Origin of the sequence: Streptomyces sp. NPDC058646, from assembly GCF_042716875.1 — a bacterium.
Taxonomy (GTDB): Bacteria; Actinomycetota; Actinomycetes; order Streptomycetales; family Streptomycetaceae; genus Streptomyces.
On record NZ_JBHXRK010000001.1, the window covers coordinates 737043 to 786168 of the forward strand.

General features: G+C 71.4%; 43 protein-coding genes (1 of these 43 running past the window's edge). 23 read left to right on the plus strand and 20 right to left on the minus strand.

All coding sequences use genetic code 11. From position 1 onward, the window contains the following. A protein-coding gene (locus tag ACFWUZ_RS03270; RefSeq protein WP_384366087.1) for a PP2C family protein-serine/threonine phosphatase crosses the window boundary here: on the minus strand, nucleotides 1-646 show its 5' portion. Its footprint begins 551 nt before the window's first position; the window shows 646 of its 1197 coding nt (coding positions 1-646); it begins with the start codon at nucleotides 644-646; its stop codon lies off the left edge, out of view. Nucleotides 647-913: 267 nt separating this feature from the next. Here ACFWUZ_RS03270 and ACFWUZ_RS03275 point away from each other — a divergent pair, with 267 nt between their 5' ends. The 8 genes from ACFWUZ_RS03275 (at nucleotide 914) to ACFWUZ_RS03310 (ending at nucleotide 8899) form a co-directional block, all read left to right on the plus strand. Continuing rightward, a complete protein-coding gene (locus ACFWUZ_RS03275; RefSeq protein ID WP_384366090.1) occupies nucleotides 914-2008 on the plus strand; it encodes a glutamate--cysteine ligase in 1095 nt (364 codons plus the stop codon). Nucleotides 2009-2273: 265 nt separating this feature from the next. Further along, the gene (locus ACFWUZ_RS03280) at nucleotides 2274-3032 is read left to right on the plus strand and encodes a hypothetical protein (protein WP_384366093.1); all 759 of its coding nucleotides are present in this window, start codon (nucleotides 2274-2276) and stop codon (nucleotides 3030-3032) included. A 2-nt stretch (nucleotides 3033-3034) separates the two neighbouring features. Next, on the plus strand, nucleotides 3035-3481 hold the full coding sequence (locus tag ACFWUZ_RS03285) for a phage holin family protein (protein WP_384366096.1): 447 nt from the start codon (nucleotides 3035-3037) through the stop codon (nucleotides 3479-3481). After that, the gene (locus ACFWUZ_RS03290) at nucleotides 3457-4128 is read left to right on the plus strand and encodes a DUF3618 domain-containing protein (RefSeq protein WP_384366099.1); all 672 of its coding nucleotides are present in this window, start codon (nucleotides 3457-3459) and stop codon (nucleotides 4126-4128) included. Before ACFWUZ_RS03285 ends, ACFWUZ_RS03290 begins: the two co-directional genes overlap by 25 nt. 259 nt (nucleotides 4129-4387) lie before the next feature. Continuing rightward, entirely contained in the window at nucleotides 4388-6019 is a 1632-nt protein-coding gene (locus ACFWUZ_RS03295; RefSeq protein WP_384366102.1) for a hypothetical protein, read from the plus strand. Beyond that, a complete protein-coding gene (locus tag ACFWUZ_RS03300; RefSeq protein WP_384366105.1) occupies nucleotides 6016-7083 on the plus strand; it encodes a glycosyltransferase in 1068 nt (355 codons plus the stop codon). Before ACFWUZ_RS03295 ends, ACFWUZ_RS03300 begins: the two co-directional genes overlap by 4 nt. Further along, nucleotides 7080-8099: a glycosyltransferase gene (locus tag ACFWUZ_RS03305; protein ID WP_384366108.1), complete on the plus strand. Its 1020-nt coding sequence runs from the start codon at nucleotides 7080-7082 to the stop codon at nucleotides 8097-8099. The genes ACFWUZ_RS03300 and ACFWUZ_RS03305 overlap by 4 nt, the downstream gene beginning before the upstream one ends. Beyond that, complete coding sequence (locus ACFWUZ_RS03310; RefSeq protein WP_384366111.1) at nucleotides 8084-8899, plus strand: glycosyltransferase family 2 protein; 816 nt, start codon at nucleotides 8084-8086, stop codon at nucleotides 8897-8899. The genes ACFWUZ_RS03305 and ACFWUZ_RS03310 overlap by 16 nt, the downstream gene beginning before the upstream one ends. A 50-nt stretch (nucleotides 8900-8949) precedes the next feature. Here the strand turns inward: ACFWUZ_RS03310 and ACFWUZ_RS03315 are convergent, their stop codons facing one another. Then, nucleotides 8950-10494: an FAD-dependent oxidoreductase gene (locus ACFWUZ_RS03315; RefSeq protein WP_384366113.1), complete on the minus strand. Its 1545-nt coding sequence runs from the start codon at nucleotides 10492-10494 to the stop codon at nucleotides 8950-8952. 201 nt (nucleotides 10495-10695) lie between these two features. Here ACFWUZ_RS03315 and ACFWUZ_RS03320 point away from each other — a divergent pair, with 201 nt between their 5' ends. The 3 genes from ACFWUZ_RS03320 to ACFWUZ_RS03330 all read left to right on the plus strand — a co-directional run bounded on the left by ACFWUZ_RS03320 (nucleotide 10696) and on the right by ACFWUZ_RS03330 (nucleotide 15131). Next, nucleotides 10696-11880: a zinc-dependent alcohol dehydrogenase gene (locus ACFWUZ_RS03320; protein ID WP_384366116.1), complete on the plus strand. Its 1185-nt coding sequence runs from the start codon at nucleotides 10696-10698 to the stop codon at nucleotides 11878-11880. Nucleotides 11881-12039: 159 nt separating this feature from the next. Continuing rightward, on the plus strand, nucleotides 12040-12480 hold the full coding sequence (locus tag ACFWUZ_RS03325; protein ID WP_384366119.1) for a hypothetical protein: 441 nt from the start codon (nucleotides 12040-12042) through the stop codon (nucleotides 12478-12480). 377 nt (nucleotides 12481-12857) lie between these two features. After that, nucleotides 12858-15131, plus strand: a complete 2274-nt coding sequence (locus tag ACFWUZ_RS03330) for a catalase (protein WP_384366122.1) — start codon at nucleotides 12858-12860, stop codon at nucleotides 15129-15131. Between the two features lie 624 nt (nucleotides 15132-15755). Here ACFWUZ_RS03330 and ACFWUZ_RS03335 read toward each other — a convergent pair. The 3 genes from ACFWUZ_RS03335 to ACFWUZ_RS03345 all read right to left on the minus strand — a co-directional run bounded on the left by ACFWUZ_RS03335 (nucleotide 15756) and on the right by ACFWUZ_RS03345 (nucleotide 19178). After that, nucleotides 15756-16094 (minus strand): hypothetical protein, encoded by a 339-nt coding sequence (locus tag ACFWUZ_RS03335; RefSeq protein ID WP_384366125.1) that lies wholly within the window; start codon nucleotides 16092-16094, stop codon nucleotides 15756-15758. Nucleotides 16095-16107: 13 nt separating this feature from the next. After that, a complete protein-coding gene (gene ctaD / locus ACFWUZ_RS03340; RefSeq protein ID WP_384366128.1) occupies nucleotides 16108-17847 on the minus strand; it encodes a cytochrome c oxidase subunit I in 1740 nt (579 codons plus the stop codon). Between the two features lie 221 nt (nucleotides 17848-18068). Next, complete coding sequence (locus tag ACFWUZ_RS03345) at nucleotides 18069-19178, minus strand: aromatic acid exporter family protein (protein WP_384366131.1); 1110 nt, start codon at nucleotides 19176-19178, stop codon at nucleotides 18069-18071. Nucleotides 19179-19345: 167 nt separating this feature from the next. Here ACFWUZ_RS03345 and ACFWUZ_RS03350 point away from each other — a divergent pair, with 167 nt between their 5' ends. Continuing rightward, nucleotides 19346-20461, plus strand: a complete 1116-nt coding sequence (locus ACFWUZ_RS03350) for a glutamate--cysteine ligase (protein ID WP_384366133.1) — start codon at nucleotides 19346-19348, stop codon at nucleotides 20459-20461. 286 nt (nucleotides 20462-20747) lie between these two features. Here the strand turns inward: ACFWUZ_RS03350 and ACFWUZ_RS03355 are convergent, their stop codons facing one another. Beyond that, nucleotides 20748-21077, minus strand: a complete 330-nt coding sequence (locus ACFWUZ_RS03355; RefSeq protein WP_384366136.1) for a plasmid stabilization protein — start codon at nucleotides 21075-21077, stop codon at nucleotides 20748-20750. A gap of 274 nt (nucleotides 21078-21351) precedes the next feature. Between ACFWUZ_RS03355 and ACFWUZ_RS03360 the strand changes: the two genes are divergently transcribed. Beyond that, on the plus strand, nucleotides 21352-21831 hold the full coding sequence (locus tag ACFWUZ_RS03360; protein WP_384366139.1) for an MSMEG_6728 family protein: 480 nt from the start codon (nucleotides 21352-21354) through the stop codon (nucleotides 21829-21831). A gap of 118 nt (nucleotides 21832-21949) precedes the next feature. Here the strand turns inward: ACFWUZ_RS03360 and ACFWUZ_RS03365 are convergent, their stop codons facing one another. Further along, complete coding sequence (locus ACFWUZ_RS03365; protein WP_384366142.1) at nucleotides 21950-22840, minus strand: SDR family oxidoreductase; 891 nt, start codon at nucleotides 22838-22840, stop codon at nucleotides 21950-21952. A 305-nt stretch (nucleotides 22841-23145) separates the two neighbouring features. Further along, entirely contained in the window at nucleotides 23146-23424 is a 279-nt protein-coding gene (locus ACFWUZ_RS03370) for a GlsB/YeaQ/YmgE family stress response membrane protein (RefSeq protein ID WP_384366145.1), read from the minus strand. Nucleotides 23425-23667: 243 nt separating this feature from the next. Between ACFWUZ_RS03370 and ACFWUZ_RS03375 the strand changes: the two genes are divergently transcribed. Continuing rightward, nucleotides 23668-24216 carry an isochorismatase family cysteine hydrolase gene (locus ACFWUZ_RS03375; RefSeq protein WP_384366149.1) on the plus strand — a complete coding sequence of 183 codons (549 nt, stop codon included), beginning with the start codon at nucleotides 23668-23670 and terminating at the stop codon, nucleotides 24214-24216. Nucleotides 24217-24457: 241 nt separating this feature from the next. Further along, entirely contained in the window at nucleotides 24458-24718 is a 261-nt protein-coding gene (locus ACFWUZ_RS03380; RefSeq protein ID WP_384366152.1) for a DUF5133 domain-containing protein, read from the plus strand. Between the two features lie 151 nt (nucleotides 24719-24869). On the opposite strand, the gene ACFWUZ_RS03385 is transcribed toward ACFWUZ_RS03380, so the two are convergent. Together ACFWUZ_RS03385 and ACFWUZ_RS03390 are read right to left on the minus strand one after the other, a co-directional pair. Continuing rightward, nucleotides 24870-25145, minus strand: a complete 276-nt coding sequence (locus tag ACFWUZ_RS03385) for an isoamylase early set domain-containing protein (protein ID WP_384366155.1) — start codon at nucleotides 25143-25145, stop codon at nucleotides 24870-24872. 363 nt (nucleotides 25146-25508) lie between these two features. Next, nucleotides 25509-26732, minus strand: coding sequence for a spore photoproduct lyase family protein (locus ACFWUZ_RS03390; protein WP_384366158.1), 1224 nt, complete (start codon nucleotides 26730-26732; stop codon nucleotides 25509-25511). A 339-nt stretch (nucleotides 26733-27071) separates the two neighbouring features. Between ACFWUZ_RS03390 and ACFWUZ_RS03395 the strand changes: the two genes are divergently transcribed. From ACFWUZ_RS03395 to ACFWUZ_RS03405, 3 genes are all read left to right on the plus strand, one after another. After that, nucleotides 27072-27245, plus strand: a complete 174-nt coding sequence (locus ACFWUZ_RS03395) for a DUF6766 family protein (RefSeq protein ID WP_384366161.1) — start codon at nucleotides 27072-27074, stop codon at nucleotides 27243-27245. Nucleotides 27246-27446: 201 nt separating this feature from the next. Beyond that, the gene (locus ACFWUZ_RS03400) at nucleotides 27447-29228 is read left to right on the plus strand and encodes an N-acetylglutaminylglutamine amidotransferase (protein ID WP_384366164.1); all 1782 of its coding nucleotides are present in this window, start codon (nucleotides 27447-27449) and stop codon (nucleotides 29226-29228) included. Nucleotides 29229-29268: 40 nt separating this feature from the next. Beyond that, the gene (locus ACFWUZ_RS03405; RefSeq protein ID WP_384366166.1) at nucleotides 29269-31383 is read left to right on the plus strand and encodes a S9 family peptidase; all 2115 of its coding nucleotides are present in this window, start codon (nucleotides 29269-29271) and stop codon (nucleotides 31381-31383) included. 127 nt (nucleotides 31384-31510) lie between these two features. On the opposite strand, the gene ACFWUZ_RS03410 is transcribed toward ACFWUZ_RS03405, so the two are convergent. Genes ACFWUZ_RS03410 through ACFWUZ_RS03420 form a run of 3 tightly spaced genes read right to left on the minus strand, consistent with a single transcriptional unit; the run spans nucleotide 31511 to nucleotide 35607 of the window. Continuing rightward, nucleotides 31511-32398: a DUF4436 family protein gene (locus tag ACFWUZ_RS03410; RefSeq protein ID WP_384366169.1), complete on the minus strand. Its 888-nt coding sequence runs from the start codon at nucleotides 32396-32398 to the stop codon at nucleotides 31511-31513. Nucleotides 32399-32425: 27 nt separating this feature from the next. Further along, the gene (locus tag ACFWUZ_RS03415) at nucleotides 32426-34042 is read right to left on the minus strand and encodes an alpha/beta fold hydrolase (RefSeq protein WP_384366172.1); all 1617 of its coding nucleotides are present in this window, start codon (nucleotides 34040-34042) and stop codon (nucleotides 32426-32428) included. An 11-nt stretch (nucleotides 34043-34053) separates the two neighbouring features. After that, entirely contained in the window at nucleotides 34054-35607 is a 1554-nt protein-coding gene (locus ACFWUZ_RS03420; protein ID WP_384366175.1) for an alpha/beta fold hydrolase, read from the minus strand. 423 nt (nucleotides 35608-36030) lie between these two features. On the opposite strand from ACFWUZ_RS03420, the gene ACFWUZ_RS03425 reads away from it, so the two are divergent. The 3 genes from ACFWUZ_RS03425 to ACFWUZ_RS03435 all read left to right on the plus strand — a co-directional run bounded on the left by ACFWUZ_RS03425 (nucleotide 36031) and on the right by ACFWUZ_RS03435 (nucleotide 40783). Beyond that, nucleotides 36031-38079 (plus strand): UvrD-helicase domain-containing protein, encoded by a 2049-nt coding sequence (locus ACFWUZ_RS03425; RefSeq protein ID WP_384366178.1) that lies wholly within the window; start codon nucleotides 36031-36033, stop codon nucleotides 38077-38079. A gap of 135 nt (nucleotides 38080-38214) precedes the next feature. Further along, the gene (locus ACFWUZ_RS03430) at nucleotides 38215-38691 is read left to right on the plus strand and encodes a DUF3887 domain-containing protein (protein ID WP_384366181.1); all 477 of its coding nucleotides are present in this window, start codon (nucleotides 38215-38217) and stop codon (nucleotides 38689-38691) included. 190 nt (nucleotides 38692-38881) lie between these two features. Beyond that, nucleotides 38882-40783, plus strand: coding sequence for a copper resistance protein CopC (locus ACFWUZ_RS03435; RefSeq protein ID WP_384366184.1), 1902 nt, complete (start codon nucleotides 38882-38884; stop codon nucleotides 40781-40783). A gap of 24 nt (nucleotides 40784-40807) precedes the next feature. On the opposite strand, the gene ACFWUZ_RS03440 is transcribed toward ACFWUZ_RS03435, so the two are convergent. The 6 genes from ACFWUZ_RS03440 to ACFWUZ_RS03465 all read right to left on the minus strand — a co-directional run bounded on the left by ACFWUZ_RS03440 (nucleotide 40808) and on the right by ACFWUZ_RS03465 (nucleotide 46553). Further along, nucleotides 40808-41302, minus strand: coding sequence for a DUF1775 domain-containing protein (locus tag ACFWUZ_RS03440; protein WP_384366187.1), 495 nt, complete (start codon nucleotides 41300-41302; stop codon nucleotides 40808-40810). A 529-nt stretch (nucleotides 41303-41831) separates the two neighbouring features. Next, entirely contained in the window at nucleotides 41832-42548 is a 717-nt protein-coding gene (locus ACFWUZ_RS03445) for a potassium-transporting ATPase subunit C (protein ID WP_384366191.1), read from the minus strand. 6 nt (nucleotides 42549-42554) lie between these two features. Further along, a complete protein-coding gene (gene kdpB / locus ACFWUZ_RS03450) occupies nucleotides 42555-44654 on the minus strand; it encodes a potassium-transporting ATPase subunit KdpB (protein ID WP_384366194.1) in 2100 nt (699 codons plus the stop codon). After that, nucleotides 44651-46315: a potassium-transporting ATPase subunit KdpA gene (gene kdpA, locus ACFWUZ_RS03455; protein WP_384366197.1), complete on the minus strand. Its 1665-nt coding sequence runs from the start codon at nucleotides 46313-46315 to the stop codon at nucleotides 44651-44653. Before kdpA ends, kdpB begins: the two co-directional genes overlap by 4 nt. A gap of 8 nt (nucleotides 46316-46323) precedes the next feature. Further along, on the minus strand, nucleotides 46324-46413 hold the full coding sequence (gene kdpF, locus ACFWUZ_RS03460; RefSeq protein ID WP_037860493.1) for a K(+)-transporting ATPase subunit F: 90 nt from the start codon (nucleotides 46411-46413) through the stop codon (nucleotides 46324-46326). Then, on the minus strand, nucleotides 46410-46553 hold the full coding sequence (locus tag ACFWUZ_RS03465) for a hypothetical protein (protein ID WP_384366201.1): 144 nt from the start codon (nucleotides 46551-46553) through the stop codon (nucleotides 46410-46412). The genes kdpF and ACFWUZ_RS03465 overlap by 4 nt, the downstream gene beginning before the upstream one ends. A gap of 304 nt (nucleotides 46554-46857) precedes the next feature. Between ACFWUZ_RS03465 and ACFWUZ_RS03470 the strand changes: the two genes are divergently transcribed. Then, nucleotides 46858-47031, plus strand: coding sequence for a hypothetical protein (locus ACFWUZ_RS03470; protein ID WP_384366204.1), 174 nt, complete (start codon nucleotides 46858-46860; stop codon nucleotides 47029-47031). Between the two features lie 65 nt (nucleotides 47032-47096). On the opposite strand, the gene eno is transcribed toward ACFWUZ_RS03470, so the two are convergent. Continuing rightward, entirely contained in the window at nucleotides 47097-48404 is a 1308-nt protein-coding gene (eno, locus tag ACFWUZ_RS03475; RefSeq protein ID WP_384366207.1) for a phosphopyruvate hydratase, read from the minus strand. A 175-nt stretch (nucleotides 48405-48579) separates the two neighbouring features. On the opposite strand from eno, the gene ACFWUZ_RS03480 reads away from it, so the two are divergent. After that, entirely contained in the window at nucleotides 48580-49002 is a 423-nt protein-coding gene (locus ACFWUZ_RS03480) for a MarR family winged helix-turn-helix transcriptional regulator (protein WP_384366210.1), read from the plus strand. The last annotated feature ends 124 nt before the right edge of the window (nucleotides 49003-49126 follow it).

The following is a 49126-nucleotide window of genomic DNA, read 5'->3' on the forward strand; positions in this document are numbered from 1 at the left end:
GGCCCATGGCGTCGGTGATCGACAGGTGCAGGGTGTCGTGGTCGAGGCTGTAGTCGTAGGTGTCCCCGGCAATGGAGGACGCGGGGACCAAGGCCCCGGCGAGCGTGAACTGCGGCGCCTCGCACGCCGCGGCGGTAGGCAGGAGCTGGCGCTGGATCTCCGCTGCCAGGCTGACCGTCGTGGTGCGGTTGCCCCAGTGGTACAGGTCGGTGAAACGCCGGTCGGTGACGAGGATGTACGCCAGCGCGTGCGCCGCCTCCTCCACCTGCGTGAGCACCTCCGGCGTGACCTCGGCCAGGAACAGCTCCAGGACCCCGATGGTGTCGCCCCGGTTCGTCACCGGCGCCAGGACCCGCCGCCCCTGCTCGCGGTCCGTGGCCAGCACCAGCTTCTGGCCACGCAGGACCTCGTCGTAGGCGTTGCTGCCTGCGAGAGGAATCTGCGCGGCGCGGTGCTCGTGATCCGCGGCCGCGGTGTCGTGGACGCGCAGCAGACGCCGGCCCACGATGTCGACGAACAGGAATGACACGGACCGCGCCCCGAACCGGTCGCGCAGGTTGCGAGCCACCACATCCAGGGAGTTCACGGGCGCGGAGGCCTCCGCAGCCGCCAGCACCTCGCCCAGCCCGATCCGATCCTGTGCCACATCCGCCTCCATCAACAGGTCCCAGTCCGCGGCAAGAAGACGCCGCGTCGCAGAAGTGACGTCGCCGTGGTATTCGCTTCCAAGGTGCCCCGCGATGCACGGCCGAGCCATCTCCTCCTGTACGGACGCATGCTCCCGAACAGGTCTGCCGAATCCCGAACCTGTCGCTCACACCGCGGACGTGGCGAGCGGCCCGGCGCCGGCCACCGGTCAGGACCGGGCGGGCTGCCCAGGGGTGATCATGGAGTGCCCGGGTAGTCGCACGACGTGATCACTGTGGGTGTGGAAGAGGAATACTTGCTGGTGGACCCCCATACGGGCGTACCGGCGCCGGTGGTGGAGGACGTTCGCCGCATGGCGGGACTCGAACCCTTCGCGGAGCGGGGTGAGGTCCAGGACGAGCTGTTGCAGGCCCAGATCGAGGTGGCCACCCCGGTGTGCCAGGGCCTCGAGGAGGTGGGGGGTCACCTGCTGCGTCTGCGCCATGCGGTCGCCTCGGCTGCCGAGGCCAGTGGCTGCCGGATCGCCGCCACGGGTGCGGCGCCGCTGCGCGGGATGCTGCCCGTCCCGGTCACCCGGACACCGCGTTACCTGAAGATGGAGGGGGAGGCCCGGCAGCTGGTCGACGAGCACCTGATCTGCGGGATGCACGTACACGTCGGGATCCCGGATGCGCAGACGGGGGTCGCGGTGCTGAACCGGATCCGGGTATGGCTTCCGACGTTGCTGGCCATGTCCGGCAATTCGCCCTTGTGGGACGGGCGTGACACCGGGTTCGCGAGCTGGCGCACCATCGTGTTCGGACGGTGGCCCGTCAGCGGTCCGCCGCCGCACTTCGACGGCCTCGACGACTACGAACGGCGTCTGGAGGCGCTGGTGGCTTCGGGGGTGATCGCGGACCGGGGGCAGGTGTACTGGCAGGCCCGGCTCTCCGACCGCTATCCGACCGTCGAGGTGCGTTGCCTGGACGTCCAGCTCCGAGCCGATGACGCCGTCATGTTCGCCGGCATCATCCGCGGACTGGTCGCCACGGCGATCGCCGAGGAGAAGGCGGGCATGCCGCTGCCCGTGGTCACGCCGGAGCTGGTGCAGGCCGGGAACTGGCACGCCGCCCGGTACGGCCTGAACGGGACCCTGGTGGATCCGCTCGGCGTCCCGCACAGCAGCGGTGACGTGCTGTCCGCTCTCCTCAGGTACGTCACCCCCGCCTTGGAGGACGCGGGCGACCTCCGGGAGGTGAGCGGCCTCGTCCACCGGCTCCTGCAGCTGGGTACGCCCGCCGACCGTCAGCGTCGTGCGCTGGCCGAGGCGGGGCTGCCGGGGTTGATCGACCTGATCACCGCCGCCGCCACGACGGACTGACGCCGGCCGGCGCGGACCGCGTGCGTCCTGGCCGAGCGGCCGTGCGGATGACGCGCCGCAGCAAGGACGGCACGCCGCGACGTCGATCGGGCCCGTGCCGATTCCGGTAGCGGCACGGTTCAGGGGCGGTGCGCGGTCCGGGCCGCCGGCCCGGCGGGCCGGCGCCGTCCCCGCGCGTCACATCGGCTGCGTAGGGGTGGGTGAGGAGCCGAAAGGAGGGCAGGCGCCCCTATGCAACTTCAGACGCCATTCACGAGGAGGAGCCTTGAGTGACTTCCAGAGTGCGAGCCGTCAGGACGACAGCAGGACGGCGGCGGTAGCACACACCGTTCAGGACAAGGCCGGCGAGAGTGCTTCGCTGGTCAGTGGCAAGGCCGCCGAAGTGGGCGGTACGGCCAAAGAGCAGGCGGCCAACGTAGTGGGCGAGGCCACCGCGCAGGCTCGGGATCTCGTCGGAGAGCTCCGCACCCAGTTGACCGGTCAAGCAGAGACCCAGACACAGCGCCTGGCCGAGAACGTGCGTCGTCTTTCGCAGGAGCTGCGGGAGCTGAGTGAGAACGGCAAGCCCGATTCCACCATGGCGGGCATGGCCCGGCAGATAGCCGACGGCGGACAGCAGATGGCCGCCCACGTGGAGAAGCGCGGCCCCGAGGGGCTGCTCAGTGACCTGCAGGGCTTCGCGCGCCGCCGTCCGGGCGTCTTTCTCGCGGGCGCGGCGCTGGCCGGTTTCGTCGTGGCACGAGCCGGCAAGGGCGTCAGCGCAGCCGCCTCATCCGAAAGCTCCGGCGGCTCCGGTGCCGCGGCCCCCGCTGTGGCCGCCAGGCCCGCCCCGGCTCCCGGTGGTGGGGCAGTGACGCCGCCTCGGCCCCAGCAGAGCGGTGTCCCCGCCGGTTACGAGGACCCCCTCGACACCTACGGCCAGTCCCAGCCGCCCCACGTCGCCCCGGCGCCGCCGGCATACCCGCCGGCCGCCTCGCCGCCCTACGGTGCCGGCGGTCCTTCGCAATCCGGGGGAGGGAGCTGAGCATGGCCCTCTCTTCCCACGAACGTCCGGCGGCGCCCGCCCCGCACCCACCGCCCCTGCCGCCGACGGCGGCGGAGCCGTCCATCGGCGACCTCATCAGCGAGATCGGCCAGGACGTGTCCCAGCTGGTCCGCGACGAGATCGAGCTGGCGAAGGCCGAGATCAAGCAGGAGTCCGCCAAGGCCGGCAAAGCGGTCGGCATGCTGGGCGGAGCAGGCTACGCGGGGCACGTGGTGCTGCTGTTCGGCAGTCTGACGGTCGTCTTCGCCCTGGCCAACGTCATGGACCCGGCTTGGGCCGCCCTGATCGTCACGGCCCTGTGGGCCGCGGTGGGCGCAGTGCTGTACGTAGCGGGCCGCAAGCGCCTGCGCACGGTCAACCTCAAGCCGGAACAGACGGTGGAGACCTTGAAGGAGGACGCGCGATGGGCACGACACCTGACGAGCTGAGGACCGACGTGGAGTACCGGCGCGCGCACCTGGCGCGCAACGTCGATCTCCTGGCGGACAGGATGACCCCGAGCAAGGTGGCCCGCCGCAAGGTCGATTCGATGCGGGACCACGTGAGCGGAGTGAAGGAGCGCGTGATGGGCACAGCACAGGACGCCGCGCACGGCACCTCCGGGAGCCTGCACCACGCTGCGGACAGCATGACGGAAACGGCCAGGGAGGTCGGCAGCAGCGTGCAGGAGACGGTCCAGCAGGCCCCGGCCCAGGTCAAACGGCAGACCCAGGGCAGCCCGCTGGCCGCCGGTCTGATGGCCTTCGGCGCCGGCATGCTGGCGGCGGCCCTCCTGCCGACCACCGAGGCCGAGGAGCAGGCCGGGCGACAGCTCCGCGAGCACTCGGACGAGCTGCTGGAGCCCGTCAAGCAGACCGCCCTCCACGCCGCCCAGGAAGTCCGGGAGGAGCTGAAGGAGCCGGTGGCGGGAGCCGTGGAATCGGTGAAGGGCACGGCTCAGGAGGCCGTGTCGACGACGACCGGGCACGCACAGAGCGCCGGACAGGAAACGGTCGAGGAACTGCGCCGGGTAGGACAGGACACCGCCGGCGAGGTACGGAGCAACCCCGGCGGCGCACAGCGGCCTCCGGCATAGGGCGGATGAGGCCGGTGCCGCAGCCGGGACCCGGGCACGGGCAGTGGACTCGTCGGGGTGCGGCCCCCGCGGAGGCCAGGTCCCCGGTCCCCTCAGCGGTCAGGCACGATCTCCCGCGGCCGCGACGCAGCGGGCCCGGGGCCAGGGCTCTGGCCCGGGTCCGCCGTCGCGTGCCCGGGAGCAACCCGCCGTCGACACCGGGCTCCGCACCGCTCGGACGCGCAGGCCGAGCCGCCTGCCCCAGGCGGCGGCCCCGATCATGGAACGCACGGCCGTCATGGAGCTGAGGGACGCGAAGGCGGTCGAGCACTTCCTCTCCCGCGACGCGATCGTCCTGCTGTTCGTCGGCCACGGCCGCGATCGACCGGCGGATGCGGTCATGGCGTCGCTGTGCGCGCTGGGACCCGAGGGCAAGGTCGCACGGACCGAACCGGACGGTGGCGCGGCCGACAGGCGGGTACGCCGGTTCCTGACCCGTATTCCCCAAACGGATCAGGCGTGCCTGGTCCTGATCCAGGGAGCGACCGTCCTCGACGTGCTGCGCAGCACCGATGTCGAAGCCCACGGAACGCGGTGGGCGGCGGCCCACTTCGCGGAGCGGTTCCTCACTCGGCTGGCCGACGGCGGACCCCGCGGCCGGCTTCACCCTCGGGACCCTGCGGGACGGGCCTTCGCAGGCCCTTCATGGCCCGTCGGCGCCCTCTTCCGCAGGTGCGCCCGCCCCCTGCCCCACACACTGGGACGGGTCGGCGCAGCCCGCTGCGGTGGGTCGCCTCCCTTACCGAAGGAACACACCGTGACCGAACAGCCGCCGCTGCACGCGCGAGCCCCTCGTGAGATCCGGGTCGCCTCCGTGCCCGCCGGACACGTGTACGTACGGCACTGCTCCGCACCGGAGCCCGACGGAGTGCGGCGTCTGCGGGACCCCCGGCCCAACGGGGCGCCCAGCACGTCGCAGCGCTGGTGGCCGCCAGTCATGCTCGACCCCGACTGGGTGAGCGGGCACCACGACGACTTCGACGTCTTCCACCTGCACTTCGGCTTCGATGCACAGAGCCCGGCCCAGCTGTCCGCGCTCGTGGACGCTCTTCGCCGGCACGGGAAACCCCTGGTCTATACGGTGCACGACCTCCGCAATCCCCATCAGCCCGATCCGGCCGCCCACGACGCCGCCCTCGACGTGGTCGTTCCCGCGGCCGACCACCTGGTCACCCTCACTCCCGGCGCCGCCCGGAGCATCCGCAGTCGTTGGAACCGGACGGCGACCGTGCTGCCCCACCCCCACGTGGTCGGACTCGCACGCCTCACCCGCCCCCGACCGGTACGTGACCGATTCCGGGTCGGCGTGCACGCCAAGAGCCTGCGCCCCAACATGTCCGTCCTCCCGGTGGTACGGGTCCTCGCGGACGCGGTGGCCGAACTCAGGGACGCCGAGCTCCAGGTCAACATTCACCGGGAGGTGGCGGACCCGGCCTCCGCAGCCCACGCTCCGCACCTCATCCAGGCGCTGGAGGGACTCGCGGACCGGGGCCGCCTCACGCTCACCGCCCACGACTACTTCGACGACGACCAGCTCTGGGACTACCTCGCGTCCCTGGACCTGTCGGTGCTGCCCTACCTCTTCGGCACCCACTCCGGATGGCTGGAGGCGTGCCACGACCTGGGCACCGCCGTCGCCGCCCCCGATTGCGGCTTCTACGCCCAGCAGCGCCCTTGCCTGACCTACGGACACAACCAACGAGGGGGCCTGGACGAGGAATCGCTGCGCGCGGCGGTGCGGACGGCGTACGAGGACCGGCCGGCGCCCCGGGCGACGGCGCAGCACCGGACGCAGGAGCGCGAGGAACTCGCAGCGGCTCACCGTGCGCTGTACACGAGCACGCTCCGATGAGCGGCCTGCGCGTGGCGCTCATCGCATCTGCGCGTTTCCCGATCTGCGAGCCGTTCGCCGGAGGGCTGGAAGCCCATACGTGGTGGCTCGCGCGAGCCCTTCACCGGCGCGGGCACCACGTGGAGCTCTTCGCCGGACCCGGATCCGACCCCGCCCTGAAGGCGCGCGAACTCACGGTGCGGCGCTCCACGTTGAGCGATGCCGCCCGCTCCGATGTGAGCATGCCCAGTGCCGTGTGGATGGAGGAGCACCACGCCTACCTGGGACTGATGCTGGACCTGGCGCGGGACGGCGAGCACCGCTTCGACGTGGTGCACAACAACAGCCTGCACTACCTCCCCGTGGCGATGGCTTCGGCGCTGCGCGTTCCCGTGGTGACCACGCTCCACACGCCGCCCACCCCGTGGCTGGAGTCCGCCATCACGGCCCAGGACAGCTGCCCCGTCACGTTCACGGCTGTCAGCCGGTTCACCGCCGGAGCCTGGCGGGCGACGGTGCCTGCCGCCCGCGTCGTGCGCAACGGGATCGACATGGACTTCTGGAGGCCGGGCCCCGGTGGCCAAGACCTCGTGTGGTTCGGCCGCCTGGTCACCGAGAAGGGGCCGCATCTGGCGATCGAGGCCGCGCGCGCGGCGGGAAGGGTGCTGAGGATCGCGGGGCCGATCTCCGACCGTGCGTACTTCGAGGAGCGGATCGAGCCCCTGCTGGGAGAGGACGTACGGTACGTCGGCCATCTGGACCGCCGGGGGCTCGCCGCGCTGCTGGGTTCCGCGGGCGCAGCTCTGGTGACGCCCGGCTGGGACGAACCGTACGGGCTGGTGGTGGCCGAGGCGCTGGCCTGCGGCACGCCGGTGTGCGGGTTCGACCGGGGCGCCTTGTCGGAGATCCTCACACCGGACTGCGGGGTGCTGGCACCGCCGGGGGACGTGGAGGCGCTGGCGGCGCTCATCCCGCACGCCATGGGGCTCGACCGCCGTGCCGCCCGCCGCAGGGCGGAAGAGTTCTGCTGCCTCGACCGCACCGCCGACGCCTACACCGGCCTGTACGAGGAGGTGGCGCGGTGATCGGCTACTACGTCCACCACCAGGGCAGTGGCCACCTGCACCGCGCCCGGTGCATCGCCGCCCACCTACAGGGCCCGGTGACCATCCTGTCCTCCCTGCCCGAGCCGCCGGCATGGACGGGGGGCTGGGTGTCGCTCCCCCCGGACGGCGACGACGCACCCGTGGATCCCACGGCTCGCGGACGCCTGCACTGGGTCCCCCTCCACCACCCGGAGCACCGCGAACGCATGGGAGCGATCGCCGAGTGGATCAGGCAGGAGCGCCCGGCCCTGTTCGTCAGCGACGTGTCGGTCGAGGCCGCCACCCTGGCCCGTCTCATGGGCACCCCCGTCGTGGTCGCCGCCATGCGCGGCGACCGCGGGGACGAGGCCCACCGTCTCGCCTACGACCTTGCGGACGCCCTCATCGCCCCCTGGCCGCAATCCCTGCCCGAGCCGCACTGGCCCGCACGCTGGCACGCCAAGACCCTGCACACCGGCGGCATCTCCCGCTACGACGGCCGTCCGCGTCCCCTCCCCGTCAGCGGCGGCCCACCCACCCGGAAGGAAGTGGTGGTGATGCTGGGGGCCGGAGGGGCGGACATCACCGAGGGCCAGCTCGCGGAGGCGGTCCGCGCCACCCCTGACTGGTCGTGGACCTTCCTCGGCGGCCCCGGGGCCGACTGGATCGACGATCCGTGGCCGGTGCTGTGCCGAGCGGACGTGGTCGTCACGCACGCGGGACAGAACGCCGTAGCCGAGTGCGCGGCAGCCCGCGTCCCTGCCGTCGTCATTCCCCAGGACCGGCCCCACGGGGAGCAGCACGCCACCGCCCGGGCCCTGCGAGCGGCGGGCCTGGCGACCGTACGGGACAGCTGGCCGCCCCCGCACGCCTGGACCGGACTCCTCGTCGAAGCGACCGCCCGCGAAGCCCGCTGGGAACGCTGGTCACCCGGCGACGGAGCCCGCAGAGCGGCACGGCTGCTCAGCGATCTGGCACTGCGCCCGCCCGGACGGTCCGCATGCGTACCGCGGTGATCACCCTGGCGGCGGGCCGGCACCCGCATCTGCTCCTGCAGCAGGACGGCCTCGCACGCAGCACCCGCCCCCCGGACCACTACGTGATCGTCTCCATGTCCGACCCCGGGATCCGGTCCCTCGTCGTCGGCAGAAACCCGGCTGCGGACGTCGTCACCGTCCCCTTGGAGGACGGGCGCCTCCCGCTGGCCGCCGCCCGCAACGCCGGCGCCGCGCGAGCCCTCGCGGCCGGCGCGGACCTGCTGGTCTTCCTCGACGTGGACTGCGTCCCCGGTGCCTCCCTCCTGGACGGGTACGCCCGCGCCGCCCAGGACGGCGCTCTGCTCTGCGGCACGGTCGCCTACCTGCCGCCGCCGCCCGCGGGCGGCTACCGGCTCGACAACCTGGCCGGCATGGCTCCGCCGCACCCGGCGCGCCCCGCACCTGCGGACGGCCAGGTCGTCCGTAGGGGAGACCCCCGGCTGTTCTGGTCGCTGTCCTTCGCCCTCACGGCCCGCACCTGGGACCGCATCGGCGGCTTCTGCGAGGACTACACCGGATACGGCGCCGAGGACACCGACTTCGCCGCCACCGCGGGCCGGCAGGACGTGGACCTGTGGTGGGTGGGCGGCGCACCCGCCTACCACCAGCACCATCCCACCCAGCACCCTCCCGTCCAGCACATCGAAGACATCCTCCGCAACGGAGCCCTCTACAAGGCGCGCTGGGGCAACTGGCCCATGGTGGGGTGGCTGCGGGACTTCGAAACGCGCGGACTGGTGCGGTACCTCCCCGTCACCGACACATGGTGCAAGAGCTGAGCCAGGGATGAGGTACGCGCCACCCGGGCCCGTCAGGGCCGGGGGACCGGTCAGAGCTCTCCGGGATCCCGGCGTTCCAGCGGACGGAGGGCCGGTCCCTGGAGGATCCGGCCGTCGATGCCGAAGCGGGAGCCGTGGCAGGGGCACTCCCACGTCCGTTCGGCGTTGTTGAAGGCGACGAGGCACCCGAGATGAGTGCAGACGGCGGACACGGCGTGCAATCCGCCCCGGTCGTCACGGTGTACGGCGCACGGCTTGCCGCCCGCCCGGACCACGGTCCCCTCACCGGGCCGCAGGCTTTCGACGGGGCCGTTGGTGCCCTCGCCGAGCGTGTCGAGGCGGTCCTTGACGAAGTGCTTCCCGGTTTCCCATTGCGCCTTGAGGAGCGTGGGAGCGGACCGAAGGGCGGAACCGAGGCGGCCGGGGTCGTACAGACCGCCCCACGGCTCCTCCTCGCCGTTGACGAGGGACGCGATGACCGTCCCGGCCAGAACCCCGCCCGTCATGCCCCATCCGGCGAAGCCGGTGGCGACGTAGACGTTCTCGCCTCCTCCGGGCATTGCGCCGATCAGGGGCAACGTATCCGTGGCGCTGTTGTCCTGTGCCGCCCACCGGTGGGCGATCGTGACGTCGGGGAAGTGCTGCTCGGTCCAGGCCTGGAGGCGGGCGTACCCGGCGTCGGTGTCCCCGCCCTCGCCGGGGGTGAACGCTTCTCCGGTGACGATCAGGAGCCGGCTCCCGTCCGCGAGCGGCGAGGTCCGGACGGACCGCTTGCCGCCCTCCTCGGTGATGTACATGCCCCCGGGGTCTCGATGAGCGGGCAGGGGCCCCGCGATCACGAGGTCACGGTGCTGGGTCAGCCGGGTGGCGAGCAGAGCATGGTCGAACACGGGGTGGTGGGTGGCCACCACGACGTGCCGGGCGGAAACGGTGGCCCCCGAGTCGGTGGTCAGGCGGCACGGGTCCCCGTCGTCGAGTTCCGTGACGCGGGTGCCCTCGTGGATCCGGCCGCCGAGCGCGACGATCTCGTGGACGAGACCGCGCAGGTACTTGAGCGGGTGGAACTGGGCCTGGTCCTCCACCCTGACGGCGCCGGCGACGGGGAAGGGCAGACCGGTCTCGGTGACGAACGACGCGCTGAGCCCTGCCGACCTCGCCGCTTCGGCCTCCGCGCGCAACGCCCCGACGCCCTCGGGCTGCTCGCAGTAGGTGAGTGCGGGGCGCCTCTCCAGTTCGCAGTCGATGCCGAGTTCCTCGGCCACCTCGATGACGTGCCGCAGCGCGGCGCCCTGGGACTCCGCGTACCGGCGGGCGGCGTCCTCTCCGTGCTTGCTCCGGAGGGTGTCGTACACGGCGGTGTGCAGCGCGGTGAGCTTTCCCGTCGTATGGCCGGTGACGCCTCCCGCGAGCCGGTCCGCTTCCAGCACGGTGACCGTGAGACCCGCCCGGGCCAGTTCCCATGCCGTGCTGAGACCGACGATGCCGCTGCCGATCACCGCCACATCGGCCTCCGCGGCCCCTGAGAGCGGGGGGAAGGACGGCAGGGCGGCCGTCCGCATCCAGTAGGAGTGACCGGTGTCCGGGAGTCGGTTCATGTCCGGCGACTGCCCAGGCCCACGCGTCTGATGCGCCGGCGCCGCGCCGGCCGTCCGCGGAGGTCGTCCTGGCGGGCCGGAGCGGAGCCGGGACGAACCGGTCGGAACGGGTTCGTCGGAACGGCCCCGGGCAGGCGCACCGTGCGGGGCACGAGGACCCCGGGGACCGGAGCGAGGCAGCACAGTCTGCGAGGAGGCGTCATGAGGGCACTCACCTGGCACGGCAAGCGGGACGTACGCGTCGACACCGTGCCCGACCCTGCGATCCGCGACCACGACGACGTGATCGTCAAGATCACGACCACCGGCCTCTGCGGCTCGGACCTGCACCTCTACGAGGTTCTGGGAGCCTTCATCGACCCCGGCGACATCCTGGGCCACGAGCCCATGGGCATCGTCGAGGAGGTGGGACAGGACGTCACCTCCGTGAAGCGGGGGGACCGCGTGGTGATCCCCTTCAACATCTCCTGCGGGTCGTGCTTCATGTGTGACCAGGGGCTGCAGTCCCAGTGCGAGACGACACAGGTCCACGAGCACGGCACGGGCGCCTCCCTCTTCGGCTACACCAAGCTCTACGGTCAGGTTCCGGGCGGGCAGGCCCAGTACCTGCGCGTCCCGTTCGGGAACTCGCTTCCGATCCGGGTCCCCGACGGGCCGCCCGACGACCGCTTCGTCTACCTGTCCGACGTGCTGCCCACGGCCTGGCAGGCCGTCGAGTACGCGGCCGTACCGCAGGGCGGGAGTGTCGCCGTCCTGGGCCTGGGCCCCATCGGTGACATGAGCTGCCGCATCGCCGCTCACCGCGGCGCCGGTACGGTCATCGGCATCGACCTCGTTCCCGAGCGTCTGGAGCGGGCCCGCCGGCGCGGCATCCACACCCTGGACATCCAGGCCTGCGGCGAGGACCTGGCGGACGCGGTCCGCGCGCTCACGGGAGGGCGGGGCCCCGACGCCGTCATCGACGCCGTCGGCATGGAGGCCCACGGCAGTCGTATCGCCGCCGCCGCCCAGGGCATGACCACCCTCCTGCCGGACTCCCTGGCCGCAGCCATGATGAAGCGCGCAGGAATCGATCGGCTGTCCGCGCTCCACACCGCCATCGACCTCGTCCGTCGCGGCGGCACGATCTCGGTGTCCGGGGTCTACGGAGGTGCCGCCGATCCGCTGCCCCTGCTGACCATGTTCGACAAGCAGCTCACGCTGCGCATGGGCCAGGCCAACGTCTGGCGCTGGGTCGACGACATCCTCCCGCTGCTCAGCGACGGGGATCCCCTCGGCGTCGAGGACTTCGCCACGCACCGAATGCCCCTCGAAGAGGCGCCGGAGGCGTACGAGATGTTCCAGAAGAAGCAGGACGGCGCCGTCAAGGTCCTCTTCACCCCGTGACCTGAGCGTCGCGGCAGGAGAGAGCGGCACGCCGTCGACAGGGTGCGGTGAGCGGACTCACCGAGGGCAGTCGGAAGACGCGTCACAGGGTGGTCGCCCTTTCGGGCGGTCCGCAGCCCGCGGCGCTTGCATAGCCGCACCTCCGGGGACCAGAGGTTCATGACGCGCTGCGAAGACGGACCCGATCGTGCACACGAGCGCCCCGACGGAGTCAGCGATCTGACGGTGGAGGCACTGGGGTCGCTCTCGAAGGCAGTGGAAACGGTGGAGCGCGCTCGCGGGCACCTCTACGGATTCCACCAGCTGACCGGGACGGCGGACCTGGAGCTCGACCGGGCCGTCCGGCTGCTGCGGGAGGCCGGCCACGACGCATGGGCGGACCGCGTCGAGAGGGAAGTTCTGGGGCGCAACGTCATCCCGGGACACTGGACCTTCCAGATCGTCGAGGCGTACAACCGGACGTACTACGAGCCGTTCCGGGAACTCGAACACCAGGCGGTGCACAGCCTGGCCGAGGGCAGGGAGCACCTTTACGAAGCCGAGCTGAAGGAAGCGCGCCGCACCGTCGGCCACCCGCACCACGCACCCCGCCCGGCCTGAGCTGCCGCCCGGCGACGCGGAGGCTCGTGGCCGTCTCCGCCCGCCGGATCGAGAGCCCGTCACGGCCGGCCCCCTGAGGCGGAGGAGCCCGCAGGCGCACGGCGGGCAGCACCGGGTTCCCGCCGGACCAGGGTGGGTCATACCCCGAACCCATCCCCGCCGCGACGCCGCACGCGGACAGAGGCAGACTCCGGCCGCCCGCGTCCGCGCGTCCGTGTGCAGCGGGTGGGATTCTCTCCAGGGTGTCGGCGCGATCGGCCACGAGGAGGAGAGCGCGGTCCGCTCTCGACCGGACAGGCTAGTCCAGGTTTCAGGAGGCCTCCCTGCGGGTCACAGGTGTAGGGCCCGAGGGCCCGCCCCCTGTGTCTGGAGATGTGATGTCCGAGAAGAACCCGGTGAAGGCCGTCGCCGACAAGATCTCCGGCGTCATGCACGCCGGTCCGGCAGGGGGACCTGAGGACGGAGTCCCCGGCAAGCCGGCCCTGGTCTCTCCTCAGCTCGCCGAGCCCGTCGATCCGGTCGAGCCTCTCCCGCCGAAGGCGGACCAGAGCGGCCCGGAGACCGTCAGCCCCACCGGACAGCCCACCGGGGCGGAGCACGCCAGGATGGCGCAGAGCGGCGCCTACCTGACCACCGCGCAGGGCACGCGCCTGCCCGATTCGGATCACTCGCTCAAGGCGGGCCCGCGGGGGCCGGTGCTGCTGCAGGATCACCACCTGCGCGAGAAGCTGATGCACTTCGACCACGAGCGGATTCCGGAGCGGGTGGTCCACGCCCGCGGCTCGGCCGCGCACGGTGTCTTCCAGTCCTATGGCACGGCGCAAGCGGTGTCCAAGGCCGCGTTCCTCGCCCGGGACGTGGAGACGCCGGTGTTCGTGCGGTTCTCCACCGTGCTCGGTTCCCGCGGTTCCGCCGACACGGTGCGCGACACCCGCGGGTTCGCCACGAAGTTCTACACCGAGGAAGGCGTGTTCGACCTGGTCGGGAACAACATCCCGGTGTTCTTCATCCAGGACGCGATCAAGTTCCCCGACGTCATCCACGCCGGCAAGCCGCATCCGGACCGGGAGATCCCGCAGGCGCAGTCCGCGCACGACACGTTCTGGGACTTCGTGTCCCTCCACACCGAGGCGACCCACCACACCCTGTGGAACATGTCCGACCGCGGCATCCCGCGTTCCTACCGGATGATGGAGGGCTTCGGCGTCCACACCTTCCGCCTGGTCAACGCACAGGGCGTCACGACGCTGGTGAAGTTCCACTGGAAGCCCAAACTCGGCGTGCACTCGCTCGTCTGGGAAGAGGCGCAGATCCTGGCGGGCGTGGATCCCGACTTCCACCGCCGCGACCTCTTCGACGCCATCGAGTCCGGGGCGTTCCCCCAGTGGGAGCTGGGCATCCAGACCTTCCCGGACTCCGATGACCAGATGTTCGAGGGAATCGACCTCCTCGACTCCACGAAGATCGTGCCGGAGGAACTCGCGCCGGTGCAGCCGGTCGGGTTGCTGACGCTGAACGCGAACCCGTCGAACTTCTTCGCCGAGGTCGAGCAGGTCGCCTTCCACACCGGGCATCTGGTGCCCGGCATCGATGCCACCGACGACCCGCTGCTGGCCGGGCGGAACTTCTCCTACCTGGACACCCAGCTCACCCGGCTCGGCGGCCCCAACTTCCCGCAGATTCCGATCAACCGCACCCACGCTCCTGTCAATGACATGCAGCGCGACGGCTTCCACCAGACCGCCGTGCACCGCGGCGTGGCCCCGTACAAGCCCAACAGCCTCGACGGTGGTTGCCCCTTCTTCGCCGGCGCCGACACCGGTGCGTTCATCGAAGTGCCGGTCGAGGTTCCGACAGGACGCAAGGTCCGCGAAGCACCCGCCTCCTACAGCGACCACTTCTCCCAGCCCCGCCTGTTCTGGCTGAGCATGAGTCCCGTCGAGCGCGAACACATCATCGCCGCGTACACCTTCGAGCTGTCCAAGTGCTACGAGCAGGCCGTCAAGGAACGCGCGCTGGCCGTACTGGCCAACATCGACCCCGAACTGTGTGCGCAGGTGGCGGTGGGGCTCGGGCTGCCGGTGCCCGCCGCTACCGAACCCCTCGCGGACGTCCGCCCGAGCCCGGCGTTGTCCCAGGTCGGCCGTATCTGGCCGGTGGACGGACGCGTCATCGGCATCGTCACCGACCAGGGCGTCGACGTGGCGGGCGTGCGCGAGATCCGCGAGGCCGTCCTGGACGCAGGCATGGTGCCCCTGGTCATCGCCCCGGCCGGTGGTGCACTCGGCGCCGGCGGCGACACGGTCACCGTCCAGCGCACCTTCGCCACCGCGCGCTCGGTCGAATTCGACGCGCTGCTGTTCGCGGGCCTGCCGGGTGCGGGCGCCGACGCCTACGGTGCCCGCGACGCCAAGGCCGCAGACCCCAGGCCCGCCGCCGGCGACCCACGCGTCATGGCGCTGCTCGCCGAGGCCTACCGGCACGGCAAGGCCCTCGCCGGCTGGGGCGGCGCCGAGGCGCTCTTCGAGGCCGCGGGCATCTCCGTCGGCGAGCCCGGCGTCATCGTGACAGACGGTCCACAGGCACTGCCCCAGCTCCTGGAACTGCTCGCAGCCCACCGTGTCTGGGAACGCTTCCCCGCCGCAGCCTGACGCGACCGCACAGCTACCCGCCCGGAGGATTTCGGCGGATGCCAGCCAGCCTCGGACCCCGAAGGGCCCGAGGCTCGCTCGGTGTCCCGCGCGCGGTCCACCGGCCGCCGCCGACGCTGCATCTGCCTCGGCACAGCACGCACGCACAGCAGCACGCGCTGCCGGCGACCACCGGAAGCACACTCGCTCAGGAACCGCTGAGTCCCGGAGCCGACGTTCTGGAAATCGGTACGGGCACCGTTGCGCCGGCCCTCCAAGCGGCACGCCGGGGAGCCGGCGTCCTCGCGGGGGCCGCAGCGTGCGTGGGACGCCGGTCCCGACGGCCGCGCGGTCATCGACCGGATCTGCACGAGTGCGGCCGCCCTGCTGAAGCCGGGCGGCGTGCTGCTCATGGTGCATTCCGGCATGTGCGGATCGCAGGAAACCGTCGACCGGCTGACCGCGAGGGGGCTGGTCACCGGGGCCACCGCGAGGGCGTACGTACCGTGGGGGCCCGTTCTGCGGTCGCGCCGGGCCTGGCTGCAGCAGCAGGGCCTGACCACGGAATCCGTGCCCAGTCGCTCTGACAGTCCCGACCGGAAGGCCCGATTCTGGTGGAAGGTCCGGTCGAGATGCCGGAGACGGTCATGGACGCAAAAGGACGGCCAGGGTGAGCGCGCACACCGCGAACGCCGCCAGCGTCAGGCCGACGAGACGTCGGCGCAGGTGGGTGTAGCGCTGTGCGTATTCCGTTCTGAGTTCAGCCGCCCGTGCCACGGTCGCCGTGAGCATCTCCCGGCGCAGGCGCAGGTGGTGCCGGGCGAACTGCCGGCTGATCTCGTGCTGTTCGCCGGGGCCCAGCCAGGTGAGCCCGCGGGCGAAGGCGTCGCCCTGGTCTTCGGCTTCTTGAAGGGCTGCCTGGCTCATCAGGTACCCCTCGATCCGCGCGAGCCCGGCGGCCGTTTCCTTCGAGCGCTCGGTCATCGCCGGCCCGGGCCTACTGGGGCTGCTCCGGGCCCTGGCCGGGTAGGGACCCGCGGGGAGCGGAGGCCTTGTCCTGGTCGATGACGTCGCGTTTGTGGTTGCCCGCGTAGTCGAAGGCGACGATTTCGGGGTGGTGGAGGTCGAAGGCGGGTGATTCGGAGCGCACGCGGGGCAGGGTCACGAAGTTGTGCCGGGGTGGGGGGCATGAGGTGGCCCATTCCAGGGAGCGGCCGTATCCCCACGGGTCGTCCACGTCGACGCGGGGGGCGAACTTGGCGGTCTTCCACACGTTGTAGAGGAAGGGCAGGGTCGAGGCGCCGAGGAGGAACGCGCCGATGGAGGAAAGGGTGTTCAGTGCGGTGAATCCGTCGGCGGCGAGGTAGTCGGCGTATCGGCGTGGCATGCCTTCGGCGCCGAGCCAGTGCTGGACGAGGAAGGTGAGGTGGAAGCCGATGAACAGGGTCCAGAAATGGATGGCGCCGAGGCGTTCGTCGAGCATGGTGCCGGTCATCTTCGGCCACCAGAAGTAGAAGCCGGCGAACATCGCGAAGACGACCGTCCCGAAGACCACGTAGTGGAAGTGGGCCACCACGAAGTAGGAGTCGGTGACGTGGAAGTCCATCGGCGGGGAGGCCAGGATGATGCCGGTCAGACCGCCGAAGAGGAAGGTGACGAGGAACCCGATCGCCCACAGCATGGGTGTCTCGAACGAGATGGAACCCTTCCACATGGTGCCGATCCAGTTGAAGAACTTCACCCCTGTCGGCACCGCGATCAGGAACGTCATGAACGAGAAGAACGGCAGCAGCACCGCCCCGGTGGCGAACATGTGGTGCGCCCACACGGTCAGGGACAGGCCGGCGATCGCGACGGTCGCGCCGATCAGGCCGAGGTAGCCGAACAGGGGCTTGCGGGAGAACACGGGGAAGATCTCGGTGACGATGCCGAAGAACGGCAGCGCGATGATGTAGACCTCGGGATGCCCGAAGAACCAGAACAGGTGCTGCCACAGGAGCGTGCCGCCGTTCTGCGGGTCGAAGACCTGGGCACCGAACTTGCGGTCCGCTTCCAGCACCAGCAGGGCCGCCGCCAGGACGGGGAAGGCGAAGAGCACCAGAACCGAGGTCAGCAGGATGTTCCAGGTGAAGATCGGCATCCGGAACATCGTCATGCCGGGCATCCGCATGCAGATGATCGTGGTGACGAAGTTGACCGAGCCGAGGATCGTGCCGAACCCGGAGAGGGCCAGGCCCATGATCCACATGTCGCCGCCGATCGACGGAGTGCGCGTCGAACTGCTGAGCGGCGTGTAGGCGGTCCACCCGAAGTCCGCGGTGCCGTTCGGGGTGAGCAGGCTGCCCACGACGATCAGGCCGCCGAAGAGGAACAGCCAGAACGACAGCATGTTCAGCCGCGGGAAGGCCACGTCCGGTGCGCCGATCTGGAGCGGCATGATCGCGTTGGCGAAGCCGGCGAAGGTCGGTGTCGCGAAGAACAGCAGCATGATCGTGCCGTGCAGGGTGAAGATCTGGTTGTACTGCTCGTTGGAGACGATCTGCATCCCGGGCCGGGCGAGCTCCGCGCGCAGCAGCAGTGCCAGGACCCCGCCGATGAGGAAGAACCCGAACGACGCGATCAGGTACAGGTGCCCGATCTTCTTGTGGTCCGTGGTGGTCAGCCAGGAGACCAACACGCTTCCGAACGAGCGGCCCGGTACCGGGATCGGTGTGACGGCCTCGGTCGACGTCGCCATGGGGTTCCTTCGCGTCGGTTCACACGGGTGGACGCGCAGGCACCCGTCGCGGCGAGTGTCACGCCCGGACAAGGTGTACTACGGACAGTGACGGATATCCAGGCGACAGCCTCTCGGTAACTCGGTTGGCTCACCCCGGGCCGCCTGACGTCACTCACACGCGGGTGGGGGCCGCGGTCGTACGGGGGCTCCGCCCGTCCGCGCCCGCCGCAAGGCCCGGTTCAGGCGAGGCTGAGGGAGTGCCGGCCCGAGCGGAGTTCGTCCAGGAGGCGGGCGGCGTCGGTGAGCAGGGTGCCCTGGAGCGTCGGTGCCGCCGGCCGGCCCTCCGCCGGGGTCAGGGAGCGTTCCTGGACCCGGTCCAGTTGGCAGGCCGCATCCTCGATCAGGTCGGCGAGGCGGCTGTCGTCCGTGGGGGACGTCTGTCCGATCTCCTCGATCGCATCGGCCGAGGTCCTCAGTACGGAGGCGAAACCACTGCGGAAGGACGGGGGCAGGATTTCGATCTCCCCGCTGTCGATGGCGTGGTCCAGGGCGCGTGTGAGGGAGCGCAGGTGGTCCAGTGCGTGCTGGGCGATGGTGATCGACTCGCGGGCCCGGGGGAGGGCCCGGGCGGCGCCTTCGAAGCTGCGGCGGGGATTGAGGCGGCTGTTCTCCTCTTCCTCGTCGATGCTCCGGTGAAGGGTGTCGCAGTCGTGGGAGAGGCGTCGCCAGTCGTGGCGCCACCGCTGCACTCGGTCGGCGTCGGGAGTGGTCGCCTCGAAGGTGTCGGCCAGGCCGTTGATCCGTTCGCTCATCTCCGTGTAGAGACCGGCGGCTGCTTTCTGCCGGTGGCGGGTGTGGCGGGCGGGGGCCAGGACGACGTGGGCCACGAGTCCGCAGACGACGCCGATGGCCACCGAAGCGGCCAGGTCTCCGATGTAGTCGATCCGGCCCTGTCCGGAGGAGAACGCGAAGAACGCCACGATGGCGACCTGGGTGCCCTGTTGCCCCAGTCGCCGGGCGCGGCCGAGCCAGAGTGCGGCCAGGGTGAGAAGGCCGAAGGTCCAGCCGTGGATGCCCGCGGTGGCCGCCAGTGTGGCGGCCAGCGTCGAGCCGGCGGACATGGCCACGGCGTACTGGGCGCAGTCGCGCAGCGATCGGTACAGGGTCGTCTGCAAGGCCACCATCGCCGTGAACGGCGCGAACGTCGCCACGGCGGGCGGCAGGAAGTAGCGGGCCAGCGTCCACGCCACCATGGCCGCCACCACCGTCTTCGCGACCAGGATCAGGTCGTCGCGCTCGCTGCCCGGCTGCCGCACACCGCGCCCCACGTACGCGGCGGTGTGTGCCACCGCCGCCTTCGCTCTTCCCGGCACACTGACCCACCTCGCCACGATGCACCACCTCCTCGGTCCCGCGTCTGCCCGGCTGGCGAACGGCAAACGTGCAGGAGGGCAGCATGGTCGACGGGCGGTGGGGCAGGCGCGGAGCATCTGACGGTTCGACCACAGGCGGCAACATGCGAAGCGTAGGCGTGGAAGAAGAGCTGCTGCTCGTGGACGCGGACAGCGGTGCCCCGCTGGCTGTGTCGGGAGCGGTACTGGCGGCCGCGGAGCGCTCCGCCTGGCAGCGCCCCGGCCCGAGCGGTCGACGGGACCATGAGTTCGAGAAGGAACTGCAGAAGGAGCAGCTGGAGTTCGCCACGAAACCGGTCACCGAGATGGGTGAGCTCCAGGAGGAGATCGTCCGCATCCGCCGCGAGGCGGCCCACCACGCGGCGAGTGCCGGAGCCGTGGTGGCGGCGGTCGCGACGTCCCCGCTGCCCGTCAAGCCGTCGTTGAACGCCGGGCCACGGTACCGGTGGCTGGGCGAGCAGTTCGGGCTGACCGCGCAGGAACAGCTGACCTGTGGATGCCACGTTCACGTGTCGGTCGCGTCGGACGAGGAGGGCGTCGCGGTCCTGGACCGCATCCGGCCCTGGCTGGCCGTGCTGACGGCGATGAGCGCGAACTCGCCCTTCTGGCAGGGGGAGGACAGCGGGTACGGAAGTTACCGGAGCCGGGTGTGGAACCGGTGGCCGTCCGCCGGACCGGTCGACATCTTCGGCTCCGCCGACCGCTACCACGAGCAGGTCGGCGCGATGATCGGCACCGGAGTCCTGCGCGACGAGGGCATGATCTACTTCGACGCCCGGCTGTCGGCCAGCTACCCCACCGTCGAGGTCCGGGTCGCAGACGTCTGCCTGGACGCCTCCACGCCCGTCCTGCTCGCCGCCCTCATCCGCGGCCTGGTCGAGACGGCGGCCCGCGCCTGGCAGGACGGACGGCCTCCGGCCAGGATCGGTACGAGTCTGCTGCGATTGGCGTCCTGGCGGGCCGGCCGGTCCGGCCTGGACGGACCCCTGCTGCACCCCGAGACCATGCGGGAGACGCCTGCCGAGGACGCCGTCGAGGCTCTGTACCAGCACGTGCGCGAGGCGTTGAAGGACCACGGCGATGACGAGCGGGTCCGGGAAGGGATCGCGCACCTGTACGAACGGGGAAACGGCGCCCGCACGCAGCGCCGGCTGCTCGCCGACGGGCACGAGCTCGCATCCGTCGTCACCCGGTGCGCGGATATGACGATCAAGCCGTGAGGCGCTGCGGCGTCTCGCGGCAGGACCCTCGGCTGCGGGCGATGTGACGGAGGTGCCGGCGGACGACGCCTCCAGCTCAAGCTCCGTGCCGGCCTCCTGGTGACGTACGGTCGTCACCCCTCGGCCGACCAGGAGGCCGCACGGAGCAGCGGAGCCGCGCCCCGGGCCGGGGCCCCGTGTGGTCGAGGGCCCGCAGCGGTACGGGTGCGGGGCAGCGCGCGGCAGGACCGGGCACGGGGAGGGGAAGGGGACAGGCCTTGGCCGAGGGTTCCCCCCCGCCCCCCGATCAGTGCCCGAGAGCGCTCCTGAGCTGCTGCTTGGTCATAGTGGAGCGACCCTCGATGCCGCGCTTCTTCGCCTCCTGGTAGAGGTCGTCCTTGGTGCGTTCGGATGAACTGCCACCGCCCCGGGACTTCTCGCCGCCGCGTTGCGAGGCGGACTTGCCCTGGGTGGAGCTGCGGCTCGCGGTCGTGCTCTCCCCCGCCCGTGCACGTTCCTTGTTCACCGTTCGGGAGGCCATCTCCTTCGCACGGCCCTCCGACATCCCTCGCTTCTCACCCGACTCCTTGACGTGTTCGTACTGACGCTCGCGCTTGGGGCTGGAACCTCGGGGCATGGCAGAACCCTTCATCGACGGTGGTGTCACCGTCATGGTGCGCGTAGCCCGATCACGCCGCATCTCGCGCAATTCGGACCAGGAGCTCTCATCGGGAGGCCGGGCCGTGCCGTTCGTTGCGGCACCTGGGGAGACCGGGGTCCGATCGTCCGACGGGATAGGTGCGGGCGCGCTACTCCGGAGTCTCTGCCAGGCTCGCACTGTGCCCGCAGGGCAGTCGTTCACTTCGCACCCCACGGGTACCGGTTGCACCGCCGTCTTGGAGGGAGACCTCGTGCAGACGTTCCTTCCGTTTCCGTCGTTCGACGCCTCGGCGGCCGTGCTGGACGTACGGAGGCTCGGCAAGCAGCGGGTCGAGGCCGTGCAGGTGCTGCGCGGCCTGGTCGTTCCGGGGTACGGATGGCGCAGGCACCCCGCGGTGCGGATGTGGGCGGGGTACGAGGAGGCACTCGTCCGGTACGGGTTGGAGATCTGCGGGGTGTGGACCGCCGAGGGGCGCGCCGATACCTGTGCCGTCACCCTGGTCCGGGACTTCCGGGCGTGGCAGCCGGGGGGAGCCCCGCGGACGCAGGAGCAGCTGGCCGACGACGGGGACCTGCCACCGTGGATGGGCGCACCGGACTTCCATCGAAGCCATCAGTCCGCGCTGGTGCGCAAGGACCCGGCTTTCTACCGGGAGCGCTTCCCGGGTGTACCGGACGACCTGCCGTACGTATGGCCGGCGTCCGACCGGGAGACGGACGGGGCGCCGTAACCGCCAGGCGACCTCGCGACACGCACGGCTACCACCTGCCGGGCGCCTGCCCGGCGGCCACGGGGGCGGGGGCGGGAGCGCAGGTGCCCGGCGCCTTTGCAGGGGCCGGGCGGACCGGTCAGGGCAGAGGTGTGCCGCCGGTGGCGTTGACGATCTCTCCGGTGATGTAGCTCGCCTGGGGCGAGGCCAGGAACACGTACGCGGGCGCCATCTCGGCGGGCTGGGCGGGCCGGCCCAGGGGTGACTGCTCGCCGAACTTCGTCGCGTCGGGCATCGTCGCGGGGATCAGCGGCGTCCACACGGGCCCGGGCGCGACTCCGTTGACGCGGATGCCGCGCTCGGCGAGCATCTGCGCCAGTCCGTGGGTGAAGGAGATGATCGCCGACTTCGTCATCGCGTAGTCGAGGAGGTGCGGGCTCGGCTGGTAGCCCTGCACGGAGGTGGTGTTGACGATCGAGCCGCCGCGCGGCATGTGTTCCAGGGCCTTACGGGTCAGCCAGAACATCCCGTACAGGTTGGTCTTCATCACCCGGTCGAACTGCTCCGTGGTGATCGCCTCGATGCCGTCGGGCTGGGACATCTGGTACGCGGCGTTGTTCACGAGGATGTCGACGCGCCCGAGTTCGTGCACGGCCCGGTCGATCAGGCCCGCGCACTGCCCCTCGTCACGGATGTCACACTCGACCGGTACGGCCTTGCGGCCCGCCGCGCGGATCAGGCGCGCCGTCTCGGCCGCCTCGTCCGCCTCTTCGGGGAGGTGGGTGAAGACGACGTCCGCACCTTCGCGGGCGTACGCCAGGCAGACGGCCCTGCCGATGCCGGAATCGCCGCCGGTGACGACCGCCGCCCGGTCGAGCAGTACGTCGTGACCCTGGTAGGAGTCCTCACCGTGGTCGGGGCGTGGCTCCATCCGCTCCGTGGAGCCGGGATGGTCCTGCACCTGGTCGGGAAAGGGAGGGCGCGGGTGGCGTGTCACCGGGTCGGGGACCCGGGGCGCTTCCTGAGGCATGGGATCTCCGTCGATGCCCTTCTCGGGCGGATCAGGGGTGGGACGTCAGGGTCATGGTCTGCGTTTCCGCATCTGCCCGCCATCCGACGGCGGCGGCGGGCCCCTGCGCATCCGGGCGTGGAGCGGTGTCCAGGAGCCGAGTGGTGCCCGGCACGACGACGCGCCGCGCCGCGGCACGGGCACTCCGGGCGTGGCGCGTCATCGCCGTGCACGAGAGCGGCGTCGCGGTGCAGCGGAAGCCAGTGACAGCACGCCCCCGGAGCGGGTGTGCCGTTCGCTGCGGCCGGCGAGGACCGCAGCCGCCATCAGGCATGCCGGTGGGAGTGCCGGCTTCCGATGACGAGGCGGTAGAGGGCCAGGAGTATGACGGAGCCGATGATGGCGGCGATCCAGGTGGAGAGGTCGAAGAAGCCGTCGATGGAGTCGACACCGAAGATGACCTTGCCGAGCCAGCCGCCGAGCAGGCCGCCCACGATGCCGATGAGCATGGTGATGATGATGCCGCCCGGGTCCTTGCCCGGCATGATCGCCTTGGCGATGAGGCCGGCAAACAGACCGATGAGGATCCAAGCAATGATGCCCATGATGGGCCTCCTGTCTTCCTGAGATAAGGCCGCTGTCAAGTCGCTTCTTCACGTGTCTCGCGCTTTCAAACGTCTGCGCAGCGCGGGAGCGGCCGGTCGGACCGGCGGGCTCGGTTCGCCGCCGCCGCCCCGGATGACGGAGACTGGAATCAGCAGACGGATCGGACCTCGCGAGGCGGGCCCAGGCCCCGCCACCGGCGGAGGGTCACAGGCTGGATGGACGGGACGAGAGGCGGCGCTTCCATGCCTCGCACAGCGCTCATCGTGATCGACATGCTCAACACCTACGCACACGAGGACGCCGAGGTCCTGGTCCCGTCCGTCCGTGAGGCGCTCCACGGGGTCACGGCACTGTTGAAGCACGCCCGGGCCAGCGACTCGCCCGTCATCTACGTGAACGACAATTTCGGGCAGTGGCGTTCGCACCACGGGGAGATCCTGCGGGCTGCCCTCGACGGCCACCACAGCGATCTCGTGGAGCCGGTCGCGCCCGACGAGAACTCGCTCTTCGTCGTCAAGGCGCGGCACTCGATCTTCTACGAAACCCCCCTGGCCTACCTGCTGCGCCAACTGGAGACCGAGCGCCTCGTCCTGTGCGGGCAGGTGACCGAACAGTGCGTGATGTACTCGGCTCTGGATGCCCACATCCGGCACTTCGATGTCGTCGTGGCGACCGACGCGGTCGCCCACATCGACGCCGACCTGGCCGGGGCAGCCCTGCGGATGATGCGTTGCAACATGTCCGCAGACCTCTGCGCGGTGGACGACATCACCTTCGATGCCCCGGAGTGAAGCCACTGGTGGGTGCCGCTGCCGGACGGCACCGAACGCCTCGGCGTCCTGGGCCACCGGCTACGCCGACTCCGGGGCTTCGGAAGATGGGGAACTGCTGTCCGCCCTGCTCGCTCTGGTCGGCGAAGGGTTCTGCGACGACGCCTGTGGCGCATAGGACGCCTGTGCCGGGGCAGGCGGGGTGTCGGTGGCGGCTGGCCGCCTTCGGCTGCCTGGTGTGTGAAGGAGCGAGATCGTGATAATGACTCACCCCGCGGTGCTGGCCCGTCTGGTCGAGGAGTACGAGAGGGAGTCGGGGCTGCGGGCCGCAGGCCGTCACGAACCGGTGCGGCAGCGGATGGAGGACGTGGTCTACACGCTGTGCGTGTCGACCGGGACGCGTGACATCGAGTCCGCGCTGGCCGCGGCTCGGGAGCGGCTGCGCACCGTACGGTTCGGCGATGTGGATGACGTGGAGACGGCGGTACAGGACGGTCGGGCCTTGAGCGGCACGGCGCGATAGTCCGCCGGCGCCGTACCGGCCACGGGAACGCACCGCGCTGCCGGCCAGGATCGGCGATCAGGGAAGCACGCGTGCTGTCGCCGTGATCCTGACGGCCGCGAGGCCCCCGGCCGGCCTGGGCCGGCCGGCGCGGATTCCGGCAGGCCGCAGGTCAGGTGTGGAGGCGGCTGTTGATGCCGTCGTGGCTGTCGGCCTGTTCGTCGTCGAACCAGTAGTCGCCGACCGCGAGGTAGCGGAAGGAATGGGCGCTGTTGGCCGGAAGGGCAACGGTTGCGGCGCGGGTTCCGTCTCCGCGGGAAGCCAGCGGGTGGGCGGCAGGGTTCCAGTGGTTGAAGTCTCCGACGACGCTGACTGGTCCGCCCGGAGTGTCCTCGGGAAGGATGAAGGTGATCTGGGTACGGCCCTTGAGCTGCTTGCGTTCGAGCACGGAAAGACTCCAGCCACGAAGAAGGGGGAACCGGCCCGTGCATCCTCGCGCTGCCGCCCGTGTACACGGCGGTACGGGGCCGTGCGCCGGGCGGAGGTCACCCGGGTGGCCCTGAGCCGCTTGCCGCCGGACCTACGCCCCTGGCGGGGGCGTCCGGTGGGTACGCCACCCCCTGGACCGGCGTGTTCTTCACCGCGGCCACCGTCCCTCGGCACCGCGGTCGCCGGCACCGTCCTCGTCGCCGCCGGCCGACACGATGCATGGAGCCCCGGCCGGCGATGAGTGAGCAAGAGATCGCCCCGACGACAACGGCGGCCCGGCCGCGGGTCAGTGTCCCGCCCCGCCAGCCGACCGGCCGGGGCGTCAGAAGGCGTAGCGGATGCGCAACCAGGGGGCGTGGGACGCCACCAGGCGGCGGATGGTGTCGACGGCTCCCGCCTTGTCGCGGTTGCGGTAGCGGACGTTCCAGCTGCCGTTCTCGGATCGTTTGGGTTGCTGGAGATCGGGACGCCACAGTACGTCCTCGGCCCGGGGGTGCCAGGCCAGGTTCAGCTCGTGCAGGTCCCTGTTGTGCGTCAGCATGATGACCTCGGCCGCGGCCTGCTCCTTCACGGCACGGGGCAGGGCGTCGTCCATGTGCCGCAGCAATTGCGTCCAGTCCTCTTCCCAGCCGGGCCGGATGACCACGGGCGAGAGGTTGAAATGCACCTCGTACCCGGCTTCCAGGAAGTCCGCGGCCGCCGCGATGCGCTGTTCCACGGGGGTGGTCCGGATGTCCAGCAGCCGGGAGTCCTGCGGTGGCATCACCGAAAAGCGCACCCGGGTGCGGCCGCGCGGGTCGAGCAGCAGCAGGTCGGGGTTGACGAACTTCGTGGCGAAGGAGGCCTTGGCCGTGGGCCAGCGCGAGAACGCCTGTACCAGGTCCGCCGTGTTGTCGCTGATGAGGGCGTCCACGGAGCAGTCGTTGTTCTCACCGATGTCATAGATCCAGGCCGTCGGATCGCACTGGTTCGGCTCCTGCTTGCGCCCCTGCCGCGCGACGTGTCGGCCGAGATGGGCGATGATCTGCTCGATGTTGGTGAACACGGTGATCGGATTGGCGTAGCCCTTGCGGCGCGGAACGTAGCAGTAGGCGCATGCCATCGCGCAGCCGTTCGCCACACCGGGTGCGATCCAGTCGGCGGACCTTCCGTTCGGACGTGTGGAGAGCGTCTTCTTCTCGCCGAGGACGAGGACCTCGCTCTTGATGCGGACCCAGCGGTCGAGGTTGCCCTCGTTGCCGTGGAGCTGCGGGATGCGCCAGTGCGAATCCACATCGATGACCCGGGCGTCGGGAAAGCGCGCGAGGATCTGCCGTCCGCGCGGCGAGGCCGCGGCTGCGGGCTCGGCGTGGATCTCCCGGACGGCGAGCAGCCGGCGGGCAGCGGGGGAGTCGCGGAACGAGGGACCGATCAGCGGCCCCGCTCGCGCCGAGGCGGCCGGGTCGGGCCCCGTTCGCAGGTCCTCCAGCCCGAACAGTGTACCGGTGTCGTCGACGGAGGGCGCTGGGCGAGACCGCCGGGCTCCGGCGGCCGGGGACGGCTCCATGGGTGCACTCCGCGATTTCGGGACCGACCGCGTCCCCGCCCCGACGGGGTCGCACGGCCGGCGGCTATCAGGGACTGTCCACTCTACCTAAACCGCTTCTTTCGGATCTTGCGGTGAGGCCCGCGGCGTTCGGCGCCGTGCGGAGCGTGGGGGCGGAGGCCGGTCGGGTGGTGTGTGGGGAACGGGACGGATGCGCGGGCATACGTGGAGAGCTGTGGTTCCTCCGTGAGGAGAACGTGTGAAACCGGCCCTCCTGTCCGGAGCGGGCCGCGGGTGAACGGGTTCGAGCGAGCTCCGGCATCCGGGGACCGGGAGGCGGCCTGTCGGGGCGATGCAGCGATGAGTGACGACACGCAGGGGAAACCGCGACGGAGCGGATACGTCACGACCTCCGACTTCGCCGTGGACGTCTCCGGGAACGGGCAGGCGGAGCGTCTGGCGGTGGCCGCCGTGGTCATGCTCTCCGTCCACCTCCGCCGGCGCGGCTCACCCGCAGCCGAGCCGGGGCGGTGAGGAAGAGCGATCGCTTAAGGGGCGCGGAGGTGGGCAGGCGCCCCGTAGGTCGATCGCCTGTTCGGGACGGCCTTCCCATCGTCGGCCGAAGTGGCACAGGAGTGTAGCAATGGCGTACGTGACCAGGTGTTGCCCCACCATGAGCGAGGCCCTGCAGGGGTGGCACCACCCCCGCGGTGCCGTATGTGTGGGGGGTGCGCCGTGTGCGGGCTGAGCGGGGAGATGCGTTTCGACGGCCGGCGGCCGGATCTCGCCGCGGTCGAACGCATGACCGATACCTTGGAGGCGCGGGGACCGGACGGCAGAGGGGCGTGGTCGCAGGGCGCGGTGGCGCTGGGGCATCGGCGCCTGAAGATCATCGACCTGTCCGAGTGCGGCGCCCAGCCCATGACCGACGCCCAGCTGGGTCTCACCGCGGTCTTCAACGGGTGCGTCTACAACTACCGTGAGCTGCGTGACCGCCTGGAAGCGCTGGGTCATCGCTTCTTCTCCGGCACCGACACCGAGGTGGTGGTCAAGGCCTACGCCGAGTGGGGCCGTGCCTGCGTCGAGTCCCTCGTCGGCATGTTCGCCTTCGCCGTGGTGGAGCACCACACCGGCCGTGTCGTACTGGGCCGTGACCGGTTGGGGATCAAGCCCCTGTACGTCACCCAGGACAGCGACCGGCTCCGCTTCGCCTCCTCCCTGCCCGCCCTGCTGGCGGGCGGGGGAGTCGACACCTCCCTCGACCCGGTGGCGCTCCACCAGTACCTGAGCTGGCACGGTACGGTGCCGGCGCCCCGCACCGTACTGGCCGGCGTACGCAAGATCCCTCCGGCCACCGTGCGTGTCGTGGAGCGGGACGGCACCTACCGGGACCACTGCTACTGGCAGCCGTCGTACACCCGGCACTCCGACCTCGGCGAGGACCCGGCGCTCTGGCAGGAGGCGGTGCACGACGCGCTGCGCACGGCGGTGCGGCGGCGCACCGTCGCGGACGTCCCCGTGGGCGTGCTCCTGTCGGGCGGGCTGGACTCCAGCCTGATCGTGGCGCTGCTCGCCGAGGTGGGGCAGGAGGACCTCACGACCTTCGCGATGGGCTTCGAGGCGGAGAACGGGGAGGAGGGGGACGAGTTCCGGTATTCGGACCTGATCGCGCGACGGTTCTCGACCGACCACCATCAGTTCATGATCCCGTCCGACCGTCTCCCGTCGGCGCTGGAAGCCGCGATCGGGGCCATGAGCGAGCCGATGGTCAGCCATGACGCCGTGGCGTTCCACATGCTGTCGGAACAGGTCTCCAAGGAGGTCAAGGTCGTGCTCTGCGGCCAGGGGGCGGACGAGGTGTTCGCCGGCTACCACTGGTACCCGCGGATCGCCTCGGCCGCCCGCCCGGATGCGGACGAGGCGTACGCGGACGCGTACTTCGACCGGACGCACGCCGACCTCACCGCCATGCTGCACCCCGGCTTCACCGCCGGCCACGACGTCTCGATGGAGTTCGTCCGGGCGCACATGGGCGCACCGGGGGCCGCGACCGCCCTCGACGCGACCCTGCGCATGGACGTCCATGCGCTCATGCCCGACGACCCGGTCAAGCGGGTCGACAACATGACGATGGCCTGGGGCCTCGAGGCGAGGGTGCCGTTCCTGGACCACGAGCTCGTCGAGCTGGCCGCCGCCTGCCCGCCCCAGCTCAAGCTCGCGCAGGGCGGCAAGGCCGTGCTCAAGGACATCGGACGCAAGATCCTGCCCCTCGAAGTCGTCGACCGACCGAAGGGCTACTTCCCGGTCCCTGCGGTCCGGAACATGGCCGAACCCGTGCTGGCTCGCGTACGCCACGCCCTCACGGCCCCGGAAGCACGCCGACGCGGGATCTTCGACCAGCGCCTGGTCCACGACCTGCTCGAGGCACCCAACCGCCATCGCACCAAACGCGGGGCCAACACCCTCTGGCAAGTGGCGTCGTTGGAGATCTGGCTGCAGACGCACGGAATCAAGTGAGCGGCCGATGCCTGAAGCGGAAGCCCGGGAGAGGCGGCCCATGCCCCTGGAGCACACGGAACCCCTGAGGCACGCGCACGGAACGCCCCGCGGGGCGGCCGGTCCCCCCGGTGCCGGAGGGCCCGCGGCAGACCCGGTGCCGGGTCCGGCGCCGGCGCCCGCGCCGGTCCGGATGCCCGGCCGTCGTGGCGTCGACCCGCCGACCCTCCTGGTCGCCCACGGATGCTGGTACCCGTCGGCCGACCCGACGGGCGAGCGCGTGGCGTTCATCTGCGACCGGGCGGGGGTGCCCCAGTTGTGGAGCGGGCCCGCCCGGGGGGTGGAGGTGCACGTACTGGACGACGACCCCGACCCGGTGACCGAGGTGTCCTGGTCGCCGGACGGGCGCTGGATCGCCTACACCTCGGCGCCGGGGGGCGGGGAGCACACCCGGGTTCTGGTGGTCCGCCCGGACGGCACCGGACGACAGGTCCTGGCGGGCGCGGAGCCGGGAAGTTCGGCCCACCTCGGATGCTGGACGCGTGACGGCACAGCCCTCGCCGTCACGGTCGCCCAGCCCTCCCCGGTGCGCTCCGAGCACGCCGGACCGGGACACCTGCCGCCGGAAGCGGAGGGTGCGTCGCCGACCGGCGGAAGGACACCGGGCTCGGCGTGGTCCGAACGCGACGGCACCGCCCTCGGCCCGGCCCGGAGCGGCGGGCTGGCGGCCTATCTGGTGGATCCGGACGCAGCGACCGCACCGGTTCTGCTGTTCAGCGAGGAGGGAGCGGCCTCCTTGCGCGTGTGCGACATGAGTGCGGACGGCCGCTTCGCGCTCGTCCGGCGCGGTCCGCGAGGCCGTCGGGAGGCCCTCGTACTCGACACGGCTTCGGGCCGCACGACCTTCGCCCTGCACGTCGCCGACGGGGACCCCTGGGTCGGCCGGTTCTCCGCCGACACGCGGGAGCTGTGGCTGCGCAGCGATGCGGAAAGGGAGTTCGCGGCCCTGCTCAGGGTACGGCTGGACGCCGAGGGCAGGTCCCGGGGGCTGTCCGTCGCCGCCGAGCGGGAGGATTCCGCCCTCGATCTGCTGAGCGTGCCCGACCACGGCCGGTGGGCCGTTCTCGCCTGGAACGCGCACGGCGCGACCGAGCTGGAAAGCGTGGGGCTCGCCCCCGACCGTACGGACGGCGACATCGGACCGCGCCACCATCCCGTCCTGCCCCACGAGGTGGTGACCCGGATCGCGCCCGTGGAGCGCGGCGGGCTGTTCGCCGCCCTCTCGGGATCCCGGCGCCGGCCCGGCATCTGGGAACTGGACGAGGCCCTCGTGCCCGCGCGCACAGGCTGGTCGGCGCGGGACGAGGACGCGGTCCCGCCGGGGCGGCCTCCCGTACGCCCGGTGCCCCTGCGCTGCGAGGCCCGGGACGGGCTCGTACTGGGTGGCTGGTACTACCGGGCGCCGGAGCAGGACCCTGGCAGGCCGGCCCCGTGCGTCATCCACCTCCACGGCGGACCGGAGGAACAGGAGCGGCCCGTGTTCGATCCGCTCTACCACGAACTCCTCGGCAGGGGCCTGGACGTGTTCGCACCCGACGTCCGCGGCTCGTCCGGCTGGGGCCGGTCCTTCGTGGACGCCGACCTCGGAGCCGGCCGGTTCGCGGCGATCGACGACGTGGCCGACTGCGCCGCACACGTGGTCTCGCTCGGCTACGCGGACCCCCTGAGGCTGGGGGTGATGGGCCGCTCGTACGGCGGCTACCTCACCATGGCCTCCCTCGTGTGGCACCCCGACCTCTTCCGCGCCGGGGTCGCGGTCTGTGGGATGTCGGACTTCGCCACGTTCTTCGCCGGTACGGAGCCGTGGATCGCGCAGTCCGCAGCCGCCAAGTACGGGCACCCCGAACACGACCGGGAACTGCTGCGCTCCCTGTCCCCGATGAGCCGCATCGATCAGCTGCGCGTCCCCGTGCTGGCCGTCCACGGGGAGCACGACACGAACGTGCCGCCGACGGAGTCGGAGCAGTTCGTCCGCGCGGCGCGCGACCGCGGCGTGCCGGCGCGGCAGTTGACGTTGCGCAACGAGGGCCACGAATTCCTGCGGGCGGACAACCGGAGGCTGTACCGGCGCACGGCCGCGGACTGGCTGGAGCAGCACCTCGGTCCGGCCCCGTGACCAGGTCCGCCCGGAAGGGAGCGCCGCGTGCTGCGGTGCGCCTTCCGCCGGATGTCGCGCCTGCGGCGCGGTGAGGGCCGGTGCCGACGGACCCCTGGCCACCGGTTCGGGTGCGGGCGGGCAGGGTCTAGGGGGGAGGGATGTCGTCGGGTTGGAGGGCCGTGCGGACGCCCGTGATGACGACCGCGATCAGGCAGAGGGCGATGACGGTCTCGGCCCACAGGAAGGCGAACCAGTCCAGGACGCAGCCGATGGGGGGTGAGCCGGGAGCGGTGTTGCGGAACGCTGCGAGCGCGAACAGGGTGGCCGCCATCCAGGCGAGTGCCGGCCAGGTCAGGCCCGGGCTCCGGGTCGTCAGGTACCAGGCCCCGATGAGCACGGACGTCGCCAGCGCCCACATCACGAGCATCATGAAGACCGCGAAGACGAGCAGGCTGCCCGATCGGATCAGCCCCAGCTTCAGGAAGGCGTCCTGCGGGGAGGGCCCGGGTGCCACGGAGATCGAGAAGAGGGTGTCGTTGTTGGAGAACAGCACCCGTACCGGTACCTCCTTGCCGCCCAGCTGTGCCCAGAACTCGATGTCGGTCTCGTAGCTGTCGAACGGGTAGTCGCTGATCGATCCGTCCGTGAGCGCGACCTGCACGTCCGTGGTCGCGAGCCGCTCGTGCGCCGTGAAGTCCAGGTCGCCGAGGGTCGCCAGGGAGGTCTGGAGGCTCAGATCGGCCACCGGCGCGGTCCCCTCCTCCTCGCCGAGGGCCCCTCGGGGGGTGACCTGGACGCGCAGGAGCAGCTCTCTGGCCGCAGCGTCGACGTGCTGGACGGTGGCCTTCACGTCCACCCGGTCGGCGGCCTGGGATCCGACGGTGTGGACCGTGTCGATCGCCCGCCGCTCGGAGAGCTGGAGCCACGATCCCACGCCGACCGCCACCATGATCAGGACCGCGAGGGGCAGCAGGACCGGCAGCAGTGACACCCCCGCGTGGGGTGGGTGACGTGGTTCCCAGGTAGGGGCCATGGTGACTCCGGCGACTGGCGAGCCGCCTCAGGGCCCGATCTCGAACTCGGGCGGCTTGAGGTCCTTCACGCAGTCGGTCTTCGGTGCGGCCGGGTCGCCGAAGAACGAGAGGGCGATCGTCTGGGCGCACTTCGAGGTGGCGAACACCACGTGCGGCTCGTAGGGGATCGTGACGACCGTGGCCTTGCTCAGCGTACGGGCGACGTACGGGCCGTTGTCCGCTCCGGTCTGGGCGTCGAACGCACCCGAGAGGGCGAGCGTGGGGATGTCGCCGCGCGTGACGTCCCGGATCGAGGGCGCGGCCGCCGGGACGTCCCAGACGTCGCAGTCCGGACGCAGCGAAGGGAGCAGCGGAGCCTGTGCCTGCACCGACCGGGGGAAGGAGGGGAATTCCTTCTGTCCGCCCCGGAGCGCCGCGTCCTCGCTCTCGTACGGCGTCCACTCGCTGCAGAAGACGCCGTACACGAGGCCGTGCGAAACCCTTCCGATGGCCTGGGGACTGAGTTTGCCGCCCGCCCACTGCCGGGCGATGCGCTGCGGCTTGCCGTTTGCCAGCTCGTCGAGGGCTGCGGGTACCTGGGTCGCCACGTGCGTGGCGGAGACCATCCAGTTCACCAGGGTTCCGCCGTCCAGCACCACCTTCACCGGCTTGTCGCTGCCGGGGAGCGTGACGGTGGTGGTGACGGGCTTGGCTTCGAGGTCGCGGACGAGCTTGTCGAAGGTGGCCGGCAGGTTGGGGTAGCGCTCGTTGCACGCCGGCTGGTCCGCGCAGGCCTGGAACAGGCCGTCGAAGCCCTGCCGGGCGCTGCTCCAGGTCGACGCCTCACCGGACCTGGACGGCGGCAGGATGCCGTCGAGGCCCACCGAGCGGATCCCCTCGGGGTGCAGGCGCATGGAGACCAGTGCCAGGTGCGTGCCGTACGAGATCCCGTACAGGTTCCACTGCTTGATGCCCAGCGCGGTGCGCAGACCGTCGTAGTCGGCGGCGCTTTCGGTGTCGTTGTAGGCACTCAGGTCGATTCCGCGGCCCGCCAGCTCGTCCCGGCAGGCCTTCGTGGCCTCGACGTGCAGGCGCTCGGTGGACGGGGCGTCGTAGACGAGGCCGACCGCGCGTGCGTTGAACGCGTCGATGTCGGGGCAGAGGAGCTCCGGGTCGGCCGAGTACGTACCGCGCTGGGACATGAAGACCACGTCCCGGTCGCGGTTCAGGCCGCCGTCGATCGCCATCTTCGCCTCCCCGACCGCGTCGTCTCCGGGGCCGCCCGCGAGCCACACGATGGGGTCGGGTTCGGGACGGTCGGTCGCGGCGGGCACGATCGCCACACCGAGTCTGATCGTCCGGCTGCCCGGTCCGGCACGGTTCTCGGGCACGGTCAGCGTTCCGCAGCGGGCCTCCTCCAGGGCCTCGATCGGTTCGGGCGTCTTCGGGCAGGGGCCCGGTTCGTAACGGGCGTCGCCCACGGTCCGGGCGACCGTGCCGATCGGCGCTCCGGGGTCGGGGCCGGTGCCGGGGCCGGTAGGGGACTGCGCCTGGACGGGCGCCGCGAGCAGGCCGGTGACGAGGAGACCTGCGGCCATACCGGCCGACGGGGCCAGGAGTCGCCGTACGGTGCGCCGGCGACGGGGCGCGTGATGACGTGTCATCTGTTCTCCCGTTACTGCGGGACGATCGTGAACGGTCCGGGCTCGAGACCGTCCACGCAACCGGTGTCGGGCGCGGTCGGGCGAGCGAGGAACGAGGCCAGCACGCTTTGCGCGCAAGGCGACTGCGGGACCACCCAGTGGCCGATTCCGGGGACCTGAACGGCAGTCGAGCCGGACAGGTCACGGGCCACGCCCGCCGCCCAGCTCGCGCCGGTCTTCACGTCGAACGTGCCGGAGACGACGAGCGCCGGCACCGAGCTGACCGTGGCCACCCGCTGGACGGCGGCGCGGTCCGGAACGTTCCACATCCCGCACGCCGCGTACTGGAAGGGCAGCTGAGGCACCTGGGCCAGGACCGTGTCCGGCCACCCGGGGAAGGCCTTCCGCCCCGCCTGCAACACGTCGGGTTCCGTATGCCCCGGAGCCCACTCACTGCACGCTATCGAGTTCGTCAGGCCGTGCGCGAACGCGCCGACCTTCTGGACCGAGCCGGCCGCGCGGGCCTTCGCGAAGCGCTCGGGGTTGCCGCGGCTGAGTTCGTCGAGCGCCGCGGGGAGGTCCTTGGGCCGGGGGGTGAAGGCGACGACCAGGTTCAGCAGCGCGCCCCCGTCGAGCACGGTCCTGACCGGCTTCCCGCCGTCGGGCGGCGTGACGTCCAGCGTCAGGGGGCGGGCTTCCAGCTTGCGCACCTGCTCCGTCAGCGTACGGGGGAGGTCCGGGTACCGGTCCTTGCAGGCGGGCTGCGCCGCGCACGCCGCGAAGATGTTGCGGATCCCCTCGGCGGTGCTGCCCCATGTCCACGGCAGGGTCACGGCCTGGGGAGGGGTGACCGAGTCGATCGCCACCGAACGGATGCCCTCGGGGTGCAGGCGCAGGTACGTGAGCGCCAGGTTGCTGCCGTACGAGTACCCGTAGACGTTCCACCGCGGGATGCCCAGCGCCTTGCGCAGGTCGGCGAAGTCCGCCGCGTTCTCCGTGGTGTTGTAGGCGCTCAGGTCGACGCCGCCGGCCGTCAGGCGGTCCCGGCAGTCCTTCACCGCTTTCAGGAAGAGCTGTTGTGCCTCCTGCGCGTCGTAGCCCAGGCCGACCGCCTTCTCGTTGAAGCGGTCGATCTCCGGGCAGGCGAGGTCCGGCCGGTCGTAGAGGTTGCCCCGCTGAGCCATGACGATCAGTTCGCGGTCCTTGTTCAGGCCGGAGTCGACGAGGAACGGGATGTCGTCGATCGTGTCGGCGCCGGGGCCGCCCGCCATGAACACCAGCGGGTCCGCGGCGGGCTTCGCGGAGGTGGCCGGAATGCGGGCGACGGCCAGCTTGATGGTGCGGCTGCCGGCGCGGGAGCGGTTCTCGGGGACCTCGAGGAACCCGCACCGTGCACCGCTCAGCGCTTCGATCGGCTCGGGCGGCTTCGGACAGGGCCCGGGCGCGAACCGGGACGGGGCTACCGGGCTGGGCTGCCCCGTGGGCTGGACGGGCGGGGGAGTCGCGCTGCCCCGCGGGGGGACGAATGCCGCCAGGCAGACCAGAGCGGCCGCGGCAGCCATCGCGTGGATGCTGTGCTTTGGCATGTGATCTCGTTCCTCTGCCGACAGCGGCGGCGGCCCTGCCGGGCCACAGCGTTTTGGGCGGAACGCACCTTCTCGACGCTACCGGGTGGCTGCTTCGCGTGCACCCGGAGTGGCCGCGACAGCGGCCGGGGATCGCAGCGACACCTGGCCGGGCGGCCCGGTGGCCGCCTCCCGTCCCTCGTGCCACGCTGTCGGACCGCCCGGTAGCGGCCATGACGTACGTCCGCCTCCCGCCGCTCCCCTGAGCGGGCCCCGTTCCGAGGAGTGACGACCGGACGCGCCATCACCTCGCGGACCGTGCTGGACATCTGGCCCCAATGACATGTCGCGGCCGTCCCGCGAGCTCCCGGCGGCGGCATGCGCCCTGCCGTGAGGGTTGCGTTCCGTCCTATGATCCCTACTCCGCGTACGAGGGGGCTGGGTATGGGTGCAGGCGGGGCGGTATCGCAGCGGACGCAGGACGCGCGGCGGCAGGAGCGGTTGCTCCGGGAGCAGTGGCAGGCCGCCCGCCGGCAGGCCCTGCGGTGGGAGGCGGTCGGCGAGGGCGAGCAGCGGGTGCTCGCCCAGCTGCTGGTACTGACCGCACGGGGCTGGCGGTTGCTCGTCGACCGGCAGTGGTCCGGGACGCGGACCACCGGCGCGGACATGCTCCTGGTGGGGCCCGGCGGTGTCTTCGTCATCGACGTCACCGCCGGCGGCGGGCCGGGGGAGGAACACGCGGCCCAGCTGCTCGCCGCCACGAAGGCCGCCGAGAGCGCGGTGGCGTCCCTCGGGATGTCACCGGTGGCGGTCCAGCCGCTCATCGTGCTCGCCGGCCGGAGCTTCGACGCCGTCCACGGCCGGATACGGCTCCTGGGTGAACACGAGATCGGCCCCGTACTGCTGTCGCAGCGGCACAGGCTCGGGGGTGAGTCGGTCCGGGCGATCGCCGATCACCTCGAGCGGGTGTTCCCGGGCTGTGCGGGGTCGGCGGTCGACCAGCAGGTGTCGTCCGCGCCCGAGCACCACCGACCCAGCTCCTCCGACGGGCTGTTCGACCTGGAAGGGTTGCGTGACGCGGCCCTGGAGGCGGCGATGCGGGCGCCGATCGAGCAGTGGATGACCTTCCTCCACCCCGATCAGGTGGCACTGGTGCGCCGCAACTGGTCGGGCCCGGCACGCATCAGCGGACCGGCGGGCACCGGCAAGACCGTCGTTGCCCTGCACCGTGCGGCGTACCTGGCCAGGCGGACGACCGGCCGCATCCTGTACGTCACCTTCGCCAACAACCTGCCCCGTGTCCAGAGCACCTTCCTCAGGACCATGGCCCCGGCCGTCGCCGATCGAGTGGACTTCCGCAGCCTCCACTCCTGGGCCCAGGAGTTCTTGCAGGAACGGGGCATACCGGTGCGGCTGCACGGCGACAAGGCCGAGACCGCCTTCAGCCTCGCCTGGAAACACGTCGGCCGCGAGAGCCGACTGGCCGAACTCGACCCGGCCCCCGCCTACTGGCACGAAGAGATCGACTACGTCATCAAGGGCCGGGGCCTCACCCGCTTCGAGGAGTACGCGACCCTGCCCAGGCGGCGGAGGAAGGCGAGTCTCCACCGCGCGCACCGGCAGTCGGTGTGGGAGCTGTACGAGGCGTACGAATCGCTGCGCGGCGAGCGCGGCGTCCACGACTTCAACGACGTCCTCTCCCTCGCGCTGGCCGAAGCGTCCCGCGAGCGCGAGCGGCCCCCGTACGCGGCCGTCATCGTCGACGAGGTCCAGGACCTCACGCTGGTGGGCGTGCGCCTTCTGCACGCGCTCGTCGGTGACGTGCCCAACGGCCTGCTGCTCGTCGGCGACGGCCAGCAGACCGTGTACCCGGGCGGCTTCCGCCTCACGGACGCGGGCATCGACATCCGCGGCGACCGCGGACAGGTGCTGCGCACCAACTACCGGAACAGCAAGCAGATCCTGGACGCGGCCCTCACCGTCGTGGCCGACGACGCCTTCGAGGACCTCGACGGGATGCGCACCCCGGGCCGCCGCGATGTCGACCTCACCTACCACGACGGGGACGTCGTACGCGTCACCAGGACCACGCTGGAGGCCCACGACACGGAACTCCTGGACGCCCTGCGCTCCCTGCCCGACGGTGCGCTCGCCGACACCGCCCTGCTGTGCCCCTCCATGCGGGCCGTCGGCCACTACCAGCGGCTGCTCAGCCAGGCGGGCGTCCCGGTGTGCCAGCTGGAGCACTACGACGGCCGTCCCGTCGACGCGGTGAAGCTGGGCACCTATCGCAGGGCCAAGGGCCTGGAGTTCAAGAACGTGTTCCTGCCCCAACACGATGCGGCGCTCGCGAACGGGACGCAGGGGGACACGGCGGGCGGTAAGGAGATGCCGGAGACGGCCCGGGAGCGCGAGGAACTGCTGCGCAGTCAGCTCTTCGTCGCGATGACCCGGGCGCGGGACCTGCTGTGGCTCGGCAACGTCACCAGGTGACCGCCGTCGCCCTCGGGCGGTGCGGCGGGTGACGGCGAACGGGGTGACGAGGCCCAGCGGGGCCCGTCCCGGGTGGCCGACGTGCCGCCGCCCCGGGCGCGACCTAGCATGAAGGGTGGTGGGAAGGAGATTCCCATGGGCGGAACGTGGCAGCTCCGACTCGTCCTGGTCGTGCCCGCGGCCCTGTTGGTTTCCGGCGCGGTGCTGCCGGACAACGCCTCCTCGCCGGGTGTCACGTACGCGCACGCCGCCGACGCCTTCGTCCCGGTCGCCCCGGCGGTTCCGGCCCGGCCGGACTACGATCGGCTCGCTCTCGACGCGCTCGACGAGGTGCTGCGCGGCGACTTCGCCGCCGTCTCGTCCCGTTTCGACGAGGAACTCCGACAACAGGCGTCGCCGGAGTTCCTCGCCACGTCCTGGAAGGACTACCAGGAGGCGTTCGGGGAGTACCGGTCGCACGGGGATCCCCAGCAGGAGGAGTCGGGCGACGGGACCGTCGTCGGTGTTCCCCTGCGCATGGCGAAGCAGCCAGGGGAGTTCCGCGTCGCCTTCGACGGGGACGGGCGGATCACCGGCCTGTACTTCCTCAGGGCCGGTGTGCCGGTCCCGTAGGCGGCACGCCCGGGCCATACACGAAGGGGGCCCGGGCCGAGCCTTCTGCGCCGCCCTTTAGCCGAAGTTGCTCAACCCGCTCCGTACCGGGGCCGGCAGCGCTAGCGTCCACATCCCGCCGCGAGTCCGTCCTGTTGCCCCGGGCGGTGGCGGCGCCGCTGACGACCGTCCTTTCGGAGGCTGCCTCTCCATGCACACCGGATCGCCTCCCGCGAGGACATCGCTGACCGTTCTGGCGCTGGTCGCCGCCGTGCTCGCCCTGATCCTCGGCGGGGCGGGCCCGGCCTCCGCGCACGCGAGCCTCAGCGGCTCCGACCCTGCGGACGGCACCGTCCTCCAGACGGCACCGCAGCAGGTGACGCTCACCTTCACCGAATCGGTCACCTTCTCCGAGGACTCGCTGAGAGTGCTGTCACCGGACAACGAGCGCGCGAACCCGCGCCCGGCGCAGCATGCGGACGGCAAGGGGAACACGGCGCGGGTGGAGCTGGCCGACACGCTGCCCCAAGGCACCTACACGGTGGCCTGGCGCGTCGTCTCCGCCGACGGCCACCCGATCTCGGGGGCGTTCGTCTTCTCCATCGGCAAGCCGTCCGAGACCACAGCCGCGGTGGCGACCGGCGCCCTGGAGGACACGGCGGCCGGCCGCCTGTACGGCTTCTTCCGCTACGCCGCCTACAGCGGACTGGCCCTCCTCGTCGGAGCCGCCGCGTTCGTCCTCGTGTGCTGGCCCACCGCGGCCGCGGTCCGTCCGGTGCGCAGGCTGCTGGCAGCCGGGTGGGCGGTACTGGCGGCGTCCACCCTGGCCCTGTTCCTGCTGCGCGGCCCGTACGAGACGGCCGGCCAGGTGACTTCGGCGCTCGACCTGGCTCAGCTGGGCCGAACCGCCACCGGGAGGCCCGGGGGCGCGCTGATCGTACGGCTCGTGCTGCTCGCGGCAGCGGCGGTGCTGCTGAGGCGGCCGGCCCTACGGCTCGACCGGGCCGAGGACGGTACGCCGCCGCAGGACCTCGGTGCCCGGGTCCGCCTGGCCGGCGCGGCGCTCGCCCTGGCCCTGGCGTTCACCTGGGCCTCGGCGGAACACGCCTCCGCCGGCCTCCAGGTGCCCCTGGCCGTTCCCGTGGCCGTGCTGCACCTGCTGGCCATGGGGATCTGGCTGGGCGGCCTGATCACCCTGGCCGTCCTCCTCCGGAGCCGGGAGCCCGGCAGCCGTGCCGTCCCGGCGTCCGCGATCGGCCGCTTCTCCACCCTGGCCTTCACCGCCGTCGCCGTTCTGGTCGGCACGGGCATCTACCAGTCCTGGCGGCAGGTCGGCTCGTGGGAAGCGCTGCTCACCACCTCCTTCGGCCGGACCCTCACCGTGAAGATCGCCGCCGTGGTCCTCGTGCTGTGGGCGGCGTCCTTCTCCCGCCGGTGGACCGCCCGCCTCGTTCAGCAGGCGCCGCCGGCCGCGCGGACCCCGCCGGTGCCCGAGCCCGCGCGGGCCGGGGCCGTACGGACGGTCGGCGCGCCGCTTCCCCCCGCGGCAACCGGCCACAGCAGTACGGGCGATGCACCCGCCGGGGGCGAGGCGGACGACGGCACCGAGCCGCCCGGCTCCGAGACCGCCGGACACCGGCGCAGCCTGCGCCGCACGGTGGCCGTCGAAGCCGCAGCCGGCGTCGTCGTCCTGGCGATCACGACCCTGCTCACCGGAACCCAGCCCAGCCGCGCCGCCGCCGACGGGGTTCCGCCGGCCACGGCGCAGGAGCCGCAGGTGAAGGTGGTCACGGTCCCGTTCGCCATGGGGACGGCCGGCCAGCACGGCACGGTGCAGATCACGCTGGCACCTGGACGCGTGGGCGAGAACACGGTCGAAGCCGTCGTGTACACCGCGGACGGCGGCCTCGCCACCGTCCCCGAACTGCGCCTCACCCTCACCCAGGACGCCCTCGGCGTCGGCCCGCTGGACGCCGGGCTGAAGAACCGCAAGGGGTACTGGGCCACGTACGACCTGCGGCTGCCCATGGCCGGTGAGTGGACCCTGAACCTCACGGTACGCACTACCGACATCGACCAGGTCACGGTGCGCGGGACCGTCCGCATCACCTAGGACGTGTGCGCCCCCTCGTGTCGGTCAGGTCGCGCTGCGACTGCGGCGCACCCACCAGAACGTGCCGGCGACGGCGAGCAGCAGGGCGGCCGCACCGATGCCGACGACGGCTCCGGTACCGCTGCCCGCGTCCTCGCCCGTCGCCCGTGGGCTCGCGGGCGCGACGGGAGCCGACGGGGCCGCCGCCGAGGGCTGGAGGGACGGTGCGGTGCTGGGCGTCGGAGACGGAGAGGGGCCCGGTGGGATCGGCGCGGCCCCGGGGGCCGCTGCCTTCAGCTCCAGCAGGGGAGCCGGGTTGTCGACCTTCTCGCCGTCGGTGGGCACCTCGATCCAGCGGGAGATCTTTCCGTCGCCGTAGGTCTCCAGGGTCTTGAAGGCCAGGGACTTCTCATCGGGCAGCTGGCGCACGGTGATGCTGTACTCGGCGTCGGTGCCGATGGCCAGGGCCGCGCCACCGATCGCGTACCCGTCCGCGGTGGCCGTCAGCTTCCACTGCTCGGGCGCGTCCTCGAGCGTCACGGCGGGCGTCCGGAGCGATGCCCTTCGGGAGAACCACCCGCAACTCCGCGATGCCCGCCGTGTCCGACTCCGCCTCGGAGGTGAAGGACAGCGTGACGTTCTCGGCGAGCGCCCGCGGGTCGGAGGCGGTGACCCCGGCGTGCGCGGCTGCCGGTCCGGCAGCCACGCCCAGGACCACCAGGGCGCAGACGGCTCCGAGAGCCGTCCTGCGGAGCTGGAGACGGGTGTGCGACCTGTTCATGATGGAGGAACCCTCTCGGTACGCGGGACGGGCCCCACCGTGCAGGTGAAGAGCCGAGTCCGCCGGGATCAGGGGAACGTCTCCCGCACGGCCGGGGCCGGCAGGTCGCGGCCATCATCCACCGCCCGCCGCTGCCGCCGGCCCCGACTGTCCATTGCTGAGCAGTTTTCCGGCCCTCCGCGGTCGAGGGTGTAGGCGGGCTGCGGACGTGGCCGGCGTCGGCGCCCACGCAGCCCTTCTCGCCGCCGGTTCGAAGCCGGCGGATCCGGACGCCGGCCGGGGTCAGCCTCAGCGCGTGGTCAGCGCCTTGAGCGCCGTGTTGAGTTCGAGGACGTTCACCCGGGGTTCGCCGATGAAGCCGAGGGTACGGCCGGCGGTGTGGTCGGCGACGAGCTTCTCGACCTGCTTGACGTCGAGCTGGTTCCGCTCGGCGACCCGGTGGACCTGGAGCTCGGCGTACTCCGGGGAGATGTGCGGGTCGAGGCCCGAGCCGGACGAGGTGACCGCGTCCGCCGGCACGTCCTCGGGCCCGACCTTGTAGGAGGCCGTGGAGTTGTCGGTGACGACGGCGTCCTTGGCGGCGAGCACCTGGGCGCACAGGGTGCCTTCCGCCGCGTCCTGCGTGCAGAGACCGCCCACGGCGCCGCTGTCGGCGGACCGGTTGGTGGCGCCCGAGAGGATCAGCGCGTACCGGGTGTTGACGCTGTTGCGGCCCAGGCCGTTGGAGGGGCGGGGCTGGAACCACTTCAGGTCCGGCCTCGCGGCTTCTCCGGGATCGTTCGGGTCCGTCTTCGGCAGGTCGTAGCCCTGCCCGATGAGGGAGGAGCCGACGACCCGACCGTCCTTGGCGGTGATCTCGGAGCCGTCGGCCTTGCCGGGGAACAGGGCCTGGGCGACGCCGGTGACGGCGAGCGGGTAGAGCACGCCGCAGAGGACCGTCAGGACCAGCAGGGCCCTGAGGCCGGCGCCGATCAGGCGTGCGGTGTTGCCCACAGAGTTGTTCATCGCAGATCAGCCGATTCCGGGGATGAGGGAGATGAGGAGGTCGATGATTTTGATGCCGATGAACGGGGCGATCAGACCGCCCACGCCGTACAGACCGAGGTTGCGGCGCAGCATCCCGTCGGCGCTGGTGGGCCGGTACCGGACGCCCTTGAGGGCGAGCGGGACGAGGGCGACGATGATCAGGGCGTTGAAGACGACGGCCGAGAGGATCGCGGACTCGGGCGAGGCCAGGCCCATGATGTTGAGCTTGTCGAGGCCCGGATGGACCACCGCGAACATGGCCGGGATGATCGCGAAGTACTTCGCGACGTCGTTGGCGACGGAGAACGTCGTCAGCGCGCCCCGGGTGATGAGCAGCTGCTTGCCGATCTCCACGATCTCGATGAGCTTGGTGGGGTTCGAGTCCAGGTCCACCATGTTCCCGGCCTCCTTGGCGGCCGAGGTGCCGGTGTTCATGGCCACGCCGACGTCGGCCTGCGCGAGCGCCGGGGCGTCGTTGGTGCCGTCACCGGTCATCGCGACGAGCTTGCCGCCCGCCTGCTCCCGCTTGATGAGGGCCATCTTGTCCTCGGGCGTGGCCTCCGCCAGGAAGTCGTCGACGCCCGCCTCGTCGGCGATGGCCTTGGCGGTCAGCGGGTTGTCCCCCGTGATCATGACGGTCTTGATGCCCATGCGGCGCAGCTCTTCGAACCGCTCCCGCATGCCCTCCTTGACGACGTCCTTGAGATGGATGACCCCCAGGACGCGGGCCCCGCGTTCGTCCTCGACGGCGACGAGGAGCGGCGTACCGCCTGCCTCGGAGATCCGGTCGGCCAGGAGAGCGGCCTCGTCGGAGACCTGCCCGCCCTGCTGCTTCACCCAGGTGATGACCGAACCGGCGGCGCCCTTACGGGTCTTCCGGCCGTCCGCGTCGACGCCCGACATGCGGGTCTGCGCGGTGAAGGCGATCCATGCGGCGCCGGCGAGCTCGCCCTGGTGGCGTTCGCGCAGCCCGTACTTCTCCTTCGCGAGGACCACGATCGACCGGCCCTCGGGGGTCTCGTCGGCCAGCGACGACAGTTGTGCGGCGTCCGCCAGCTCGGCCTCGGTGGCGCCCCTGACGGGAACGAACTCCGACGCCTGGCGGTTGCCGAGGGTGATCGTGCCCGTCTTGTCGAGCAGGAGCGTCGACACGTCCCCCGCGGCCTCCACCGCGCGGCCCGACATGGCCAGGACGTTGCGCTGGACGAGGCGGTCCATGCCGGCGATGCCGATGGCCGACAGGAGCGCGCCGATGGTCGTGGGGATCAGGCAGACCAGCAGGGCCGTCAGCACGATCATGGACTGCTCGGCGCCCGCGTAGATAGCGAAGGGCTGGAGGGTGACGACGGCCAGCAGGAAGACGAGGGTGAGGGATGCGAGGAGGATGTTCAGCGCGATCTCGTTGGGGGTCTTCTGCCGGTCCGCGCCCTCGACGAGGGCGATCATGCGGTCGATGAAGGTCTCGCCGGGCTTCGTCGTGATCTTGACGACGATCCGGTCGGACAGCACCTTCGTTCCGCCGGTGACCGCGCTGCGGTCGCCGCCCGACTCGCGGATGACCGGAGCGGACTCACCCGTGATGGCCGACTCGTCCACCGACGCGACACCCTCGACGACATCGCCGTCGCCGGGAATGACGTCTCCGGCCTCGCAGACGACCAGGTCGCCGATACGGAGCTCCGTGCCGGGCACCTGCTCCTCCACCGAGCCGTCGAGGCGGCGGGCGACCGTGTCCGTCCTGGCCTTGCGGAGCGTGTCGGCCTGGGCCTTGCCGCGGCCCTCGGCGACGGCCTCGGCGAGGTTCGCGAAGATCGTCGTCAGCCACAGCCAGGCCGTGATGGCCCAGCCGAACCAGTCGGCCGGGTCCAGGCACGCCAGCACGGTCGTGACGGCCGAGCCGACGAGAACCACGAACATGACGGGGGACCTGACCATCACCCGGGGGTCGAGCTTTCGCACAGCGTCCGGGACGGACTCCAGCAGCGCCTTGGGATCGAACAGGCCCCCGTCGACGCGGCCGGCCGCAGGCTTGTGCCCGGTGGGAACGTCTTCGTGCGGAGCACGGGTGGGAGTGAGGGTGCTCATGAGGCGAGTCCTTCGGCGAGCGGACCCAGCGCGAGGGCGGGGAAGTAGGTCAGACCGGTGACGATGAGGATCGTGGCGACGAGCAGGCCCGCGTAGAGAGGCCGGTCGGTACGGAGCGTGCCGGCGGTCTCGGGTACGGGGTTCTGCTCGGCCAGCGAACCGGCCAGGGCCAGCACGAACACCATGGGCAGGAAGCGGCCCAGCAGCATGGCGATGCCGATCGTGCTGTTGAACCACTGGGTGTCGGCGTCCAGGCCCGCGAAGGCGGAGCCGTTGTTGCCGGCGCCGGAGGTGTAGGCGTAGAGGATCTCCGAGAATCCGTGCGCCCCGGCGTTCGACATGGAGTTGCCCGGGGTGGGCAGCGCCATCGCCGCGGCGGTGAAGCACAGCACGAGGGCGGGGGTGACGAGGATGTAGCAGGCGGCGAGCTTGATCTGGCGGGTGCCGATCTTCTTGCCCAGGTACTCGGGGGTCCGGCCGACCATCAGGCCGGCGATGAACACCGCGATGAGCGCCATGATCAGCATGCCGTAGAGGCCGGAGCCGACGCCGCCGGGCGCGATCTCGCCGAGCTGCATGCCCAGCAGGGTGATACCGCCGCCCAGGCCGGTGTAGGAGGAGTGGAAGGAGTTGACCGCACCCGTGGAGGTGAGCGTGGTGGCGACGGCGAAGATCGACGAGCCGCCGATCCCGAACCGGGTCTCCTTGCCCTCCATCGCCCCGCCCGCGGCCTGGAGCGCCGGGCCGTGGTGGGCGAATTCGGTCCACATCATCAGGCCGGTGAAGGCGATCCAGATGACGCCCATCGTCGCGAGGATCGCGTAGCCCTGGCGCAGGTTGCCGACCATGCGGCCGAAGGTGCGGGTCAGCGCGAACGGGATGAGCAGGATCAGGAAGATCTCGAAGAGGTTCGAGAAGGGGGTCGGGTTCTCGAAGGGATGGGCGGAGTTGGCGTTGAAGTAGCCGCCGCCGTTCGTGCCCAGCTCCTTGATGGCCTCCTGGGAGGCCACCGCGCCCCCGTTCCACTGCTGCGTGCCGCCCATGAACTGGCCGACCTCGTGGATGCCGGAGAAGTTCTGGACGACACCGCAGGCGACGAGGACGACCGCGCCGAGCACGGAGACCGGGAGCAGGATGCGGACGGTGCCGCGGACCAGGTCCGACCAGAAGTTCCCCAGCTCCCCGGTGCGGGAGCGGGCGAAGCCCCGTACGAGGGCCACCGCGACGGCCATGCCGACGGCTGCCGAGACGAAGTTCTGCACCGCCAGGCCGCCGGTCTGCACGACGTGGCCCATGGCCTGCTCACCGGCGTACGACTGCCAGTTGGTGTTCGCCACGAACGACGCGGCGGTGTTGAAGGCCTGGTCCGGGTCGATCGACACGAAGCCGAGCGAGCCGGGCAGCGACCCCTGGAGACGCTGGAGACCGTAGAGGAAGAGGACGCCCACCGCGGAGAAGGCGAGGACCCCGCGCAGGTAGGCGGGCCAGCGCATCTCGGCGTCGGGGTCGGCGCCGATGGCCCGGTAGATCCACTTCTCCGGTCTCCCGTGCTTCTCGGAGGAGTAGACGCGGGCCATGTGGTCGCCCAGGGGACGGTAGGCCAGCGCGAGCGCGGCGATCAGCGCGAGCAGCTGGAGCACACCAGCGGTTACGGGACTCATACCGGTGCTCAGAACCTCTCCGGGTACACGAGGGCTAGGACGAGGTATCCGAGCAGGGAGACGGCCACGACGAGGCCGACGACGTTCTCGACGGTCACAGCTTGGTCACCCCCCGGGCGATGAGGGCCACCAGCGCGAACACCGCGACCGTGGTGACGACGAAGGCCGGATCGGCCATCGCGAGCTCCTGAATGACGTAGGAAGAAAGGAATCGGCCAGGTGGCCGATGTCGAGACAACCGTGTCTTCACCCGGGTGTTAAGACGCCTTGACGGGGTCCATACGGGCGCCCGCGAACCCTTGACGCGCCCCTGACGGCAAGGCCCCCGAGAACGTGCCCCACGAGCCCGGCGAGAGGGCGGGGGGAGGCCGGCGAACGGCCTGGCTCGGCCGGAGCGGCCCGGAGATCGGTCGCCTCCGCCTCCGCGCCGCCCTTCGCCTCGGCGCACGGACAGGACGGGGCGCCGAGGGCCGGCGTCAAGATGCCGACAGGAATCCCGCCGGACCCTCGCCGTGGCGACGGTCCGGCGGAATCCTCGCCGTATGACCACCGACTGGCTTCCTGACCGTGGCATCCGCAGGGCTGTCCTCGCCCTCGGAGCGGCCGGCGTGAGCATGATCGCCACCGGCGCGGTCCTGGAAGCCCGGTGGCTGCTCGGCATCGGTGTCTGGGCGGTCATCACCGCCATGACGGTCGAACTCGTCTACCGTCCCTAGGCCCAGGCGTCACTGTGACGACAGGGCCTAGGGGTATCCCCGCTGCCCGCAGGGGCGGACGGTGCTCACGCCCGGTGCAGTGCGGAGCGGCCCGCGTAGCGCGCCGAGTCGCCCAGCTCCTCCTCGATCCGGATCAGTTGGTTGTACTTCGCGGTGCGGTCGGAGCGGGAGAGCGAGCCCGTCTTGATCTGACCGCAGCCGGTCGCCACCGCCAGGTCCGCGATGGTGGTGTCCTCCGTCTCGCCCGAGCGGTGCGACATGACGGCCGTCCAGCCCGCCTGGTGGGCCGTGGACACCGCGGCCAGCGCCTCGGTCAGGGTCCCGATCTGGTTGACCTTGACCAGGATCGAGTTGCCGACGCCGGTGCGGATGCCCTCGCGCAGGAGCGTCTCGTCGGTGCAGAACACGTCGTCGCCGGTGAGCTGACAGCGGTCGCCGACGCGGGCGGTCAGCTCGCGCCAGCCGTCCCAGTCGTTCTCCGCCATCGGGTCCTCGATGGAGACGAGCGGGTAGGCGTCGATGAGCTCGGCCAGGTAGTCGGCGTTCTCGGAGGGGGTGCGGCGCACCCCCTCGCCCGCGTAGTCGTACACCCCGTCGCGGTAGAACTCCGACGACGCCGGGTCCATGACCAGGCCGATGTCCGTGCCGGGGCGGTAGCCGGTGCGCTCGATGGCGGCCATCACGAAGTCGAGCGCCTCCTCGGCGGTACGCAGCGCGGGCGCGAATCCGCCCTCGTCGCCGACGCCCGTGGAGTGCCCGGCGGCCAGCAGATCGCGGCGCAGGGTGTGGAAGACCTCGCTGCCCATGCGGACCGCCTCGGCGAAGGTGTCCGCGCCCACGGGCGCGATCATGAACTCCTGGAAGTCCAGCGGATTGTCGGCGTGGGCGCCGCCGTTGACGATGTTCATCATCGGCAGCGGCAGGAGGTGTGCGCCGGCGCCGCCCAGGTAGCGGTAGAGGGGCTGGCAGTGGGCCGCCGCGGCGGCCTTGGCGGTGGCGAGGGAGACGCCGAGGATCGCGTTCGCGCCGAGCCGGGACTTCGTGGTGGTGCCGTCGAGGGCGACCAGCGCGGCGTCGAGACCCGCCTGGTCCGCCGCGTACCGGCCGCGCACGGACGCCGCGATCTCCCCGTTGACGTGGGCCACCGCGCGGTCGACGCCCTTGCCGTGCCAGCGCGCGGAGTCCCCGTCGCGCAGTTCCACGGCTTCCCGGGCACCGGTGGAGGCGCCGGACGGGACGGCGGCGCGCCCAAGGGACCCGTCCGTCAGGACGACGTCGACCTCGACCGTGGGGTTGCCCCGGCTGTCGATGATGCGGCGGGCGGTGACGGTCTCGATGGCGGCGTCGACGTTTGCGACTGCCTGTGCGGGCATGGGAGGTCCTTCCCGTTGTCGTGTGCCGTGACCCCGGCTGCGACCACGCTGACGCTGAGCCCGACGACCCAAACCCTACAGCAATGCTGATCAGTTTGGCTGTACAGCTGTGCTGTGCAGCATCGCTGTGCAGATCACGTGCACAGCTTTGCTGACCAGCGGGGTAAAGTGCCCTATGCCCACCTCGGAAGCCGCCGCCATCGCCGCAGAACTGCGGAGCGCGATGGGCAAGCTCACCCGACGCGTCAAGCACGAGGACAGCATCCCGCTCGGCCAGGTCGCGGTACTGGGTGCACTCGACCGCGACGGCGCCATGACCACCAGCGACCTCGCCGCCGATCAGCGCGTGCGCCCGCAGTCGATGGCCCGGGCGGTGGGACTGCTCATGGAACAGAACCTGATCACGCGCCGGGCGCACCCCACGGACGGCCGCAAGTCCCTGGTCGAGCTGTCGGACGCGGGCCGCGCCGCGCTCGAGGCGGAGCGCGGCCGCAGGGTCGGCTGGCTCGCGCAGGCCATCGAGGCCGAACTCACGGACGAGGAGCAGGCGCTGCTGGCCCGGAGCACCGCCCTCCTGGAGCGGCTCGCCACGCGCTAGGCCCTGTCGTCGAAGTGGCGCCTGGCCCGCGGCGCCCGGCACCGCACCTCGCCGCGTTGTCGGGGCACCCGAGTACGTCCAGTACGCGGGCGCCCCTCCGCCTTGCGATGCACGGCGCCGGACG

What these genes read in the sequence shown, in the direction of transcription:
- ACFWUZ_RS03315 (WP_384366113.1), bottom strand. Translation starts at nt 10,494, where the DNA reads ATGAACCGACTCCCGGACACCGGTCACTCCTACTGGATGCGGACGGCC.
- ACFWUZ_RS03435 (WP_384366184.1), top strand. Translation starts at nt 38,882, where the DNA reads ATGCACACCGGATCGCCTCCCGCGAGGACATCGCTGACCGTTCTGGCG.
- ACFWUZ_RS03335 (WP_384366125.1), bottom strand. Translation starts at nt 16,094, where the DNA reads ATGACCGAGCGCTCGAAGGAAACGGCCGCCGGGCTCGCGCGGATCGAG.
- ACFWUZ_RS03425 (WP_384366178.1), top strand. Translation starts at nt 36,031, where the DNA reads ATGGGTGCAGGCGGGGCGGTATCGCAGCGGACGCAGGACGCGCGGCGG.
- kdpA (WP_384366197.1), bottom strand. Translation starts at nt 46,315, where the DNA reads ATGAGTCCCGTAACCGCTGGTGTGCTCCAGCTGCTCGCGCTGATCGCC.
- ACFWUZ_RS03300 (WP_384366105.1), top strand. Translation starts at nt 6,016, where the DNA reads ATGAGCGGCCTGCGCGTGGCGCTCATCGCATCTGCGCGTTTCCCGATC.
- ctaD (WP_384366128.1), bottom strand. Translation starts at nt 17,847, where the DNA reads ATGGCGACGTCGACCGAGGCCGTCACACCGATCCCGGTACCGGGCCGC.
- ACFWUZ_RS03480 (WP_384366210.1), top strand. Translation starts at nt 48,580, where the DNA reads ATGCCCACCTCGGAAGCCGCCGCCATCGCCGCAGAACTGCGGAGCGCG.
- ACFWUZ_RS03325 (WP_384366119.1), top strand. Translation starts at nt 12,040, where the DNA reads ATGACGCGCTGCGAAGACGGACCCGATCGTGCACACGAGCGCCCCGAC.
- kdpB (WP_384366194.1), bottom strand. Translation starts at nt 44,654, where the DNA reads ATGAGCACCCTCACTCCCACCCGTGCTCCGCACGAAGACGTTCCCACC.
- ACFWUZ_RS03430 (WP_384366181.1), top strand. Translation starts at nt 38,215, where the DNA reads ATGGGCGGAACGTGGCAGCTCCGACTCGTCCTGGTCGTGCCCGCGGCC.
- ACFWUZ_RS03370 (WP_384366145.1), bottom strand. Translation starts at nt 23,424, where the DNA reads ATGGGCATCATTGCTTGGATCCTCATCGGTCTGTTTGCCGGCCTCATC.
- ACFWUZ_RS03285 (WP_384366096.1), top strand. Translation starts at nt 3,035, where the DNA reads ATGGCCCTCTCTTCCCACGAACGTCCGGCGGCGCCCGCCCCGCACCCA.
- ACFWUZ_RS03350 (WP_384366133.1), top strand. Translation starts at nt 19,346, where the DNA reads ATGCGAAGCGTAGGCGTGGAAGAAGAGCTGCTGCTCGTGGACGCGGAC.
- ACFWUZ_RS03290 (WP_384366099.1), top strand. Translation starts at nt 3,457, where the DNA reads ATGGGCACGACACCTGACGAGCTGAGGACCGACGTGGAGTACCGGCGC.
- ACFWUZ_RS03375 (WP_384366149.1), top strand. Translation starts at nt 23,668, where the DNA reads ATGCCTCGCACAGCGCTCATCGTGATCGACATGCTCAACACCTACGCA.
- ACFWUZ_RS03295 (WP_384366102.1), top strand. Translation starts at nt 4,388, where the DNA reads ATGGAACGCACGGCCGTCATGGAGCTGAGGGACGCGAAGGCGGTCGAG.
- ACFWUZ_RS03470 (WP_384366204.1), top strand. Translation starts at nt 46,858, where the DNA reads ATGACCACCGACTGGCTTCCTGACCGTGGCATCCGCAGGGCTGTCCTC.
- ACFWUZ_RS03415 (WP_384366172.1), bottom strand. Translation starts at nt 34,042, where the DNA reads ATGACACGTCATCACGCGCCCCGTCGCCGGCGCACCGTACGGCGACTC.
- ACFWUZ_RS03380 (WP_384366152.1), top strand. Translation starts at nt 24,458, where the DNA reads ATGACTCACCCCGCGGTGCTGGCCCGTCTGGTCGAGGAGTACGAGAGG.
- ACFWUZ_RS03395 (WP_384366161.1), top strand. Translation starts at nt 27,072, where the DNA reads ATGAGTGACGACACGCAGGGGAAACCGCGACGGAGCGGATACGTCACG.
- ACFWUZ_RS03320 (WP_384366116.1), top strand. Translation starts at nt 10,696, where the DNA reads ATGAGGGCACTCACCTGGCACGGCAAGCGGGACGTACGCGTCGACACC.
- ACFWUZ_RS03390 (WP_384366158.1), bottom strand. Translation starts at nt 26,732, where the DNA reads ATGGAGCCGTCCCCGGCCGCCGGAGCCCGGCGGTCTCGCCCAGCGCCC.
- ACFWUZ_RS03330 (WP_384366122.1), top strand. Translation starts at nt 12,858, where the DNA reads ATGTCCGAGAAGAACCCGGTGAAGGCCGTCGCCGACAAGATCTCCGGC.
- ACFWUZ_RS03405 (WP_384366166.1), top strand. Translation starts at nt 29,269, where the DNA reads ATGCCCCTGGAGCACACGGAACCCCTGAGGCACGCGCACGGAACGCCC.
- ACFWUZ_RS03410 (WP_384366169.1), bottom strand. Translation starts at nt 32,398, where the DNA reads ATGGCCCCTACCTGGGAACCACGTCACCCACCCCACGCGGGGGTGTCA.
- ACFWUZ_RS03365 (WP_384366142.1), bottom strand. Translation starts at nt 22,840, where the DNA reads ATGCCTCAGGAAGCGCCCCGGGTCCCCGACCCGGTGACACGCCACCCG.
- ACFWUZ_RS03310 (WP_384366111.1), top strand. Translation starts at nt 8,084, where the DNA reads ATGCGTACCGCGGTGATCACCCTGGCGGCGGGCCGGCACCCGCATCTG.
- ACFWUZ_RS03420 (WP_384366175.1), bottom strand. Translation starts at nt 35,607, where the DNA reads ATGCCAAAGCACAGCATCCACGCGATGGCTGCCGCGGCCGCTCTGGTC.
- ACFWUZ_RS03445 (WP_384366191.1), bottom strand. Translation starts at nt 42,548, where the DNA reads ATGAACAACTCTGTGGGCAACACCGCACGCCTGATCGGCGCCGGCCTC.
- eno (WP_384366207.1), bottom strand. Translation starts at nt 48,404, where the DNA reads ATGCCCGCACAGGCAGTCGCAAACGTCGACGCCGCCATCGAGACCGTC.
- ACFWUZ_RS03355 (WP_384366136.1), bottom strand. Translation starts at nt 21,077, where the DNA reads ATGCCCCGAGGTTCCAGCCCCAAGCGCGAGCGTCAGTACGAACACGTC.